Origin of the sequence: Halomonas tibetensis, assembly GCF_042643535.1 — a bacterium.
GTDB lineage: Bacteria > Pseudomonadota > Gammaproteobacteria > Pseudomonadales > Halomonadaceae > Halomonas > Halomonas tibetensis.
In genome coordinates, this window is sequence record NZ_JBHRSQ010000015.1 from 1 (window position 1) to 53,760 (window position 53,760).

Below are 53,760 nucleotides of genomic sequence, written 5' to 3' on the forward strand. Positions count from 1 at the left end.
TAGGCCGGGGGGGGGGGTAATGTTTCAGCCGGTAACGCCAGCCCTGCGGGCTGGCGTTACGATAGCGGGGAGAGACAATCAGCCGCAGAGAGTTTCGAGGGTCTCTATCAGGCTCTCCATCTCATCATCGGTGCCGATGGTGATGCGCAGAAAGTCTCGCAGCGCCTCAGTGTTGAAGTGGCGAACCAGGATGCCGCGTTCACGAAGGCCGGCAAACAGCTGAGCGGCGTCATGCTCTGGGTGAGTGACCAGCACGAAGTTGGCCTGGGATGGTAGCACGTGAAAACCGAGCTTCTCCATTCGAGTGCGAGTACGCTCCCGGGTAGTGATTACCTTTTCGCGGCAGGCCTCGAAGTGTTCATTATCCTCTAGGGCAGCGATAGCCAGGGCGCTGGCGAGGCTGTCGACAGGGTAGGAGTTGAAGGAGTCCTTTACCCGAGTCAGTCCCTCGATCAGCTCTCTGGAGCCTACCGCATAGCCCAGTCGCAAGCCGGCCAGGCTGCGTGATTTTGAGAAGGTGCCTGTCACCACCAGATTGGGATGGCTTACCACCAAAGGAATGGCACTTTCACCTCCGAAGTCAACGTAGGCCTCGTCTACCAGAACTACGGAATCTGTCACTCGCTTTAGCAGTTCGGCAATCGCCTTGCGGCCGTGGCCGTGGCCAGTAGGGGCGTTGGGGTTGGCGAAGATGGTTCCGCCGCTGTCGGTGGCGAAGGCAGCCAGATCTACCTCATGGTTGGCCGTCAGCGGCAGCGCGCGCCGCTCGATGCCATACAGCCGACAGTAGACCGGATAGAAGCTGTAGGTAGTCTCCGGCATTTCCAGGGGGCGTTGCTGACAAAAGAAGGCTTGGAAGGCCAGAGCCAGCACCTCGTCTGAGCCGTTGCCGACGAAGACCTGTTCGACCTCGACCCCGAACTCGCGGGCCAGCGCTTGGCGCAGGGCGCCGGATTCCGGGTCGGGATAGAGTCTGAGGTGATCGGTGGAGTAGTTGCGCAGCACGGCACCCACGCCCGGGGCCGGCGGATAGGGGTTCTCGTTGGTGTTCAGCTTGATCAGGCGTTCGCGGGGCTGCTCGCCGGGGGTATAAGGCGTCAGCTCGCGCACCCTGGGACTCCAGAACTTGCTCATGGTGGCTCGCTTGTTGGCAAGAATAGGGGACTCAGCTAATGGTGACCTGCCAGAAGCGGCCGCGCAAGCCGAGGCCGTGCTAGTCTGGAGCCACTTTTGTAGATTCGAATGCAATGGGATCCTTCATGACCGCTCAGATCCTTGCCACCCTGCTGCCAGTGTTCCTGATCGCCGGCTGTGGCACCCTCTATGGACGCTTTCGCACACCGGACATTCGCAGCATCAACACACTCAACATGGAGCTGTTCGTTCCCATGCTGGTGTTTGTGGTGCTGGCCGACGGGCAAGCGCCGCTAGAGGAATACGTCGGGTTGGCGATTGGCGGCGCGGTGATCGTGGTGGGCTCCGGGGTGCTGCTATGGCCTCTAGTAAAGTGGTTGAAGCTTAACCCCAAGACCTTTTTGCCGCCGATGATGTTCAACAACTCCGGCAATATGGGCATCCCATTGCTGCTGCTGGCCTTCGGTGAGGCGGCGCTACCTGCGGCGGTGGTGCTGTTCATCGTCGAAATGCTGCTGCATTTCTCGCTAGGTCTCTGGATGCTCAGTCCTGGGACACCGCTTTGGCGGATTCTGCGCATGCCCATCGTGCTGGCGAGCATCGCCGGGCTTGCCGTCAACCTGACCGGTGTGGCCCTCCCCGGCTGGCTTCTCGAGGCGCTTCACATGCTGGGCGGTGTCTGTATCCCTCTGCTGCTTTTTGCCCTGGGCGTGCGGATGCTAGATATCGATTTCGGGGACTGGAAGACCGGCATGCTGGGCGCGCTACTCTGTCCGCTGTCGGGGCTGGTACTGGCATTGCCCCTTATCTGGCTGCTGGGGCTCTCCGGCCTGCAGGCCGCGGCGCTATGGGTGTTCGCCGCGCTGCCCCCGGCGGTGCTCAACTACCTGGTAGCCGAGCAGTATCGCCAGGAGCCCCACAAGGTGGCCTCGCTGGTGTTGATCGGCAACCTGGGTGCGCTGGTGGTGATGCCGGTGGTGCTGGCCCTTGTGTTCGGGCATGTCTACCCTGGCGTGGGCTGAGGCAAGCAGGATGGTGTGGCAGACTGTCCGCCAGTGTCGTGAGAGGTTATGCTGTCAGTCAGGCCGCCATGATTGACGGTGTCACTGCCTACTGCTCAGGAGGACAGATATGCACATCAGGACCTTGCTTGCAGGATCGGCCATGCTTGCGCTGCTTGCCGGCTGCGCCGCCGGTCCGACTGCAGGCCCCGAAGCTCCCGCCACGCAGATTGACGAAGAGCGCTATCAGGGCACTCTGCCGTGCCGCAACTGCGACGGCATCGATCTCGATGTCGTTCTGATGGGCGACGAGCAGAGCCAACCCCAGGAGCGGACCTTTACCCTCCAGGCCACCTATCGCGCGCATCCCCAGAACCCGCCCGACGAGAACTATGCAGGCAACTGGGAAGTGCTGAACGGCACCGACAAAGAGCCGGATGCCACTGTCTACGAGCTGACCCCGGACGGCGAAGGCCAGATCTACTACTTCCTGCGCCTCGACGAGGGCACTCTGGAGCTGATCGACCCCGAGCAGCGTCGCTTCCAGAACAGCGAAATGTTGCAGCTGCAGCGTCGGTAATCGCCAGCACTTGGTTTGTTTGTGGGGGGCGGCCGCTGGGCCGCCCTCTGCGTTTGATCCCCAAAGAGGCAAGGAGCCATGGCCAAGGCAAAGAGCGCCTTCGTCTGCACCGAGTGCGGTGCCGAATTCAGCAAGTGGCAGGGGCAGTGCACAAGCTGCCAGGAATGGAACACTCTGAGCGAGGTGCGTCTGGCCCCGACGCGACCCGGCGCCAGCGGCTCGAGCGGAGGCGCCACCGGCCGCAGCGGCTATGCGGGCGCCCTGAGTCGAGAAGTGGTGGATCTGGCCAACGTGGATCTGTCCGAGGTGCCACGGTTTTCCTCCACCTTCGGCGAATTCGATCGAGTGCTCGGCGGCGGGCTGGTGCCGGGCTCGGCGGTACTGCTGGGCGGTAACCCCGGCGCGGGCAAATCGACTCTGCTGCTGCAGACCGCCTGCAAGCTGGCCCAGTCGCGCCGCGTGCTCTACGTCACCGGCGAGGAGTCGCTCTCCCAGGTGGCGATGCGCGCCCATCGCCTGCAGCTGCCGGTTCAGGGCCTGAAGATGCTGGCCGAGACCAGCGTGGAGACGATCCTCGCCGTGGCAGAGCGTGAGCGCCCCGGTGTTCTGATCATCGATTCCATCCAGACCATGCATCTGGAGGATATCGCCTCGGCCCCGGGCGGGGTGGCTCAGGTGCGCGAGTCCGCCGCTGCGCTGACCCGCTTCGCCAAACACTCAAATACTGTGCTGCTGCTGGTCGGCCATGTCACCAAGGATGGTTCTCTGGCGGGCCCCAAGGTGCTCGAGCACATGATCGACGCCTCCCTGCTGCTGGAAGGTGGCGCCGATTCCCGCTTCCGAACCCTGCGCGGTCAGAAGAACCGTTTCGGCGCGGTCAACGAGCTGGGTGTGTTCGCCATGCTCGAGCACGGACTGAAAGAGGTGAAAAATCCCAGCGCCATCTTCCTCTCACGCACTCAAGAGGAGGCGCCGGGCAGCCTGGTGATGGTGGTCTGGGAGGGCACGCGACCGATTCTGGTCGAGGTGCAGGCGCTGCTGGACGACTCGCCGCTGGGCAATCCCCGCCGGGTTGCCGTGGGCCTGGACCCCAACCGACTGTCCATGCTGCTGGCCGTGCTGCACCGCCACGGTGGGCTGTTTACCGGGGACCAGGACGTCTTTCTCAACGTGGTAGGTGGTGTGAAGGTGCTGGAGACCAGCGCGGATCTCGCCGTGCTGCTGGCCGTGGTCTCCAGCCTGCAGAGCCGGCCGCTCCCCAGGGAGCTGGTGGTGTTCGGCGAGGTTGGGCTCTCCGGAGAGATCCGCCCGGTACCCAGCGGGCAAGAGCGTATCGTCGAGGCCGCCAAGCACGGCTTCACCCGCGCCATCGTGCCGCGCGGCAACGCGCCCAAGCAGTCACCACCGGGCATGGAGGTGGTCGCCGTGGACAAGCTCGCCGAGGCACTGGAGGCGCTGTGATCCGTGGCCGAAGCTCCGCCGTGCATACTGTAGAATGTCGCTAACCAACGCCAAGGAGAACACGATGAGCGCCATCCGCCTGACCCAGTACAGCCACGGCGCGGGCTGTGGCTGCAAGATCGCCCCCGACGTGCTGGACAGCATTCTGGCCAAGGCCGGGACGGGGGCTCACAACTCGCGGCTGATCGTCGGCAATCAGGGGCGCGAAGATGCCGCCGTCTACGATCTGGGTGACGGCCGCGGCATGATTGCCACCACCGACTTCTTCATGCCCATCGTCGATGACCCCTTCGATTTCGGACGCATCGCCGCCACCAATGCCATCAGCGACGTCTTCGCTATGGGCGGCACCCCAGTGCTGGCCTTGGGCATTCTGGGCTGGCCGCTGGACACACTGCCCGCCGAGGTGGCTGGCGACGTGCTGTCCGGCGCACAGGCAGTCTGCCGCGAATTGGGTCTGGCACTTGCTGGAGGCCACTCCATCGACGCGCCTGAGCCGATCTTCGGCCTGGCGGTGAACGGCCTGGTGGACCTCGAGCACCTGAAACTCAACAAGGGCGCAAAGCCCGGCGACCTGCTGTTCCTCACCAAGCCGCTGGGGGTGGGCATGCTCACCACCGCGGAGAAAAAAGGGCTGCTCGAAGCCGGCCACCAGGGCTTGGCCCGGGAGACCATGCTCAAGTCCAACCGGATCGGCGTGGCGCTGGCCAAGGTGAAGGGCGTCAACGCCATGACCGACGTTACCGGCTTCGGCCTGGCCGGGCATCTCAGCGAGGTGTGTGCCGCCAGCGGCGTGGCCGCTCGGCTGGACTTTCGCCGCCTGCCGAGACTCGCCGAGGCTGAGGCCTATCGCCGCCGGGGAGCGGTGCCCGGCGGTACCCTGCGCAATCGCCAGGCCCTTGGCGCGAGCCTGCCGGAGATGGATGAGGCCCACTGGCAGTGGCTCTGCGATCCACAGACCTCCGGCGGCCTACTGCTTTCTGTAGACCCCGCCTGGGAGGATGACGTGGAGCGCATCGGCCGTGAACACGGCGTTACGCTGACTCCCTTCGGCGAGATGGTCAAGGCCGCGGGCCCTGCGCTGATCGAGGTGCGCGGATGAGTGAGCTGCCGCTGGTCGAGCCTGATCTCGCGCTGCTGCGCGAGAAGCGGGTGCTGATCGACGTGCGCGCTCCGGTGGAATTCGCCCAGGGGGCGTTGCCCGGGGCGGTAAATCTGCCGCTGATGGATGACGAGGAGCGTCGCCGGGTTGGCATCGAGTACAAGGAGCGCGGCCAGCAGGCGGCCATCGAGCTCGGCCAGCGCCTGGTCAGCGCTGACGTCAAGGCGGCTCGCGTCAGCGCCTGGATGCAGGTCCTGGAGAGGCATCCCGATGCCATTATCTACTGCTTCCGTGGCGGGCTGCGCTCACAGGTCGCTCAGCAGTGGATCGCCGAAGCCGGTGCGACTCGGCCGCGGATCCGCGGCGGCTGGAAGGCAATGCGCCAGGCGCTCTGCTCACGCATCGATGCTGCCGCCGAACAGCCTTTGCTGGTGGTGGGCGGGTTGACCGGCTGCGCCAAAACCTCGCTGATCCTGGCCCTCGACAACGGCCTCGACCTGGAGGGCTGCGCCCGCCATAAGGGGTCAGCCTTCGGGCGCCACCCGCTGCCGGCGCCTAGCCAGATCGACTTCGAGCATGCCGTGGGCCTGCGCCTGCTGGACCTGCCCGGCCGCCCCTTCGTCGTGGAAGACGAGTCGCGGCATATTGGGGCCGCCAACGTGCCCTTGACCCTCTGGCAAGCCATGGAGAAGGCACCGCGGCTGCGGGTAGAGATGCCCCTCGACTGGCGCCTCAACCAGATTCACAAGGACTACATCGATGATCTCTGGGAGGTCTACCGGCATCATTGCGGCGAGTGGCTGGGCTGGGCGCTGATGAAAAAGCACTTAGCCGGCTCGCTGGCGAGGCTGCGTAAGCGCCTTGGCCGCGCTCGGCTCGATCGGTTGCAGCGGCTGCAGGCACTGGCCTTCCGTGAGCATGCCCGGGGTAACCGCCAGGCACACGAGGCTTGGCTAGCGCCGCTGCTCACCGAGTACTATGACCCCATGTATCGTTATCAGCTGGAGAAGCACCCCGAGCAGCGTTTCCTGCACGTAGGCGACTGGCATAGCTGCCTGGAGGCGGCGCGGACCTGGTCAGCCGAGCAGGCTATGCCCAGCCAGGCCCCCAGCGTTGAGTCGGTTCGTTAATGCTCAGCCCGCCGGCGAGCGCAGCCACTGGCTGAGTAGCCGGTCTAGCAGCGGCGCCAGATGGATGAAGCGCTGTGGGTCGGCGAACATGGCCTCGCTGGATTGGATATGAGGGCTCCGTTCGCTGCCATCGAGCAGCGGTTCGTTGGCGAGCAGTGCCTCCACGCTCTCTCGTGTGGCCTCCAGGTGACAGAGCAGACCCACGACTCGGCGGGCGTCCCAGCTGAAGCCTTGCAGCGGGCTTGCCTCGCTGCTGCCCAGGGGCAGGGCGTCTTCGGGCAACGCGAACACCTCGCGGTGCCACATGAAGGCATTGAACTGCTCGGGGAGATCCAGCGGGCTCTCCGGTGCCAGAACAACGCGATGCCAGCCAGTTTCTGCTTGGGTGCCGCGGGATACCACGGCACCCAGTTCCTCGGCGATCAGTCGCGCGCCAAAGCCGATGCCCAGCAGCGGCTTGTGGCTGTCCAGGGCGCGGGCAATGAGCTTGCGTTCGCGCTTCAGCCAGGGTTGTGCGGTGTCATCGAGGGGGCCAACAGGGCCATCGAGTACCACCAGGGCATCGCAGTCGGTTAACCGCGGCGGGGTCTCGCCTGCGTCCAGGTGGAACACCGTATGGCTGTGCCCCATGCTGGACAGCCAATCGGCAAGCCGTGCCGGGCCCTGATGGGGGCTGTGCTGGAGGAGGTGAAGGTGCATGGGGAACCTCGCCATCAAGGAATTGCGGCCAAACAGGGGGCGCAGGGTACATGAAGTCGGCGCTGCGTGAACAGATACTGACGATCTTGGCGGCCATTCCGTCTGGCCGTGTCACGACTTACGGGCGTATCGCCGCCATGACCGAGGGCGGAACGCCAAGGCTGGTGGCCCGCGCTCTGCGCGACCTGCCCAAGGGCCACGGCCTACCGTGGTTTCGCGTCATCACCGCTTCCCGGAAGCTGGCGGATCACCCCGGTGCCGCGGAGCAGCGCGACCGGCTCGCCGCCGAGGGAGTGATGCTGGACGCCCGCGGCCGAGCCCCGACCGAGCGTCTCTGGCCGTGAGACACTGATATTTCAAGGAGAGTCCATGAGCGGTTTCTACCAGCGCCTGCAAGAGCTCGAACCGCGCTCTCAGCAGGCCTTCATGGCGGCGCTCTGCGAGCGCCTGCTGCCCAACTATGGGTTCTATTGCCAGGCGCTCGACGCTCGGACCCCCGGCCAGGGTAACCCGCAGGCATTGCGTGCCATCCTCGATCTGGTGTGGGAGCGCCTGGCGGTGAGGGATGCAAAGATCGACTTTGCCCTGCAGGCGGAGAAGCTCGCCGCGCTAGCGCCACCGGCAGAGGACGACAGCTTCGGCGCCCGCCGTGCCTCCGAGGCGCTGGCGGCCCTTTCGGCGCTGCTCGATACCCTGCAGGGTGAGTCGCCGGAAGCGGTGCTGGAGGTCAGCAAGGCGTCCCGCGGTGGCGTGCGGGCCTTCATCGAGTTGACCGAAGGGGAAGAGGACGGCGAGCGCCTGGCCGCACTGGTGCGCGACCATCCGCTGATGGCGGACGAGAACGACTTCCAGGATGCCGTGCTCGAGGCCGTCGAGGGGCCGTTGAGTCGCGACCAACTCAAGGCACTGCGCAGGCTAGGGCGCAATGAGGGTGTCAGCAACCTGGGGCTTTCGCTCGACTAAAAGCGCACCCCGAAGGTAACCATCATGCCGGCGGTGCCGAACACAATCAGGTCGGCCTCCAGGCGTTTCCAGCTTGCTCCCAGGGTGGGCAGGATGGCCGGCGCGATCTCGTAGCGGTTGAAGGGGATCTTGTCGCGATACTCGCCGCGGTAGCCGTGCAGGGCGCCGGCGGTCAGCTTGGCGCGGATGCGGGTATCGCCGGACTCCCACATCGGCAGCTCGCGCCCCACGTAGAGGTAGTGGGAGTCCTGGCCGAAGGAGTTCTTGAAGCGGGCAAACCCTGTGAACCAGAGATCGGGATTGTGCAGTTCGATGGCGACCAGCTGCTGGTTGTCAGTATGGTCAGGGTCGGGGCTGAAGTGGTCGGTGTAGAGGCTGGCCTGCACCAGCACATGGTCGATCTCCAGCTGCGGTGGCCAGTCGAGGTGCTCTCGCCATCCGCTTACCTCCTCCGCCCAGGCGGAGGAGATGAGCAGAGGGAGGCTCAACAGCAGGGCGATCAGTCGATTACGCAGCGTCATCCCGTTTCCTTCGTTGGCTCTCAGAGCCGCATCTCGATCCCGCGCTCGGCCATGTAGCGCTTGGCTTCGGGAATGGTGTACTCACCGAAGTGGAAAATACTGGCGGCCAGCACCGCATCGGCACCGCCCTCGAGAACGCCATCTACCAGGTGGTCGAGGTTGCCGACTCCGCCGGAGGCGATTACCGGCACGCTCACCGCGTCTGCGATGGCGCGAGTCACGCCCAGATCGAAGCCGATCTTGGTGCCGTCGCGATCCATGCTGGTGAGCAGCAGCTCGCCGGCACCGTATTCAACCATCTTCTTTGCCCACTCCACGGCGTCGAGCCCGGTGGGGCGTCGCCCGCCGTGGGTGAAGATCTCCCAGCGCGGCGCCTCGCCCTCGGTGGAGACCTTCTTGGCGTCGATGGCCACCACGATGCATTGGCTGCCGAAGCGCTCGGAAGCCTCTCGCACGAACTCGGGGTTGGTCACCGCGGCGGTGTTGATCGAGACCTTGTCGGCGCCGGCGTTGAGCATGGTGCGGATGTCATCGCAGGTGCGGATGCCGCCACCTACGGTCAGCGGAATGAACACCTCACCGGCAATGCGCTCGACCATTTCCACCGTGGTGTCGCGATCCTCGTGGCTTGCCGTGATGTCGAGGAAGGTGATCTCGTCGGCGCCCTGCTGGTTGTAACGCTGGGCGATCTCCACCGGGTCGCCGGCGTCGCGGATACCGATGAAATTGACGCCCTTGACCACGCGTCCGGCGTCGACGTCCAGGCAGGGGATGATGCGCTTGGCCAGTCCCATGTTCAGCTCCTGGCTCACTTGAGCCCTGTGGTCTTGAGTGAATCGGTGAGTTCATCGCACAGCCGCTGGCTCTCGGCCACGTCCAGGCTGCCTTCGTAGATGGCGCGGCCGGTGATGGCGCCCAGTATGCCCGGCTCTCCAGCGGCCACCAGAGCGCGCAGGTCGTTCAGGTCGGTAACCCCGCCGGAGGCGATGACCGGAAGACCGCCCTCGCGGGCGAGTTGAGCGGTGGCCTCGACGTTGACGCCGTTCATCATGCCATCGCGGGCGATATCGGTGTAGACGATGCTCGAGACACCGTCGTCGGCGAAGCGCCTGGCCAGGTCCACGGCCTTCACCTGGGAGACTTCGGCCCAGCCGTCGGTGGCCACGAAGCCGTCGCGAGCATCAAGGCCGACGATCACGTGACCCGGGAAGGCGCGGCACATCTCGCCGACGAAGGCGGGTTCCTTGACCGCCTTGGTGCCGATGATCACATAGGACACCCCCGCGGCCAGGTAGTGCTCGATGGTCTCGGCCGAGCGGATGCCGCCGCCGATCTGGATCGGTAGTTCGGGCCAGCGGCGAGCGATGGCGGTCACGGCCTCGCCGTTGACCGGCTTGCCCTCGAAGGCGCCGTTGAGGTCCACCAGGTGCAGACGGCGGGCACCCGCCTTGACCCAGCGCTCGGCCATGGCCACCGGGTCATCACCGTAGGTGGTGGCGTCGTCCATGCGCCCCTGCTTCAGACGCACGCACTTGCCGTCCTTGAGATCGATGGCGGGAATCACCAGCATGTCCAGCTCCTGTTGGGTGCCGCTGAGGGCCCCGGTTGAAAGTCGTCGGCGGTGTTCCGCCCGGTTCCCGAGCGGTTTCGGCGCGAGTGGCGGAGGCCCGAGCGCGTTTCAGGGCGACCAGCTAACAAAGTTCTCGAGTAGCCGCAGGCCGGACCGGGAGCTCTTCTCCGGGTGGAACTGTACGGCGAAGGTGGCGTCGCGGCCAATGGCCACATGGGCCTGGATGCGGCCGTAGTCGGTGGTGCCGAATACCGTGGCATCGTCGGCGGCTTCCACGTAGAAGCTGTGAACGAAGTAGAAGTGCTCGTCCTGGTCGATGCCCTCCCACAGGGGATGCTCACGCTGCTGGCGAACCAGATTCCAGCCCATGTGCGGCACCTTGAGGCGCTGGCCTCGGTCGTCGCGCATGTCGCCGGGAAAGCGCTTGACCCGGCCGCCGATGAAGCCCAGGCAGTCGATGCCCCCGTTCTCCTCGCTGTGATCGAGCAGCATCTGCTGGCCCACGCAGATGCCCAGCAGCGGCTTCTCCTGGCTGGCCAGCAGCTCTTCCACCAAGCCGCGTAGATCAGTCTTTTCCAGCTCTCCCACGCAGTCGCGGATGGCGCCCTGGCCGGGCAGCACCAGTCGGGTGGCGCCGAGGATACGACGCGGGTCGCGAGTGATCACCACGTTCTCGTGGGTGACGTGCTCCAGTGCCTTGGCGACGGAATGCAGGTTGCCCATCCCGTAGTCGATGACGGCAATGGTCATGGGGCGCTCCTCGTGTGGTCTTGGGGCGGCCTCACAGGCAGCCCTTGGTAGACGGCATCTGGCCGGCCATGCGGGGGTCGGGCTCCACGGCCATGCGCAGCGCGCGGCCGAAAGCCTTGAAGATGGTTTCCGCCTGGTGATGGGCGTTGAAACCCTTCAGATTGTCGACGTGCAGGGTCACCATGCCGTGGTTGGCGAAGCCCTGAAAGAACTCCCAGAACAGCTGGGTGTCCAGGCGGCCGATGGCAGCACGGGTGAACTCCACGTCCATGAACAGACCCGGGCGACCGGAAAAATCTACCACGACCCGGGAGAGCGCCTCATCCAGGGGAACATAGGCGTGACCGTAGCGGCGGATGCCGCGCTTGTCGCCGACGGCTCTGGCGAAGGCCTGACCCAGGGTGATGCCCAGGTCCTCGACGGTATGGTGGTCGTCGATATGCAGGTCGCCAACTGCCTTGATCTCAAGGTCGATCAACCCGTGGCGAGCCACCTGGTCGAGCATATGGTCGAGGAAGGGCACGCCGGTCTCGCAGGCCAGCTTGCCGGTGCCGTCGAGGTTGACGGTGACGGTGATCTGGGTCTCCTGGGTGTCACGGCTGACCGTGGCGATACGCTCGGACATCGATGCATCTCCAGCGCCTGGGCGCATGTCGGAAGCGGCCACTGGCGGGCAGCGACCTGAAAGAACAAGCTGACGGCGGGCCATGCCCGCGGTCGGAAGTCTGCCATTATAGAGAATCGGTGACCCCATCCGCTACAATGCACCCCACTGCGCGGCGGCGACCCCTCGCCGCCCCGGCCCAGGGAGATCCATCTATGCCGGTGACACTCCATTCCGTCGACCGCGCCGCCTGGGAAGCGGATGCCCAGGCGCAACTCGACCTCGCCCGTATCTATTCCGATGCGCCGTCCGAGCGCCTGCCCGCAACTGTGGGTACTTTTATTCAAAGCCATCTGGGCGATGGCCATCGTTTTCTCTGTGCCCGTTTCAACGACCGCCTGATAGGCGCGGTGGCGCAGCGTGACGATGGCTCGGCCTGGTGGCTATCGCACTTCTGCGTGCGCAAGCCGACCCGACGCCGCGGCGTCGGTACTCGGCTGCTGACCCTGGTGGGGCACGCAGCCCAGGCCGAGAGCAGGGCTCTGCGCGCAGAACTTTCCCAACTGCAACTGGCCGATCAGGTCCTGCTGACGAGGCTGGGCTACCGGCTGGAGCAGCATAGCGGCTTCTACGAGTTGATGATGCAAGAAAGGAGTCAGTGATGCGGCGCTTACTGAGTATTCTTCTTGCCGCGGTAGGCATCGTTGCCGTGCTGGCCGTGGCAGCCGTGGTCTATGTCACCACTTTCTTTGATCCCGAGGATCTCAAGCCGCGGCTGATCGAAGTGGTTCGCGAGCAGAGCGGCCTGGAACTCGCCCTGGAGGGACCCTTGACCTGGTCCTTCTATCCGCGTCTCGGGGTGGGAGTGGAGAAGGCTGATGCCTGGTTGCCGGAGCAATCGGTGAGCGAGGATGAGTCCTTTGTGGCCTTCAGGCGGGCCGAGGTAAGCCTGGCCTTTGCCCCCCTGCTGCGCGGCGAGATTGCCATCGACGGCATGACCCTGGAGGGCATGCGTCTCAACCTGGAGCGAGACGAGGCGGGTCGAGGCAACTGGGAAACGCTTATGGAGCGTCTGGCCGAGCGTAGCGAGGCCGCCGAAGAGGTGCTGGCGCCGGCGAATGCCTCCGCCGGCCCGGTACCGGATGGCCAGGGTGGCCTGGCCGTGGCACTCAATGTTGCCAGTGTGCAGGTGCGCGATGGCGAGGTGCGCTATCGTGATCTGAGGACCGGGCATGAGCTGCGGCTGGAATCGCTCGGCATCACCGGCAGCAATGTCAACCCGCGCAGTGCCTTCCCGATTCGCACCACCTTCCGCCTGATTGGCCACGATGACCTGGTTTTGGAGAGCCGCGAGGACATCCCGAGGCTGACCAGCGATGTCTCCCTGGAGGCTCGCGTCACCCTGGGGCTGTCGGAGCGCCGCTACCTGCTGGAGAACCTTTCATTGAGTACCACCAGCCGACTGGCGGGCATTGAAGGCGAGCAGAAATTGGCCCTGCAGGGCAGCCAGCTGCGCCTCGACTCCGTCGAGCGCCGGCTGCGCCTTGAGGAGGGCCGCCTGGAGGCTACCCTTAACCATCCCGTTTTGGGCACGTCACCGCTGCCGTTCTCACTGATGTTCGCTCTGGAGGCCGACCTCGTCGAAGAGACCGCCAGGCTGCGCGACCTGGAGCTGAGCAGTGAGCATGGCCTTACGCTGAATGGCAACCTCAACGTCGCTGGCCTGCTGGGGGCCGTGGCCTATGATGGCCAGCTGCGCCTTGCCCCCACGACTCTGCGCCCATGGCTTGAGCGTTTCGACAGCCTGCCGGTCATGGCAGATGCCGAGTCCCTTGCCGATGTTGCGCTGACCAGTCCGCTGCGAGGTGACCTGTCCCGATTTGAGCTGAATGGCTTAACGCTGGTGCTGGATGACAGCACCTTTACCGGACGGCTCGCGGCGGGCCTCGATGGGCAGATGCTCGACTTTGAATTGCAGGGCGATCGTCTGGACCTTGATGCCTACCTGCCGCCTTCGGTGCCTGAAGGCGGCAGCGCCGCGGCTTCCGGTATCCCGGGGATCTCCCGGTCCTATGCCGACCTGGTCGGCACCCTGGTGCCGGAGGAGTGGCTCGCCGAACTGGCGCTGGATGGCCAACTGCGCCTCGGCTGGCTGGGCCTGGCTGGACTGGCGTTCCGCGACGTTGATCTGGCCCTTCAGGGTGCCGATGGTCGGCAGCGTTTGACTCGATTTACCTCCGGCTTCTACGAGGGTAGCCTGGCCGCCGATGGTGAACTGGACCTGACGCGCGACCCGATACACTGGCAGCTGCTACCCCGCATCGAGCGCGTGCGAACCGACGAGCTGTTTGCAGCGCTGAGTGACGAGGAGGCTCCGCTGCGCGGCCGCCTCTCCGCCGAAGGTGAGCTGACCACCCGGGGCAACACGTCGCCTGCGCTCAAACGGAACCTGGACGGTAATATCATCGCCCGCATCGACGACGGCGCCATCCTCGATGTCAACGTTTCCCGGGAGCTTTGCACCGCCGTTGCCGCCATAGAGGGTCGCGAGACCAGCCGGGACTGGCATCCGGACACGCGTTTCGAGCGCGTCGAGGCCAGCTTCGTGATTCGCGACGGCACCCTCACCAGTGACGACTTGCTTGTGGCCATTCCAGGCATCGAACTGGGCGGTGAGGGTTGGCTTGATCTCATCAGCGAGCGCTTCGAGCTGCGCGCCGCGGCGCGGGTGGTCGATACCGCCGATGCCGCCTGCCGGGTTAACCCCCGCCTGGAGCGGGTGCCTTTTCCGGTGCGCTGCGAGGGAAGCCTCTCGGGCGACAGCGCTGACTGGTGCCGCTTCGATCAGCAGGCCTTCCAGTCCGCCATCGGCGAGGTACTGCGGGATGAACTGGGTCGCCGCGCCGGGGAGGAAGTGGAGCGCCGTCTGGAGGGGGCCCTGGAGGGGCTCAACGAGCAGCTAGGCGAAGGCGCGGGCAGGGAACTTCGTGACACGCTGCGTAGTCTGTTTGATTGAGCAAAGTCAGTCCCTGCGCCGACATCCATGTCGGCGCTTTTTTTGGAGCCGCGATGAGTGAGATGCCCTCACCCGTCCTGTCCGCTGTAGAGTTCCAGCGCCGCCTGCTTGCCTGGTTCGATGTCCACGGCCGCCACGATTTGCCCTGGCAGCAGGATCGCTCGCCCTATCGGGTGTGGGTCTCCGAGATCATGCTGCAGCAGACCCAGGTCGCCACGGTAGTTCCCTATTTCGAGCGCTTCATGATGCGCTTTCCGAACGTGCGCGCACTGGCGTCGGCGAGCCAGGATGAGGTGCTGCACCTGTGGACGGGGCTAGGCTACTACGCCCGAGGACGCAACCTGCACCGAGCCGCGGGTGTTATTGTGGATGAGCTCGGCGGCGACTTCCCCATGGACTCGGAAGCCCTGGCGGCACTGCCGGGCATCGGTCGCTCTACCGCGGGGGCGATCATCGCCCAGAGCAGCGGTGAACGGGCGGTGATCCTCGACGGCAACGTCAAGCGCAGCCTGACTCGGCTGCATGCGGTGGAGGGCTGGCCTGGCCGGCCGGCGGTGGAGCGCCGCCTGTGGGCGCTGGCCGAGCACTATACTCCGCATGAGCGCCTGGTCGACTACACCCAGGCGATCATGGATCTGGGCGCGACGCTTTGCCGGCGCGGCACCCCCGAGTGCGGGCGCTGTCCCTTCGTGGATGTCTGTTTGGCTCATGCCCGCGGCGAAGAACGTCGCTTCCCCGAGTCGAAGCCGAAGAAGACGCTGCCCACTCGCACCACTCGTATGCTGCTGCTGCGGGACGCGCGGGGTCGGGTGCTACTGGAGCAGCGTCCGGCCAGTGGCCTGTGGGGAGGTCTCTGGAGTCTGCCTCAGTTCGACGAGTTCCCCGAGCTGCAGGACTGGCTCGACTGTCATGCGCCGGGCAGCACCATCGAGCCGGCATACCCTTCTTTCATTCATGTGTTCAGCCATTTTCGGCTGGAGATCACGCCCCAACCGGCGCGCGTCGAGCGCCTCGACGCGGTGGGCGAGACCCGCCGCTGGTACGATCCCCAGAATCCCGATGCCATCGGGTTGGCAGCCCCGGTAAAGTCGCTGCTGACCGGTCTTTTGCCCTTCGCCCTGAATGCCAAGCCGGGCCCTTGACGCCACTTTCACTTTTTTCGAGGAGAATGATTCATGAGCCAGACCGTTTTCTGTCGCAAGTACCAGCAAGAGCTCGAGGCCCTGCCGATTCCGCCGCTGCCCGGCAAGAAGGGTCAGGAGATTCAGGCTAGCGTATCCAAGCAGGCCTGGGAGGAGTGGCAGGCGCTGCAGACCCGCCTGATCAACGAGAAGCACCTTAATATGCTTGAGCCCTCGGCCCGTGCGTACCTGATGGAGCAGATGGAATGCTTCCTGGATAACCGTGAGACCGATCAGGCCGAGGGCTATGTGCCACGGGAATCGTGACGCCAATCCCTGGTCATCTCCGGCCATCGTTTTGAAACGGAAGGGGTTGACGCCGATTCTCCACTGAGGTTTAATACGCACCGTTGGCAGCGGCCAGATAGCTCAGTCGGTAGAGCAGGGGATTGAAAATCCCCGTGTCGGGGGTTCGATTCCCTCTCTGGCCACCATATTGCTGGGGTATAGCCAAGTGGTAAGGCACCGGTTTTTGGTATCGGCATTCCCAGGTTCGAATCCTGGTACCCCAGCCATCGCCAACCTTGAATACGAAAGACCGTGAACATGGGTTCACGGTCTTTCTCGCTCAGAGGATTTTACGCCTCTGCGCCGCTACAGAGCATCGCATTGCCGGCATAGCTCAGTTGGTAGAGCAACTGACTTGTAATCAGTAGGTCCCGGGTTCGACTCCTGGTGCCGGCACCATCAATGCCCTGCTAGTCAGCATCGTTCGAACGAATGGTAACCGTCCTTTGAGGCGGTTTTTTTGTGCGTGCCATCGGAGCGGTTTTGGTCCCAGGCGGCCATGGCCGCCTGCCAGGCCAACGGCGGGGTAAGGCAACCTGTCGGCCCCGCGGAGGTGGTACGCGGCGCACGGTGCGGTAGACTGTGAGGCTGGTCGCCGAGATGCGGCACGCATAACGAGAAGGAGAAGACCCGCCATGCGCTTTGTTCCACGTTTTACCGATGGCCAGGAATTTCCCCATGCGCTCGGCAAGATCGTCTGCGTCGGCCGCAACTATGCCGATCATGCCAGGGAACTGGACAATCCGGTGCCCAGCGAGCCGCTGCTGTTCATCAAACCGTCGACCTGTGCTGTTCCGCTGGAAGAGCCCATCGAAGCCCCCTTTTCTCGGGGCGAGGTGCACTACGAGACCGAACTGGCGCTGCTGGTCGGCGAGGAACTCTCCCATGCCACTGCCGACGAGGCCGAGCGTGCGATCGTTGGCATTGGTCTGGGACTGGACCTGACCCTGCGCGATCTGCAGACCCGGCTCAAGGAGAAGGGACACCCCTGGGAAACCGCCAAAGGGTTTGACGGTGCCTGTCCGCTCTCTGCTTTCCTGCGGCTCTCTCAGGTGCCCAACTGGAGTGCTCTGGCGTTCACCCTCGTCATCGACGGTGAGCCGCGACAGCGTGGCGAGGGCGCCGACATGCTCTTTCCGGTCGCCACCTTGGTGGCCGAGATGAGCCGTCACTTCACCCTGCTGCCGGGCGACGTGGTGCTGACCGGGACCCCGGCCGGTGTCGGCCCGCTGTCGCGTGGCGCCGAGCTGCACTTCACTCTGACCGGCGGCCTGGAGATCACGACTCGCGTAGTGGAGTGATTGGGTGGAGTGACTCAGCAGACATATGCTGTTGCCGCGCCAGACGACGACGCCCCGCAGCATGTGGCTGCGGGGCGTCGTTGCATTCAGGGGAGAGACGGTCGGCTACTCCAGATAGGTATAACCTGCCAGCCCTTCCGAAAGAGCATCGAGGAATCTCTGCTGCTCGGCTTCTTCCAGACCGCTGGCGGCTAGCTGCTCGGCGAGATTGCTGCGCAGCACCTCGGCGTCGAAGTTGACGTAGCTGAGTACGTCGGCAACCCGGTCGCCCTGCTGAATGTGACTGAAAGTCCAGCCACCGTCTTCTGCCAAGGTGGCGTCCACCGAGTCGGTGTCTCCAAACAGATTGTGTAGATCGCCTAGAATCTCCTGATAGGCGCCCACCAGGAAGAAGCCCAGCAGTTGTTCGTCACCCTCCTGCCACTCGGGCAGGGGCAGCGTGGTCTCAACCCCCTGGCCGTCCACGTAGCCGTCGATGCGGCCATCGCTGTCGCAGGTGATATCCTGAATCACCCCTCGGCGAACCGGCTCCTGGTCGAGGCCGGTCAGCGGCAGCACCGGGAAGATCTGCTGAATACCCCAGACGTCGGGCACCGACTGGAACAGCGAGAAGTTGACGAACAGCTTGTCGGCGAGCTTCTCGGCCAGCTCGTCGGCGATCTCACGATGAGCGCGATTGCGAGTATCGAGACGGGCGCGCAGCCTCGCGCAGGCGGCAAAATAGACGGCCTCGCCCTCGGCCCGGGCGTTGATGTTGGTCATGCCGATCACGAAGCGTTCATGGAGTTCACCCATGGCCTGCACCAGGTCATGCCACGCCTCGACCAGGCCGCGTGGCTCCACCTGTTCGTGAAGCAGGTCGTGGACCCGCCATAGCTCGTTTACCTGGGGATCGTCCTCGACGCGGCGTTCCGGTGCGGTTTCGCTGATTCGCTCCTCGCCGATCACGTTGGTAATCAGCACCGCGTGGTGAGCGGTCAGGGCGCGGCCCGACTCACTGATCAGGTGCGGCTCGGGTAGATCACGCTCTTGGCAGGCCAGGCGAAAGGCATAGACCACGTTGCGGGCATACTCGAGCATCGAGTAGTTGACCGAACAGAAGCTGCGCGATCGGGTACCTTCATAGTCAACGCCCAGGCCGCCACCCACGTCGACGGTGTCCACCGGCGCGCCCAGTTCCACCAGGCTCTGGTAAAAACGCGCGCATTCGCGCAGGCCACGCTGGATATCGCGGATATTGGCGATCTGCGAGCCGAGGTGAAAGTGCACCAGCTGCAGGCTCTCCAGGGCGTTGGCATCGCGCAGGTGGTCCACTACCGCCAGAATCTGGCTGGCGGTGAGACCGAACTTGGACTTCTCGCCGCCGGTGTTCTGCCAGCGGCCACGGCCCACGGTGGCGAGTCGTGCGCGCAGGCCGATGCGAGGCTTGACGCCCAACGCTGCGGCCTCCTCGAGGATCATCGGCAGCTCCGAGAGTTTTTCCACCACCAGGTAGACACGGTGGCCGAGCTTTTCGCCCATCAGTGCCAGGCGCACATATTCCCGATCCTTGTAGCCGTTGCACACGATCAGCGAGGGCCCGTCTCCGGAGAGCGCTAATACGGCGAGCAATTCAGGCTTGCTGCCGGCTTCCAGACCCACTCGGTCACGGCCGCGCTCGGGCGTGGCGAGGATCTCCTCCACCACCCGGCGCTGCTGGTTGACCTTGATCGGGTAAACAGCGGTATAGCCGCCGCTGAACTCTTCCTCGACCATGGCGGTGTCGAAGGCGGCGCATAGCTGTTCGACGCGGTCGTGGAGGATGTCAATGAAGCGTACCAGCACAGGCAGGCGCAGTCCGGCGGTCTTGAGCTGCGCAACCAGATCATCGAGCGGCAGGGCAGGGCCCTCGATCTCGTTGCCCAGGGGACGGACCAGGGCGTGCCCGGAGTCGTCCACATCGTAGTAGCCGCTGCCCCACTGGTCGATATTCCAGACGCGCCGGGCGCGCTTTGCCGGGCTGCCGGCACTGGCCATGGAGAGACTCATGCATTCACCTCCGGGAGGGCGAGGGCGCCGTGCTGGAGGCGCGCCTTCAGGATGATGCGAAAACGTTCGGGATCGTGCGGGGTGAGATCGTGAGCTGGAGGATCCACGTAGACGACCAGTAGCCGCGACAGCCAGTAGCGCAGTGCCGTCATGCGCAACATCATCGGCCATGCCTCGCGTTCGGCTGCGGTGAGGGGGCGGCGTGCCTGGTAGGTGCCGAGGATGGCATCGTGGCGATCGGCATCCAGGTGGCCGTCGTTATCGGTAGCCCAGTCGTTGATGACAATGGCCAGATCGAAAAGCAGGTCGCCGGTGCAACCGTTGTAGAAGTCGATGATGCCGCCCAGCCGATCGCCCTCGTAGAGGGCGTTGTCGCGGAACAAGTCGCCGTGCAGCGTGCCCTGGGGCAAATCAAGAGCGCTGCCGAAGGCATCCTGATAGATCTCCACTTCGTCTTTCATCATGGCCTGGTCTTCCGGCGAGAGATAGACCAGCACCTTGTGATGCATGGGCAGCAGCCAGTGAAGATCTCGCGGGTTGGGCCGGTGCCCCGGAAAATGCTGCGACACCTTGTGCATATGGCCCAAGGCATCTCCCAAGGCCGCGCACTGGACCAGGTTGGGCGACTTGGGATGCTTGCCGGGCAGGCGCGGGAAGAGCAGTGCGGGCTTACCGGCCAGGCGGTGGAGTGCCACGCCCTCGCGGTCGTGCACTGGACCTGGCACTGGCAGACGATGCTCATCCAGATAGTCGAGCAGATCAACGAAGAACGGCAGCTCGCCAAACTCGCCCTGCTCGAACAAGGTCAGCACTAGCTGACGCTGGTCGGTGGTGACGAAGAAGGTGCTGTTCTCGGTGCCAGCAGGTACGCCTTCCAGGGAGACCAGCGAGCCGGCATCAAAGCGTGCCAGAAAGTCCGCGACTTGGGTCTCGGATAGCGGTGTGAATACGGCCATGTGTCTCTCACCCGGGGATGCCAAGCGACCTATTGTAGCGACTTGGCCGAGTGATGCACGTGTCGTGGTTTCTCGTCAGAATCTACGCAGGATCCACTGCGGCACGGCGAGGCGATCACCGTCCTGGCGCTCGAAGTTGCCGTCTCCGTCATGGTCCACCAGGTAGTAGGAGGGACCAGTGGAGGGGCGGATTTCGATGGCATAGAGTTCGCCATTGATGCGGTACTCGCGGATGGTGCGATCTTCCTCCTGACGGATGGTGATATCCGGCTCCAGGTCGGCGGAGGTCTGGGCCAGAGCGGGGCCCGTTGCGACCAGTGCCAGCCCAAGGAGTAGAACAATAAGGGTGCGTGTCACGATCATGATGGCCTCCTGGCCGCGGCGCGGCATATGAAGTAGCTATGTCACCAGTGTATGCCGTTGCGGTCAGCAGGCCCACCACCCGCGGCAAAACACCCGTGCAATGCGTATCATGGGTGATCAGGATCACTTCCCGCTCAGTCTCAATGGATGCCTTGCATGGCCGACACTCCCATCGTACTCGTCGACGGTTCTTCCTACCTTTACCGCGCCTTCCACGCCCTGCCGCCGCTCACCACCTCGAAAGGGCAGCCCACCGGCGCCATCAAGGGCGTGCTCAACATGCTCAAGCGGCTGATCAAGGACTATCCGGACAGCCCCATGGCGGTGGTCTTCGATGCCCCGGGCAAGACCTTCCGTGACGAACTGTTCGCCGAGTACAAATCCCACCGTCCACCGATGCCCGACGATCTGCGCTCCCAGGTGGCCCCGCTGCATGCTTGCGTGAGGGCGCTGGGGCTGCCTCTGCTGTGCATCGAAGGCGTGGAGGCCGACGACGTCATCGGCACCCTGGCCCGCCGGGCCACCGAGGCTGGGCGCGATGCGGTGATCTCCACCGGTGACAAGGACATGGCCCAACTGGTCAACGGCCATATCACTCTCGTCAATACCATGAAGGACGAGGCCCTGGACGTCGACGGCGTGAAAAAGAAGTTCGGCCTGCCACCTGAGCTGATCATCGACTTGCTGGCGCTGATGGGCGACAAGGTCGACAACATTCCCGGAGTGCCGGGGGTGGGTGAGAAGACCGCGCTGGGTCTGCTGCAGGGTATGAATGGCGGGCTCGAGACCATCTACGCCGATCTGGAGCGGGTCAAGGGACTGGACTTTCGCGGCGCCAAGACCCTGCCGAAGAAGCTCGATGAGCACCGCGACCAGGCGTTTCTCTCGTACCAGTTGGCGACGATCAAGACCGACTGTGACCTGCCGGTAGGCCTCGATGACCTGGATATCGCCCACCCGGATCGTGAAACGCTTATGGAGCTCTATCGCGAGTTCGAGTTCAGGGCCTGGCTCTCCGAGCTGCTGGAGGGCAGCGACCCCGGCGTCGACGACGTGGTTGGTGGCACGCCGACGCCGGCCGACGCCGAAGAGATCGGTGCCAGCGCTCCCCGCAATGACCATGTGATCCTCGAGCAGGCCGAGCTGGAAGCCTGGCTGACCCGGCTCGAAGCGGCCGAGGCCTTCTGCTTCGACCTGGAAACCACCAGCCTGGCCTACATGGAGGCGCAGATCGTTGGCGTTGGGCTGGCGCTGGAGGCGGGGGAGGCGGCCTACATCCCGCTGGCCCACGACTACCTGGATGCCCCCACACAGCTCGACCGCGACGTCGTGCTCGCCAGGCTCAAGCCGCTTCTCGAAGACGAGAAAACGACCAAGATCGGCCAGAACCTCAAGTACGATATCTCGGTGCTGGCCAGCCACGGCATCGCGGTGGCAGGACGGTTGGAGGACACCATGCTGGAGTCCTACGTGCTGGACTCCACTGCCACTCGCCACGACATGGATTCCCTGGCGTTGAAGTATCTGGGAGAGAAGACCGTCTCCTTCGAGGAGATCGCCGGCAAGGGCGCCAAGCAGCTCACCTTCAATCAAATCGCCCTGGAGCAGGCTGCCCCTTACGCCTGTGAGGACGTCGACATCACACTGCGCCTACATGGCGAGCTCCGCCCGCGCCTGGCGGCCACGGGTCGCCTCGCCGAGGTGCTTGAAGAGATCGAGCTGCCGCTGATCTCGGTACTGTCGCGGATGGAACGGGCCGGGGTGGCGCTGGACCCGGAGCGGCTCCATGCCCAGAGCCGCGAGCTCGAGGTGCGCATCCGCGAGCTGGAGGCGCGTGCCCATGAACTGGCCGGACGCGAGTTCAACCTTGGCTCACCCAAGCAGCTCGGCCAGATACTCTTCGAAGAGCAGAAGATTCCGGTTCTCAAGAAGACCCCCAAGGGGGCGCCCTCCACCGCCGAGGCGGTGCTGGAGGAGCTGGCGCTTGACTTCCCGCTGCCCAAGGTGATCACGGAGCACCGCGGCCTGGCCAAGCTGAAGTCCACCTATACCGACAAGCTGCCGCGGCTGGTCAACAAGGCCACCGGGCGGCTTCACACCAGCTATCACCAGGCGGTCACTGCCACGGGGCGATTGTCGTCGTCGGACCCCAACCTGCAGAACATCCCGATTCGCACCGAAGAGGGCCGCAAGATCCGCCAGGCCTTCATCGCTCGGCCGGGCTACCGGGTCGTCGCCGCCGACTACTCCCAGATCGAGCTGCGCATCATGGCGCATCTCTCCGAGGACAAGGGGCTGCTCGAGGCCTTTGCCGAGGGCCGCGACATTCACGTCGCCACCGCCGCCGAGGTGTTCGGGGTGCCCCTCGACAAGGTCTCCGGCGACCAGCGGCGCAGTGCCAAGGCAATCAATTTCGGCCTGATTTACGGCATGAGCGCCTGGGGCCTGGGTCGCCAGCTGCATATCGACCGCAACCAGGCCCAGACCTGGATCGAGCGCTACTTCGACCGCTACCCCGGGGTGGCCCGGTATATGGAGCGCATTCGCTCACAGGCGGCCGAGGATGGCTTCGTCGAGACGGTCTATGGCCGGCGCCTCTACCTGCCGGAGATCCACTCCCAGAACCGCGCTCGCCGCCAGGGGGCGGAGCGCACGGCGATCAATGCCCCCATGCAGGGCACTGCGGCGGATATCATCAAGCTCGCCATGATCGACGTGGACGCCTGGTTGCGCGTCGGCGGCATGGACGTCTGCATGGTGATGCAGGTCCACGACGAACTGGTCTTCGAAGTGGTGGAAGGGCAGGTGGATGCTTTCATCGAGCAGATTAAGGGGCGCATGCAGGCCGCCGCAGAGCTGAGCGTGCCGCTGATCGTCGAGGCCGAGAGCGGAGCCAACTGGGACGAGGCGCACTGATCCCTCTAGCATGACGCGACGATGAGACATGCCGACATAAAAGGCCTGGGTCCCGCAAATTACGGTACCCAGGCCTCTAACGCTGGCTGAATGAACTGTCCCACTACCGGGGATTCGTGCACTGCTCCGAGCCCTTTCATCATGGCTCAGAGCTGGGCGACGTGACGATTAGCGCCAGTTGACGCGATCGAAGATGCGCACTGCTTCAGGGTTGTGCTCGCCAAGGGCGCTGATATTCAGCTCATCACTCTTGTAGTCGTCCAGGGAGGCCATGAAGCCCTCGAGTTCCACGGAATCGACGACTGGGAACTCGTAGTTGTCGATGGCGAACAGTGACTGCGCCTTGTCGGAGGCGAGGAACTCGAGGAAGCGCTCAGCATTTTCCTCATTGGGCGCTCCCTTCACTATGCCCGCACCGCCTACGTTGACGTGCGCGCCGCGATCGCCCTGGTTGGGGAAAATCACCTGGACTTTCTCGGCCGCTTCGCGGTCTGCTTGCTGGTCGGAGTTGACCAGGCGAGCATAGTAGTAGTGGTTGGCCACGGCAATATCGCACTGCCCGCTGGCAACGCCGCGGATCTGGTCGGTGTCGCCGCCCTCGGGGTTGCGCGCAAAGTTGTTGACCACGCCCGCGGCCCACTCCTCGGCGGCTTCCTCGCCGTGGTGAGCGATCATCGAGGCCAGCAGCGACTGGTTGTAGATGTTGTTCGAGGAACGAATGCAGACTTGGCCTTCAAACGTCGGATCCGCCAGATCCTCATAGCGGGTAATCTTGTCCGCATCGACCGCGGTAGGGTTGATGAAGATTGTCCTGACTCGCTCGCTGAAGCCGAACCACTTGCCTTCCGGATGGCGGAGATGCTCGGGCACCCGCTCGTTGAGGATCTCGGACTCCACGCTGGCGAAGATGTCCTCCTGCTCACCACGCCAAAGGCGCCCGGCGTCTACGGTGATCATCACGTCAGCGGGGCTGGCCTCTCCCTCGAGCTTGAGGCGCTGGAGCAACTGGTCGGAGTCGCCTTCCAGTACGTTGACGTCGATCCCGGTCTGCTCGGTGAACGCGGCATAAAGCGCTTCGTCCGAGTCGTAATGACGAGCCGAATAGACGTTGAGCTCATCAGCGACAGCAGCTTGTGACGCCATGGCAGAGCTGGCCACCAGGGCGGCGAGGGGCATGGCAAGACGACGTTTTTGCAGCATGGAGGCACCTCATATGCGAGTTGATATTTCAAATGATAATGCTTTGCATTACATTTACGCTATTGAAGCGCCTTCCGACATCAGCGTCAAGTCCCGTCGATGGGTGATCTGATCCAGGTCAGGAACCGCCGTGCCTTGACCGCCGGGGAGCGAAATGCGAGCGATTGTATAACGCATTCAGGAGGCTTTCGCGTTACCATGCACCACACACCTTTATTAATGGCCGCTCAGATCCTATGACTAGCCAACCGATGCCTCAGATCGACGAAAACGCTGCCGCTGCACCTGTGCTCGCCATGCACCAGATCCGCCATGCTTATCAGCAGCACCTGGCAGTGGAAGACGTCTCCCTGGAGGTCAACCCCGGGGAGATCGTCTGTTTGCTCGGCCCCTCCGGCTGTGGCAAGTCGACCCTGCTGAGAATCGCCGCCGGACTCGAAGCAGTACAGCGGGGACAGGTAGCGCTTGGAGGACAGTTAATGGGGCGCGCTGGGCGCTCTCATGTACCACCCGAGAAGCGCAACGTTGGCCTGGCCTTCCAGGATTCGGCGTTGTTCCCCCATCTCTCGGTGCTGGACAACGTGGCTTTCGGGCTCAAGTCCCAGCCTGCCGCGCAGCGTCGCCGCCGGGCCTTAGAGCTGCTCGAACTGCTGGGCATGGAGCGCTATGCCACTGTTTTCCCGCATATGCTCTCGGGTGGACAGCAGCAGCGCATCGCACTGGCCCGGGCGCTGGCGCCTTCGCCCCAGCTGATGCTGCTCGACGAGCCCTTCTCCAGCCTTGATGCTCGCCTGCGGGACCGTATCCGCGACGACACTCTGCATGTGCTGAAGAAGGTCGGGGCAGGGGTGCTGCTGGTGACCCACGATCCCGAGGAGGCCATGTTCATGGCCGACCGCATCGTGCTGATGCGCGAGGGGAGGGTGGTTCAGGCCGGTACGCCATTAGAACTGTACTGTGCCCCTACGGATCCCTTCGTGGTCAACTTTTTCGGAGAGGTAAACGAACTCGAGGGACGGGTGGTGGACGGCAAGGTTTCCACGCCGGTAGGCGACGTCTCCGGCAGAGGGTTGCCAGAGGGCAGCCGCGTACAAGTGATGATCCGTCCCGAGGCGCTGAGAGTGGTGCCGCTGGAAGAACCGCTGGAGCAGCATCATAGCCATGTGATCATGGCCAAGCTGCTGGGACGCACCAGCCTGCTGCATATCTGCGCCCATGCACCCGATGGCCAGGAAACCCATATGCACGCTCGCTCACCCGGACTCTTCCTGCCCCGGGAAGGCCAGCCTGTGATGATCGGTCTGGACGCCTCCCAGGTCTTCGTCTTTCCCCTCGAGTCAGCCACTGCCGGGGCGTGATCGCCGCATCGCGATACTGAGGAGGATAACGGGCACGATGCCTACCACCACGATGGCCAGGGACGACGTCGAAGCCTCCGCCAGGCGCTCGTCCGCGGCCAGACTGTGAGCGCGGATCGCGAGAGTATCGAAGTTGAAGGGGCGCAGGATCACTGTCGCCGGCAGCTCCTTCATCACATCCACGAACACCAGAATGCCGGCGGCGATCAAGCTGCCGCGCATGATGGGAGTGTGCACCTTGCGTAGCGTGCCGCCTGCCGTCTGCCCCAGAGTCCTGGAAGCGGCGTCCATGCTCGGCGTGACCTTGCCCAGGCTGGCCTCGATAGCATTGAATGAGACGGCGAGAAAGCGCACCACGTAGGCATAGATCAGGATAAAGGCTGATCCGCTGAGCAGCAGCCCCACCGCGAAACCGAACTGCCCCTTCATGAAGTCGTTGATTTGATGGTCTAACCACACGAAGGGAATCAGAATGCCCACCGCCACCACCGATCCCGGTACCGCGTAGCCCATGGCGGCCACGCGAGTCGCGACCCGAGTGACCTTGTTGGCGTTCAGGCGAGCGCCATAGCTGAGCAGCAGAGCCAGCCCCACGGCGACGGCTGAGGCTAACGACGCCAGTAGCAGGCTATTGCCGGCAAAGGTCAGGAAGGCCGACCCGAACAGGGCATCTCCTCCCCGGAACGAAAGGTAGCCGAGCAGCCCGCTGGGGATCAGGAATCCCAGCAGCACCGGCGTCAGGCAGGCCAGAGTGGCGGCCCAACCGCGCCAGCCATGCAGCGGGAATTCCGGCAGATGCTGATAACGACCGGTGGTATGGAAATAGCGGCGCTTGCCACGGGAGGCACGCTCGAGCAGCACCAGCGCGATGACGAAGGCCAGCAGGCAGGCAGCTAGCTGGGCCGCAGCGACCTGTTCGCCCATCCCGAACCAAGTGCGATAGATGCCGGTGGTGAAGGTGTCAACGCCAAAGTATTGCACGGCCCCGAACTCGTTGAGCGTCTCCATTAGCGCCAGCGATACTCCGCCAACGATGCTTGGCCGCGCCAGTGGCAGGGCCACGCTGGTGAACAACCGCCATGGACCTCGACCCAGAGTCCGCCCGACGTCCAGCACGCATACCGACTGCTCGAGGAAAGCCGCTCGCGCCAGCATGTAAACGTAAGGGTAGAGCACCAGGGTGATCAGGGTGGCTGCTCCCCACAGGGAACGGATGTCAGGAAAGAAATAGTCGCCCGCCGACCAGCCAAAGCTCTCCCGCAGCCAGGTTTGCACGGGACCGGCATACTGCAGGAAATCCGTGTAGGCGTAGGCGATCACATAGGTGGGCACGGCCAATGGTAGCAGGAGGCCCCATTCGAACAGTCGGCGCCCCGGGAAGCGGTACATCACCACCAGCCAGGCAGTGCCGGTGCCGATCACGAAGGTGCCGATCCCTACCGTCACCACAAGGAAGAGCGTGTTGCCGAGATAGCGGGGTAGCACGGTACTACGCAGGTGCTGCCAGATGCCCTCCGTGGGGATGAACAGGTGTGCCAGCACCACAATGACAGGCAGGGCCACGATCAAGGCGATACCAATGGTCAGGGCGTTCCAGGCATTGAAGGGTAGCGATAGGCGAGCGATAGCGCGGGAACGGGCCGGACTGGTCAACGAGATCTCCTTCCAGCGGTGTCTGAAAGCGGTGAGGATGCGAGCTATTTGCGCGTGAGAATTCTATCAGTTAGACCTCGCGGCTGCAGCCATTACGACTACCTCGGCGGATGAAAGACGCCCTACCGCTTGAAGAGCGTCAGATCGGCGGCGAAGGCGAGTGGGGAGGCCATCAGGGTCGCCACGAGGGTGGCGGAGGCGAACAGTGACTTCTGCATGTCTGGATGATCCTTGGGTTGGCGGTCGGACGTATCCGCTCTGAGGCGGTTCGGGCTCCACTGCCAGTCTCGGTCTATCGGGACGATAGCAAAATTATTGTCTGCTGCAAATGATAATGATACGCAAAATGGTTTTCATGACGTGCGTCAATTCCTGTGCTGCTACGGCACAGCGTTGGATACCAGAGCGCCCGCCATGCAGGGCATGACGGGCGCTCTTGGACGGTTCTGGTAAGGCAGGGTACCCGAATCAGCGGCCAGAGTAGACTTGGCCAGGAAGCCAGGTAGCCAAAGGTTCGAAGAAGAACACTAGAGCCAGTCCGAGGAGTTGCAGCGCTACGAAGGGTGCTACGCCCAGGTAGATATCACGGGTCGTGATTTCCGGCGGGCAGACACCCTTGATGTAGAAGAGAGCGAAGCCGACGGGCGGAGTCAGGAAAGAGGTCTGTAGACAGATGGCGAATAGGATGGCGAACCAGATCGGATCGACTCCCAGGCTGAAGACTACCGGTGCCACCAGCGGCAGGATGATAAGCGTGATCTCCACCCAGTCGAGGAAGAAACCCAGCAGAAAGACCACCAACATTACCGTCAGCACGACGCCCGCTGGGCCAAAAGGCAGACCGGTGATGGCGTCTCGAATCACATCGTCACCGCCCAGACCGCGAAGCACCACGGCGAAAACGGTGGCGCCTACGAAGATACCGAAAATGAAGGCCGTGGTGCGCGTGGTCTGATATAGCGCGCTCGAGACCACCTTATAGCTCAGGCGGCGGTTGAACAGCGCCAGCAGCATGGCGCCGAGAGCCCCCACAGCCGAGGCCTCGGTGGTGGTAGCAACACCCGAGAAGATCGAGCCTAGTACCGCCACGATCAGCACCATGGGGGGTAGAACCGCCACCAATACTTCGTAGATCGCCTTGAGATTCAGTGGTTCGCGATTCTCCGGCGCCGGGGCAAAATCCTTCTTGAAGTAGGCAGCAATCAGGATGTAGGCGATGTACATCACCCCAAGCATAATGCCGGGAATCAGCGCTCCCATGAACAGACGGCCCACCGAGGCCTCTGAGGTCCCCAAGCGATCGGCCATCAGGACGAGCATGATACTCGGCGGCACCAATATGCCCAGAGTGCCCACCGAGCAGGCGGTACCTACCGCCAGTGACTTATTGTATTTGGCTTGCAGCATGGGGCCGATAGAAAGCATGCCTAACAACACCACAGACGCACCGACGATACCGGTTGAAGCGGCAAGCAAGATGCCCACGATGACCACTGTCACGGCATAGCCGCCGCGCAGGCCGCCAAGCAGGCGTACCAGAGAGTTCATCAGACGCTCTGCGATACCCGAGCGGTCGAGCATGATTCCCATGAAGATAAATAAAGGAAGGGCCACCATTAGTTCATTGGCGACGATACCGAAGAGTCGCCTGTCGAGAACGCCAATGGTACCCCCCCAGGAAAACCAGAGATTGGCATTGAAGTATTCGACCAGTATGTGGCCGATGATGGCGAACAAGAAGCCGATGCCGGCTAGCGACCAGGCCACCGGGAAGCCGAGTAGTAGTAGCCCCATGAAGCTGGCAAACATGCAGAAAACGAGTATTTCTTCGATACCCATGATGATCCTCGCTGTTCCGCGTTAGCGAAAGTTGGTCGGGTGACGCAGGCGCAGTTCCCGAGGAAAGTTGAATAGAAGGGTAGTGCAGCGCAGTGCCCGCGAGAACAGTGCGATGGCAATAAGTGCCATACCTATAGGCAGAGAGCTCTTGATGATGTAGCGATAGGGCAATCCACTTGCTGACTGGGAACTTTCACCCTGTAGGAAAGAGCGCTGAGCGTATTCAAAGAGCCCGTCAATCATGAAGTAGAGTAGTGGCATCATGAGCAGCATAATGCCAGCAAGATCCACCCACGCCTGGAAACGAAGAGAAAACTTCTCACGCAGCACGTCGACCCGTACATGGTCATCAGTGACCACAGCATAGGCCAGGGTCAGGATCATGGTGGCGCCAAACAAGTGCCATGACATTTCTTCCAAAGCAACAGAGCCACGACCGAGGATGAAACGACTGAAGACATTGGTCAGCACGACAACCAGGGTGGCAATCCAGAGCCAGGAAAGCAGCTTGCCGGTGAAAGCAACGGATATGTCCAGCCGATGGCTCAAATGATTGGTTGGAAGGTCCGGGGGGAGTGAGGAATCCGAGGATTTCGTTGACATGGTGAAGTGTCTCGAGGATAGGAAGGACGTAAGCGTCCGGAGAGCCATTACAGGCTCTCCGGACGTGCTCAGTCGAGCGATGCTCAGTCGAGCTGCTGTATCCTGTCGGGTGCGAAATGTTCGCGCGGCAGGTGTCCCTTAACGTGCCATTCGCCATGAATGCGCATCCAGTCCTGCTGACTCTGCAGAACGCGCCCGAACATTTCATCCTCCTCCGCGATATCGGCCTGGACTTCGTAGGTGACCTCTCGCAGCGCCTCGAGGATCTCTTCCGGCAGCACCTGGGCATTTACCCCTTCATCCTGGAAGTCGCGCAGTGCCTGGGGGTTTTCCCATTCGCTCTCTGCGAAGCCGAAAAGTGTGGCGGACCGGCAGCCCATATCGATCTGGGCGCGGGTGGAATCTTCAAGTTCGTCCCAGGCGTCCTTGTTGATCAGCAAGTGTGCAGTGGTGAAAGTCTGGTGCCATCCGGGCAGCACATAGTTGTTGACGATTTCCTGCATGCCCAGGATGCGATCCACCGCCGGCGCTGAGAACTCGGTAGCATCGATGGTGCCGCGCTCCATAGCCTGGTAGAGCTCGCCGCCGGGCAGCATGGTGACCGAGGCGCCCAGGCGCTCCATCACACGACCGCCAATGCCGGCGAAGCGGATGCGCAGGCCGTCGATCTGATCCAGGGACTCCAGTGGCTCGGCAAACCATCCGGCGGCCTCTGGCCCAATCATGCTGCAAAGCAGCGGATGGACGTTGTAGGGCTCGTAAATCTCCTTGAGCAACTCATGGCCGTCACCATGGTAGTGCCAGGCCAGGTACGCAGGCGGCTCCATACCGAAGGGGGCGCCAGCAAAGAGCGGAAGGGAGGGGATGCTGCCCTGATCGTAGCCCACCCAGGTGAAGCCAGCGGGGTATCGGCCCTCGGACACTGCGTCGAGGATCTCGAAGGGAGGAATCAGTTCACCCGGCTCGTAGTAACGGAGGTTGATGCTTCCACCGGAAACCGCCGCCAGAGACTCGGAGAGATGTACCACTGGGGTACTCAAGCCTACCAGATGCGAGGGAAAGGCAATCGGCACTTGCCAGCGGACGCTCTCCTGGGCTTGGGCACTGGTGGTGATTGCGGCCAGAGCCACGCCGGCGGCCAGGCCGGTGAGGGCAAACTTGGTCATCTTCTTCATGTGGTGCTCCGCGAATTGTTCTGATGGGGTTGGAGAAGAAGGAGTGCCGTTACCGCTCCGCTGATGAAGGGCGTATCGGGGCGGAATCTCCTGCCCATACGGCACTTGATTGTATGGGCAGGGTAGGCAGCGGGAATCAAGCTAGCACGCGTCCCATGTCACAAGCGATAGTTAGGCAGGTACATTAGTGGGGAGTTTGTCGAGTACGCAAGGAATGCCCAAGGACCATTGTGATCTTCAATAAAGTATTCACTATCAAGTGGTTGGATTAATTGCCATGCTCTCGTGCAGGGCGACGTTGAGGCGGCGGCTGCGTTGAAAGGAAGAAGGCATGCGACTAAAGTTGTTCGTCCCCGGGGTGGTTCTGCATGGCTGATCCTATCGATTGGGCCGTTGCCGAGTTGCTGGGCCATGCCGACCGCCTGGCGGCGCGACGTTGGCGGGGGCTGGTATGGCTTACCGGCGAGGTGGACGCGTGCCGACATGCCGCCCTGTTGCTGTGGCAGGGTGGGGATTGGCAGTCGCCACTGTGGGTGGCGCCCGACGCTCCGTCGGGGCTGGCCGAGGGAGACTGGCTGGCCCCCGGCCGAGCCCGCACACGGCTGGGCGGCGAGCAGGACCTGCTGGTAGTGGATGCGGTGTCGCCCGGGGCGGGCTTCGACCCCGACGCTTTCGGGGCCCTCGCCGGCACCCTGCGCGCCGGCGGCCTGCTGGTGCTGATGACGCCGCCCGACTGGGGCGAGCGCCCAGACGCCGACTACGCCCGTCTGGCCGAGTATCCCTTTCGCCCCGAACAGCTGACCTCCCGCTATCTGGCGCGGCTGGCCGGCTTGCTGGGCGCGGCATCCGAGGTGATTCGCTGGCCGGTAGGTGACGAGCCGTTGCTGCCGCTGCTGCCGGCCCTGGCTCGGTCTCCTGTGCCACCCTTTGGGGATGCCGACTGCCTGACCGCCGACCAGGCCGAGGCGGTGGTGCGGCTGGTAAGGCAGCGCCGGCGCCGCCCCCTGGTGATCACCGCCGACCGCGGTCGCGGCAAGAGCGCGGCGCTGGGCATCGCCTGTGCGCGACTGTTGGCTGCCGGCGAGGCGGAGATCCTGGTTACCGCGCCGCGCCCAGCGGCGGTGGAGAGCCTCTTTCAGCGCATCGCGTCGCTTTGCCCAGCAGGGCAGCGCCAGGGGCTCGCCTTCGTGCTGAATGAGCGGCAAGTCCGTTTTGTTGCCCCCGACGAGCTGACGCGCCTGGCCCGTGAGGGCGCGATTGGCGGTGCCGGTGCGCGTCTGCTGGTGGATGAGGCGGCCGCCATCCCCGCCGCCCTGCTCGGCGAGTGGCTGACGGCCTTCCCGCGTATCGCCTTCGCGACCACGGTTCACGGCTACGAGGGTTCCGGGCGGGGCTTCGCGGTGCGCTTCCTCGAGCGGCTCACCCGCGAGGCCCCGCAATGGCAGGGCATTCACCTGAGCGAGCCGATCCGCTGGGCAGCGGATGACCCCCTGGAGAGGCTGGTCGATTGCCTGCTGCTGCTTGATGCCGAGCCGTTACCGGCCTCGTCATCGGTTTCGACGGTCTGGCAGCGAATATTGCCGGACGAGCTGGCGGATGATGAGCATCGGCTGCGTGCCCTGTTCGGCCTGCTGGTGCAGGCCCACTATCGCACCACCCCTGGCGACCTGCGTCGGCTGCTGGACGGTCCCGGCGTTGGCATCGGTGCCCTGGTTTCCGACAAGACGCCGGTGGGCGTGGTGCTCACCGGCGACGAGGGCGGTTTCGACCTCGAACTGGCCGAGCGGGTCGCCCGCGGCGAGCGCCGGCCCCGCGGTCATCTGATGGCCCAGTCGCTGGCCGCCCACGCCGGCTGTCGTGAGGCGTTGACCGCCCGGCTGCGCCGGGTGGTGCGCATCGCCGTGTCGGCCTCCCATCGCCGGGGCGGGCTGGGGCGGCGGCTGATCGAGGCCGAGGTCGTGCGGGCAAGCCATGAGGGCATCGACCTGCTGGGAGCCAGCTTCGGCGCCGAGCCGGGGCTGATTGCCTTCTGGCGTTCGCTGGGGTTTGTCACCCTGCGCCTGGGGCTGACCCGGGAGACTGCCACCGGCGAACATGCGCTGATGATGGCGCGCCCGCTGACCGAGCACGGCGAAGCGCTGGCGTCGGCGCTGACCGTCCGTTTTCAGCGGGCCCTGCCTGGGCTGCTGGCCTTCGAGCTGCGCGAGCTGGAGCCGGAGATTGCCGCTGCGCTGCTGGCCGAGGGGGGAAGCCTCACGCTTGACGCCACCGATCGCCGCGATGTGGAAGACGTCGCCTTCGCAAAGCGCGAACCGGCCCTGGCTCGCCCGGCACTGCAGGCGCTGGTGCGCAACGCTCTGGCGAGGGGCGTTTTGGCCGGTAACGAACCGCTTTGCCTGCTGGTGGCCTGGGGCTTCCAGGGCCGCAACAGCGAGTGGCTGGCCGTCCGGCTCGGCGTGTCGGGGCGCCGCGAGGTCACCGCCCGGCTCCGTCAAGCCGCGGCAGCGCTGTTGGCGTCTACTTCCCCAACAGAGCCGGGCTGAGTAAGGTGGATTCGTTATCACAGGACCGAATCCCCATGAATGCACATCTCGACACCCTTGAGCCTCAGCTGCTGTGGCGCCACTTCCGCACCCTCTGCGACACCCCGCGCCCCTCAGGTCACGAGGCGGCGCTGGTGGCTAACCTGGAGCGGTGGGCCGACGCCCGGGGCCTGGCCCATGACCGTGACGCCTTCGGCAACCTGCGTCTGTGCAAGCCGGCCAGCCCGGGCCGCGAGGCGGCCCCCGGCGTAATCCTCCAGGGCCACCTGGACATGGTGGCCCAGGCCAATTCCGACCATCACCATGACTTCACCAGCGACCCGATCCAGACTCGAGTGGGTGACGATGGCTGGCTGCGCGCCACGAACACCACTCTGGGCGCCGACAACGGCCTCGGCGTGGCCGCGGCGCTGGCGATCCTCGAGGACGAGACCCTGGTGCACGGCCCGCTGGAGGCGCTCTTCACCCTGGAGGAGGAGAGCTCCATGGGCGGCGCTCTCAACCTGGCCGAAGGCTGGCTGGAGGGGAGCCTGCTGCTCAATCTGGACTCCGAGGATCGCGGCGAGGTCTACATCGGCTGCGCCGGCGGGGCCGATGTGGTGGTGGAGGCTCAGCTGCCCACCTCGCCCATTGCCAAGGACGAGGTCGCGATGCGTCTCTCGCTCACCGGCCTGAAGGGCGGGCACTCCGGCATGGATATCCATAAGGGGTTGGGCAATGCGAATCGCTTGCTGGTGAGGGTGTTGCGCGCTTTAAAGAGCTGCGACGTGCGCCTGGTGGACTACCACGGTGGCACCCAACGCTCTGCCGAGGGAGGCCTTTGCCACCCTGGCCATGCCGGCCGGCCAGCGCGAGACGGCGCTGGGTCGCGTGATGGCGCTGGAGATCGAACTGCGTGCCGAGCTGGCCGGGGTCGATGACGGCTTGGCGCTGGCGCTCTCACCGTCGGAGGGTGAGTCCGCCGAGGCACTGACCGCCCAGGCGAGCCACCTGCTGGTAGCGGCTTTACATGCGGCGCCCTGCGGCGTGGAACGTATGAGCAGCGAGGTGCCCGGCGTGGTAGAGACCTCCAACAACCTCGGTGTGGTCGCTCTGGAGGGCGGGCGTTTCCATCTCTGCGCTCTGGTGCGTTCGCTACGCGATAGCGCCACCGCCGATCTGGCCGACCGCTTCACGGCGCTGTTCGATCTGATCGGCGCCCAAGTAAGGGTCGAGAACGCCTATCCGGGCTGGACGCCCCAGCCGGGGAGTGACCTGCTGGCGCGTTTCTGTCGGCTCCATTGCAAGAAGATGGGCAGCGACCCGGCAGTCAAGGTAATCCATGCGGGACTGGAGTGCGGCATTCTCGGCGGCAAGTACCCGCACCTGGAGATGATCTCTTTCGGGCCGCTTATTCGAGGCGCCCACTCCCCGGATGAGCGGGTCGAGATCGCCTCGGTGGAGGAGTTCTGGACGCTGCTGCGGGCGCTGGTCGAGGACCTGACCCGCTGAGTCAAGCCCCGTAAACCACGACACCGCCCTCGGGCGGTGTTGTGGTTGCATCAGTCAGTAGACCGTCGATGTTCAGCCCAGATGGGCGTTCAGCATCCAGATGGTCTTCTCCTGCTCGCGGATATAGTCGCCGGCCTGGGCGGCGGTGCCCTCGTCGTCGGCATCCGAGGCCAGCGAGAGGATCTCGCGCTGCAGCTCGATCAGGGTCTGGAAACCCTGAAGCGTGCCGCGCACGCAGGCCTCGCCGTTGGTGACGTTCTTCGCCTCGGCGATGCGTGACATGGTCACGTAGTCGCTGTAGGCGTGAACCGGCTGATGGCCCAAGGTCAGGATGCGCTCGGCGACCTCGTCCACCTTGGTCAGCAGGTCGGTATAAAACTCTTCGAACTTGGCGTGCAGTTCGAAGAACTGCGGCCCTTTCACGTTCCAATGGTACCCGCGCACATTCATGTAGAAAATCTGGTAGTTGGCCAGCAGCTCGTTGAGCTTCTCTGCCAGATGGCTGGCGCTACCCTCGTGCAGGCCGATGGTATTGGTGTCGCTCATGCGTATGGCTCCTTGGTCGTGATAGGAAAATGCGAGGTTGAAGTCGTCTAGCCCGCTGTCGCAACGCAGCAGGGCCAAAGATGATGATGGCCGTCATAGCCGATACTAGCGATATGCTGGCGGTCGATGCCGATTTCAAGTGAGTCGTGTCAGGTCCGCGCTGCGATAAACAGTCGCACCGCGCTCTCGGCGCGGTCGGCGAGGAGTTCGGCGCATCGCGCCAGCGCCTCTTCAAGGGCCATGGGGCCATCGGCCAGGGCGAAGGCGGCGGTGACGCCTTCGGCCATGGCCGCCTGCCAGCCAGGCGCCAGGCGCCCGGCCAGTACCACCACCGGCACGCCTCGGGCCTGCGCGGCTCGGGCCACGCCCACCGGGGTCTTGCCGGCCAGGCTCTGGCCGTCCAGCTGGCCCTCGCCGGTGATCACCAGGTCGGCGTCGGCCAGTAGCGCCGCGAAGCCGACCTGTTCCATCACCAGTTCGATGCCCGGACGCAATTCGGCGCCCAGGAAGGCCCGGGCAGCGAAGCCCATGCCACCGGCGGCGCCGGCGCCGGGTAGATTCCGGTGCTCTTCGCCCAGCGCCCCGGCGGCCACATCCGCAAACCGCGCCAGCGCGGCATCCAACCGGTCGACATCGTCGGGGGTGGCACCCTTCTGAGGGCCGAACACTGCGCTGGCACCACGCTCTCCCAGTAATGGATTGTCCACGTCCACCGCGGCCTCGACGTGCAGGTCGGCCAGGCGCGGGTCGAGCCCCGAGAGGTCGAGCTCGGCCAGGTGCTCCAGGGCTGCGCCGCCCGGGGGGAGTTCGCGCCCGGCGGTATCACGCAGTCGGGCGCCCAGCGCCATCAGCATGCCGGCGCCGCCATCGTTGGTGGCGCTGCCGCCGAGGGTCAGCAGCAGCCGCTCGGCGCCGGCGTCAAGCGCAGCGCGGATCAGTTCGCCGACGCCATGGGTGGTGCTGTGCAGGGCGGTGCGCTCAGCAGGAGCCAGCGCTTGAATGCCGCTAGCTTCGGCCAGTTCCACGAAGGCGGTGCGGCGCTCGGCCAGCCAGCCCCAGGCAGCCTGGGTCGAGCGACCCAGGGCATCCTGCACGGTGGCGGTTCGTCGCTCGGCGCCAGTGGCAGCGAGCAGGGCTTCCAGGCTGCCCTCTCCGCCGTCGGCCAGCGGGCACTCGACCAGTTCGATCTCTGCCTTTAGACGGCGGATGCTGCAGGCGATGGCGCGGGCCGCCGCAGCGGCGGGCAGGGCGTCCTTGAAACTATCAGGGCAGATGAGGATCTTCATGAGTGGTTCTCAACGGAGGAATCTAGCCCAGCTTAGTCGCGCAAGAGAGCGAGCAGAAGTGCGGGCGTTCCTTCCGCCGTGCCCCATGCGTACACTGCTTTCCAGTTAACCCTTGGGAGAAAGGCCATGTGCCTCTGGCAGTTGCCCCGCGTACTGGTAATCGTGCTAGTGACAATGCTGGTGTTGGCAGGATGTCAGGCCATCCCCTCAACGCTGCCGGCGGCGGAGCCTCGTCCCTCAGCGGCCTGCTCCTGGCCGCTGAACGACCAGACGCCCCGAGTCGTGCTTGTTGGGGCCGTGGCGGCTCTGGAGGCCGATGGCTTTCTGATTCGCCATACCGACCTGGCTCTGGGGCTGGTGAGTGCCGAGCGCACCCGCATCCTGCCCGGCTACGGGGACCGCTACGATCGCTGGGATACCCGCGGCATGTTTGGCGGCATCAGCATCGGCGGCGGCAGCGGTGGGGTGAGCAGCGGTGTGATGATCGGCTTCGGCGGGGTGGGCAGCCTGACCCGGGATGCGACCCAGTTGGATCGGGTCTCACTGCTGGCCGGCGATGGCGAGGTGGCGGTGAGCCGCGACATCCAGGTGATCGACTGGCGAGGAGATCTGGTCGAGGCGCGTAGCGCCAGCACCGGGGACTTTTGCCAGCGGCTGCGCGGCGCCATCGAGTCGGGAGATGTCCGATGAGCCGCTTGGTGTCCGCCCTGCTACTGGCCCTCCTGCTGACGGGTTGTGCCACCTCGCCGCCCCGGGAGGCGCCTCGCGAGCTGGACTTCCCCTTCGCCCCCGAGGCGACGCTGCGGGCCTCCGCTCAGGTCCTGATGGCCAACGGCTATGTGGTGCGCCATGCCGATGCCGACCTGGGTCGTCTGGAGGCGGTGTTCTCGCGCTGGCCCGGCTACCGGGTGCTGGTGGAGGTCTCGGGGGAGGGCGAGCAGAGCCGGGTGAGCCTGATCGCCACCCGGGGGGGACGTCCACTGCCGCCGCAGACGCTGGATCGCTTGCTGGTGGAGATGCAGGGCCGACTGGGCATGTGGCGCTGATCATTCTTGATTCGACTCACGCTGTGCAAGATAAAAGGCAAGGAAAACCAGAGAGACGCCATGTTCGATAATCTGCAACGACATCTCGGCCTGGCCGCCACGGGGCTGCTTTGCCTGGCCATGAGTGGCCTGGTCCACGCCCACCCCCACGGCTGGATCGACCTGCGCATGCGCCTTGTGGTGGACGACGATGGCCAACTGACCGGTTTGCATCAATCCTGGCGCATGGATCCTTTTTACAGCCTGGTGGTGCTGGAGGAGCTCGGTCAGGTCGGCGACGATGGCGGCCTAGACGCAGCTCTGGATCAGCTCGGCATCGAGATCCGCGACAACCTGGTGCCCTACGGCTATTACACCGAGCTGACCCTGGCAGGCGAGAAGCTGAGCTTCGATGAGGTCAACGACTATACCGTGCTGGAGCGTGGTGGCCGGGTCGAGTTCATCTTTCTGCTGCCCCTGGCCGAACCGCAGCCGCTGGCCGGTCAGACCCTTCGCTATCAGGTGTTTGATCCCACCTATTACATCGAGATGGTCCACGAAGAGGAGAATCGCGAGCCGGCGGACGATGCTCTGCTGGTGGGCGGTGCGCTGGCGTGCGAGACCCGTATTCGGCCAGCCGATCCGGACCCCGAGAAGGTCATGCAGGCCGCCATGCTGGACGTCGACGATGCCGCCGAGCCGGGGCTTGGGCGCCACTTTGCCGAGACCGGAGAGGTGACATGTCGGTAACGGTATGGCGTCTGATAGGCCTGGCGGGTGTGCTGCTGATCGCCCTGCTGGCCTGGCAGCTGCTGCAGCCGGCGCTGCAGGGTCTGAGCCTGCAGTTGGTGGCCTGGCAGCGTAGTTTCCATCGCGCCCTGACGCTTGCCATCAGCGACTTCTCCGGCGCGCAGTCGTCGGCTGCCTGGGCGACTCTGCTCGGCATCAGCTTCGGCTACGGGGTCTTTCACGCCGCCGGGCCAGGTCACGGCAAGGCGGTACTCTCCACCTACCTGATCTCCCAGGGCGGTGCCCGGCGCCGGGCGCTGGGGCTTTCCTTCGCCGCTTCGCTGTTGCAGGGGCTGGTGGCCATTGCCCTGGTGGTGGTGCTGGTGCACGGCCTGGGCTGGCTGACACGCCAGGCCATGGGGAGCGTGGTGTGGGTGGAGCAGGCCAGCTTCGTGATGGTGGCGCTGCTGGGGGTTTGGCTCTGCCTGCGGGCGATCCGACAACTGCGCCGACAGCCGTCGGCGCTCCAGGCACACGCCGCGGATCCGACGCACGAGCATCATGGTCATCATGACGGCCACGTGCATGGCCACGCGTGCTGCGGCGGCCACCATCATGTGGATCCCCAGCGGGCTGGCGACTGGCGCACCGCCCTGGCCACGGTCGTGGCCATCGGCATCCGCCCTTGCAGCGGGGCGGTGCTGCTGCTGGGGGCGGCGACCCTGCTAGGCCACTTCGCGGTGGGGGTGGCAGCGGTGATGGTGATGTCCCTGGGTACGGCGCTGACGGTTTCCGCCCTGGCGCTGGCCAGCGTCTATGCCCGGGGCTGGGCGGAGCGACGCTTGACCAGCCAGGAGCAGGCCCAGCGCGCTGGGCGCCTGTTCGGCTGGGCCTCCCTGGCGGGCGGCCTTGCTATTGTGGCGCTGGGTGCTTCACTGGCGGTGACCGGCGTCAACCAACCCTCCGGGGCGCCGCTGCTGGGCGAGCCGCCATCGCGCAGCGCCCCGACCGAGCCAGCGCCGAGTCGCCATCCCTTCGGCGGCTAAGCGGAGCGTCAATCGGCCTTGAGGTCGAGTCCCTCTACCAGGGCCAGCACCCGGTCGCGCATGGCGGCGAGCTCGTCGAGGTTGTAGCGGCGAGACTCGCCCTGTCCCCATACCGGCCCCGGCCAGGTCTCGTCGCTCTCGCGGCGTATCACCAGGTGCACGTGCAGCTGGGGCACCACGTTGCCGAGGCTGGCCACGTTGAGCTTGTCGGCCCCCAGGAACTCCTTGAGAGCCTGACCGATGCGGCTGGCCTCACGCCATAGCTGCTGCTGGTCAGCCTCATCCAGGTCGAATATCTCACTGACTCCGCGCCGCCGAGGGATCAGCAATAGCCAGGGATAGCGTTTGTCGTCCATCAGGCGCAGCTGGCACAGCGGCAGCTCGGTGACGGGGTAGCTGTCTTCCTCCAGGCGCTCATCGAGTGCGGCGTCTTCCATGTCCTTTCCTCATGCAGGTCAGTGATATGGCATCATGCCATATCTTACTCGGCTCGAGTTTTCTCACCGCCGCGGCTATGCTCGGCGCCCCCTTGACCGGACGTCGTGATGAGGAGGCTCCATGACACTGTTAGAAGGCCTGGCGCTGCTGATGATCGGGGCCGTAGCGGGCTTCATCAACGTGCTATCGGCGGGCGGCTCGATGCTCACCCTGCCGCTGTTGATGTTTTTGGGCCTGCCTCCTCAGGCAGCCAACGGAACCAATCGCGTTTCCATCGTTTTGCAGAGCATCTCGGCGGTCACCAGTTTCTTCCGCGCCGGGGCGCGCTACGTGGGCCTGTCGCTGCGGCTCTCGGTGCCCGCGGTAGTTGGTTCCCTGGCAGGTGCCTGGCTGGCCTTGCAGACCGGTGACGCTCTCTTCGAGGCGATCCTGATTGCGGTGATGGCAGGCTCGGCGGTGCTGATGCTGCTACCACAGCCGCGGCTGGACACCCGCCCGCTTACACCCGAGCGGCTCACTCCGGCGGTCTACCTGGCCATGTTCTTTATCGGGCTCTACGGCGGCTTCATTCAGGTCGGGGTGGGCATCCTGTTCATCGTGGTGCTCTACCGCATGTTGAAGATCGACCTGGCCCAGGTAAACGTTTTCAAGGTGTTGATCGTGCTGATCTATACGTTCCCGGCCCTGGCAATTTTCCTGTTTAACGACCAGGTGCGTTGGAACTATGGCCTGGTGTTGGCCGCCGGCAGCATGAGTGGGGCCTGGTTGGCGGTGAAGGTCAACATGAGCCCGCGCGGAGCCTTTGTGGTGAAATGGCTGACCGTCGCGGTCATCATCGCGATCATTCTGCGCCTCTTGCTGGGATAACCCGGCAATTCGATGCTGGCGGTGCTAGATTGCATGAGGGTACCCAAGATCCACAGGCAAGGAGCCAATCCAATGAAACGCACCATGGCCATCATGCTGCTGTCGCTTTTCACCCTCTCGCTGCTCTCCGGCTGCAACACTATTCGTGGTGCAGGGGAGGACATCGAGAGTGGTGGCGAGGCGATACAGCGCTCCACCGACTGATCCAGCGAACGGGTCTGCCGCAGGCCGGACCGGGGCGACCCGTTCCGGCCTTTGTATCAAGGAAGAGGAAAAGGCCATGTCCTTCAAGCTGTTCCCCACCGTCATTGCTGGCTTGCTGTTGGCCGGCTGTGCCGGATTGACCTCCCCGCCCGTTCACGAATCGGCCCCGCCGCCGCCCCTGGTGGTATCCCGCGGGGAATGCGGTGCTGCCCAGGTGCAGGACCGAGTGGGACGTGAGTTCAGCCTGGTCCTGGGCGAGGCGATACGCGCCGAGAGCGGTGCCGCGGCGATGCGGGTGATCCGCCCCGGTGAGGCGGTTACCCTCGATTATCGCCCGGATCGCCTCAATGTCCGCCTGGATGAGGGCGATGTCATATCCGAGATCGGCTGTGGTTAACCCTTGGTAGCCAGATCCGGATTGTCGCTGTCGTGCTCTGCCTGGGTACGGCGCTCCTCTTCTTCTGCCTGTTTGCGCAGCTTCTTGCGAAGCGCCGCCTTCTCGAAGCGCAGTTTCTGCAGGCGTGTCGTCAGCGCCAGTGGGGGCACTCGGGCGGGCTGTCCCTTGTCGTCGACTGCCACCATGGTCAGGTAGCAGCTGTTGGTGTGGCGGATCACCTTCTGACGGATATCCTCCGCCAATACCTTGATGCCGATCTCCAGGGAGGATCGACCCACGTGGTTGACGCTGGCCAGAAAAGTCACCAGCTCGCCCACGTGGATGGGTTGCTTGAACAGCACCTGGTCCACCGAGAGGGTGACCACATAGTGGCCCGAATAGCGGCTGGCACAAGCGAAGGCCACTTCGTCGAGCTTCTTGAGGATGGCACCGCCGTGGACCTTGCCGCTGAAGTTGGCCATGTCGGGGGTCATCAGCACGGTCATGGAGAGCTCGTGCTGACCGGGTAGGGCGTGTTCGTCCATCGGTCCTTCCCTTGTGGTTTTTCCTGACAGCATAACGCCTTGTCCCAACCGGGAGACAAGGCGTTATTCCTCTGGCCTGGGAAAAGCGTTAGAACCAGGTCAGGCCGACGGCGATGACCGCCCCGGTAATGAACAGCTGGATCAGGCAGAAGCCCATGATGTCTTTCGCCTTGAGGCCGGCGATGGCCAGCACCGGCAGGGCCCAGAAGGGCTGCAGCAGGTTGGTCCAGGCGTCGCCCCAGGCTACCGCCATGGCAACCCGCGAGATATCCACACCCAGTGCCTCGGCGGCGGGCAGCATGACCGGCGCCTGCACGGCCCACTGGCCGCCGCCGGAGGGCACGAAGAGATTAACGATGCCCGCGCTGATGAAGGACCAGAACGGCAGCGAGGTCTCGGTAGCGAATGACACCAGCGCCTCGGACATCGTGGCCGCCAGGCCCGACTGCACCATGATCGCCATGATGCCGGCGTAGAAGGGAAACTGAATGACGATGCCGGAGCCTCCTTTGATTGCCTCGTTCAGGCTGATCAGCAGGCTGCGGGGGGTGCGGTGAAGCACGATGGCCAGGAACAGGAACAGGAAGTTGACGATGTTAAGGTTCAGCCCGCCGCCGCGCAGGAAAAAGTGGTCCAGCAGGTAGATCAGGCCCGGGATACCCACCAGCCAGGCCAGGATCACGCTGTTCTCGAGGCGGTCGGCGGGGCGGCGGATGCGCGACTGGGCCTCGTCCTCGTCAGCCAGCAACTTGGGATCGACGTAGACGCTTTCCTTGTCGTCGGGCAGCATCAGGCGGTTGACCAGCGGGATGGTAATGAACAGGCACGCCACGATAGCCAGGTTGAAGAAAGCAAAAATGGTGGAGCCGGTGCCGATCACACCGATCTGGTCGGCGGTGAAGTGGCCGTCGGTGGCAATGGTCAGAGGAATCGAGCCGGCCAGGCCGCCGTGCCACACCACGAAGCCGGAGTAGGCACTGGCCACCAGCAGCCGATAGTCCACCTTGACCAGGCGGGCCAGCTCCTTGGCGAACAGAGCCCCCACCACCAGGCCGAAACCCCAGTTGATCCAACTGGCCGCCAGCGACACATAGGTCACCAGCAGGATGGCGCCGCCGGGGCCCTTGGCCAGCGCGGCGAGACGCTGCAGCAGCTTCTTTATCGGAGGCGAACTGGCCAGCATGAAACCGGTGACCAGCACCAGCAGCATCTGCATCGAGAAGGTCAGCAGGTTCCAGAAGCCATCCCCCCACATGCGCATTACCGCCAGCGGCGTCTGGCGCTCCACGGCGATGGCGGCCACCGCGGCGATCAGGGTCAGCAGCAGCACAAAGATGTAGGGGTCTGGCAAATAGCGGTCGACCAGCTTGACGGCTGGCCTTGAGAGAGCCTTGAGCATGGGAATTTCCCTGTTTATTTAAGACTGTTTTGGGATCGCTGCGAGAGCGTTACGAGAGCGATCCGCTGTCGTCGTTTATCGAGCTTGGCGTGTCATGCAGAAAGTAACGCAACTTCATGGGCTTGCGCCACCCGGCCCGCCAACGCAGGGGCGGGTGTATGGGTGTATCGGAGCTGTCTCCCGGCACTCCTTAACAGCCTAGTCGTGCCAGACGCTACGGCGGTGGTGCAGATAGTAGGCGCCGAGTACCGCCGAACGCGCGACGGCAAACAGGGTGAAAGCGAACCACAGGCCGTGGTTGGTGAGCGATTCCGGCAGCAGCGCCTGGGTGAGCCACCAGGTGGGCAGGTAGGCGGCCAGCCCGACGAAGATGCTGTTGCGCATTTCGCGGATCGCTGTTGCGCCGATAAAGACGCCATCCAGCAGGTAGCTCCACACCGCGATCAGGGGCATTACCACCATCCAAGGTAAGTAGGTGGCGGCGGTCTCGCGCACCTCCGGCAGGCCGGTGAGCAGGGCGATCAGCCACTGGCCGCCGAGGGCGAAGGTCAGGGCTGCCGCCCCGGCAGTGGCCAGCGAGAACCAGGCGGCACTCTTCACCGCCTGGCCGAACTCGTCCCAGCGGCGGCGCCCCACCGCGCGGCCAGCGATGGCCTCGGCGGCATGGGCGAAACCGTCCAGGGCGTAACTGGTGAGCATGATGAACTGCAACAGCACGGCGTTGGCGGCCAACACGGTATCGCCCTGGGCCGCCCCACGGGAGGTGAAGAAGGCCATGGCGAACAGCAGCCCCAGGGTGCGCACGAAGAGGTTGGCGTTGACCACGAACAGCTCGCCGTAGGCGGCCAGAGCCAGTAACCGGTTGCGCAGGAAGTGCCCTTCAAGAAGCCTCAGCTGCCGCGACACCAGCCATAGGCCTAGGGCCAGGGCGGAGTAGTCGGCGATCACCGTGGCCCAGGCCACGCCGTCGGTGGTCATGCCTAGCCCCACCACGAACAGCAGGTCAAGGACGATATTGACGCCATTGGTCAGCACCAGAATGGCCAGGGTGACCCGGGAGTTCTGCTGGCCCAGGAACCAGCCGAGAATGGCGTAGTTGGCCAGCACCGCAGGCGCCGATAAGATGCGGATCTCGGCATACTCGGCGGCAAGTGCCGTGGCGACCTCGCTGCCGCCCAGCAGCCACAGACCCAGGGCGATCAGTGGGCGCGAGAAGAGGATCAGCAGAGTGCCAATCACGCACGCCAGCAATAGCGACTGGCCGAGCAGGTTGCGCACGTCGCTGTCGTTTTCGCGGCCCACCGCCTGGGAGGTGAGTCCGGTAGTGCCCATGCGCAGGAAGCCGAAACCCCAGTAGAGGAAGCTGAACAGGGTGGCGCCCAGGGTCACCGCGGCCAGGTAGCGGGAGTCCGGCAGGTGGCCCATCACCGCGGTATCCACCAGGCCCAGCAGTGGCACGGTGATATTCGATAGAATGATCGGCCAGGCCAGGGTCCAGATGCGACCGTGGGAAGCGTCGGGCTGGGAGGGAGTGGAAGAATTGGATCGGAGCACTGCAGCAACCCCAGAAGATGAGCCGGCTATCGTGTCGGACCTTATGATCGGGTGCAACCGGCGGCTGAGCAGCTATCCTGCTCGTAGTGGCTTCGGCGGTTGAACGGTGCAGGTTACCTTGGTGGTATGGAACCTGGTATGGAATGCCTTTACAAAGCCATAGCCGTTAGAGCGGGGTGAATTCATGAAGGGGATCAATATGAAACGGACAACGTTTTTCACAACCGTCCTTGGCGCAGTGCTGGGCACTATGCTCCTCAGCCTGCCGGCTGCTGCGGAGACAAGACAGCGGTTGGAAGCCCAACCCAGCGGTGGGGCAATGATGGTGGATGCGGTGGTGGTCCGCCCCCTGATGGCAGCCGCAATGCTGGGAGGCACTGCGCTTTTCATCGTTTCGATGCCCTTTTCTGCGATGGGCGGGAACATGGAAGGCGCTGCCGAAACGTTGGTCATGACGCCAGCAAGAGCCACTTTTGCGCGTTGTCTGGGTTGTACTACCAGTTTGCCTCGCCAGGAGCTCAGGGCGAGGGAGACCGACAGACACGTTCCCTGATTCGAGAGGGCTTAACGCATAACGCCCCGCTGATAAGCAGGGCGTTACGCGGTTAAAGCACAGTGGTGTGGTGGGCGCCTGGGCTCAGGCCGCGGTGATGACGTGGTATTTCGCCATCAGTTCGTCGCGGCTCTCCTTGCGCTCCGGATCCAGGGGAATGCAGTCTACCGGGCAAACCTGCTGGCACTGGGGCTCGTCATAGTGGCCGACGCATTCGGTACACAGGTTAGGGTCGATGACGTAGATCTCTTCCCCCGGCGAGATGGCGCCGTTGGGGCATTCAGGCTCGCAGACGTCGCAGTTGATGCACTCGTCGGTGATCATCAGGGCCATGGTGAATACCTCACGGAAATTCTGGTCGGGCGCATGGGTCAAATGTCCGCCGGACTGGATGCGGAGAGAAAACCCGATGCTAATGGTCAGGTATTATAACGGCTCTTCAGCGCCGCGGCGACCCTGGGATCGACCAGCTGGGAGATGTCGCCGCCCAGCTTGGCGATCTCGCGCACGATAGTGGAGGAGATGTAGGAATTCTCCACTGCCGGGGTGAGGAAGACGCTCTCCAGTTCCGGGGCCTGTGCGCGATACATGTTGGCCAGCTGTAACTCGTACTCGAAGTCCGAGGCGGCCCGCAGTCCCCTGAGAATCACGTTTGCCCGCTGCTCGGCCATCATGTCGGTAAGAAGCCCCGAGAAACCGATGACGTCGACGTTGCCAAGACCCTCGGTGATCTCTCGTGCCAAGCGCTTTCGGGTGTCGAGATCCAGCGCGGGCCCTTTAGCGGGACTGGCCGAGATGGCCACCACCACCTTGTCGAAGAGCCGTGAGGCGCGTTCTATCAGGTCGAAGTGGCCCTTGGTCAGAGGGTCGAAGGTACCGGGATAGACGGCAATGTTCATCGGTTTTCAGCGTCCGGAAGTCGTCCGTAGGGATTGTCCACCGTCATGGAAACGGGGCGCGAATAGCCGGGAATCTGCAGCTGCTCGTCGCTCATGATGAGCTCGTGTCCCTCCAGAACCCCTTCGCCGAAGCGATAGCGGACGGTGAACTGGCCCAGATCTGAGCGGCGGCGGTAGTCGGCGGCAGCCTCCCGGGTGGCCTCGCGCCGGTTCTGCCAGGCGGTCACGGCGGTCTCGCCGTGGCGCGCCATCAGCAGGCGCTCGGTCACCGCCGGAGAGAACAGCACGCCGGTGGCGTTGTTGCCGCCGAACCCCTTGGCGTTGATGAAGGCGGCATCGGCAGCAAAGGGGCGAGTCTCTCGGGACAGCACCAGACGCTCGGCATGAACATCGTCGGCCACGGCGTCCAGAGTGGCGATGCCGGGCAGCAGGCCGTGGGCAAAGCTGCCCAGGGCGCTGGCAATCTGGTCGCCGGCAGAACTGCCCTGGGAGTGGCCTATGTAGGCCTTGACCGCCACCACTGGCCAGTCATGAATGTCGTAGGCCCTTGCGACCAGGTCGAAGACATGGGATTCGGTGACCCGGTTCTTGGGGGTGCTGGTGCCGTGGGCGTGGAGAAAGGTGCGCCGTCGCAGCGCCTTTTCGCCGAGTATCTCTCGCACCAGTGAGGCCGCCTTGCCCAGGGTGATGTAGTTGCCGATGCCAGGGGCGGAGATGGAGCGCTTCCAGCCGTCGGCGTTGACGAAGACACCGGGCACGCTGCCGAGGATCTCGGCGCCCACTTCCATGGCCAGGCTGTCGTCCATCAGCATCACGAACTGGCTGGACTCGGCAATGGTAAATCCACAGTTGCGAGCGAAGGGCCTGCAGGCGCGCTGATAGTCGGCGTCGGTGAGCAGGCTGAGGGCGTCCAACGCCTTGAGGCTGTCGTCATCGGCCAGGGCACCCATGGCGCGGAAGCCCTCGATGATCTCAGGGGTCACCGGCGCATCGGCAGTGCCTACCATGACCACCCGGCGTCGCCCGGCCTGGATGTCGTCAACGCCCAGGCGGAGGTTATAGAGGAAACTGGCACAGGCACCCAGCGCAGCACCGGTGCCGCCCACGCTGCCCAGCACGTAGGCGTTGAGGAAGTCAGCGGGCATCTGGCTATAGCCCAGCGGCATCTGTTTGGAGGTGGCCCGGTTGCCGGAGACGAAGCTCTTGAGCAGGCCGCCCCAACCCTCATCATCCAGTTGCCCGATGGAGTTGCCGGCGTAGACGGCAACCGCGTCCGGGTCTAGCCGATCGCGGATCTGATCCCAGGAGAGCCCGCTGTCGCCGAGGCAGTCGCTGGCGGCGAAAATCGCCATGGAGAGCCCGCGAGGGTGGTGCACGCTATGATAAAGCTTGCTGGGCTCGAAGCCGCTGGGCAGCTGACCGGCGGTGCGAACCTGGGCTGGGCGGGTCTCGGGCAACATCACGTCCATGTTGCCGGCGGGCACCGTGACTTCCCGAATATGGCGGTCCAGGTCGCGTACCTGCCAGGTGGGTGGCAGGTCGTCCGGCAATTGACGCCGACGGATGCGAAAAGTCAGGGGTGCGTCCAGCGCGAGGCTGGCCCGGCGATTGGCGGGCAGGCCTTCGTCGTTGAAGCGGGGGTCCTCGATGCGGCGGATCAGGGTGTGGTCGAGCACCTGTTGCCGGGTCTGCTCAACAATGGCGGCCGCATCGAGGGACTGGCCCGTGGCATCCTTCCAGCTGCCGTCTTCCTGGCCGCTGGCCAGGCGCATCATGGCCGCCAGGCCCAGCAGGGTGCGGGCCTGGTCGTCTTCGGACAGGGCGTCGAGCACGGTGCGGCGAAACGCCTGGTGGCCCGAGGTTCTGCCGGCGGGATTCACGCCGCCCATGCCGACGATCACCGGTAAATGTGACAAGCCGGGTTCCTCGTTGTGCTGTTGATGTCTACGAGTGGTTATTAGGTATCAGGCCATCGATCATAGCACCCGCTCTGCGGCGGCGTCATGGGCCCGGCAGGGGTAAAGGCGGCTGCGAAGATAAAACATGTGTTTGAAATCAGGCGGGTAGTCGGTCAAGATAAGTCGTTAGTCGCGTCATTCAAGTGGCGATGAGCTCACCGTATCGAGCTGCGCTTTTTCAGGAAACGGCTCAGGAGGAGACGCTCCATGACACACGATATGCTCAAGAAACTTGGTCTGGTGCTGCTGGTTGGCATGCTGGCGGCGGGCTTGGTGGGCTGCCAGGACGAGCCAGGCCCCGCAGAGAAGGCCGGTCAGGAGATCGATAACGCCATGGATGATGCTGGCGAAGGCGTCGAGGAGATGGGCGAGTCGATCCAGGACTCTGTCCAAGGTAACTGATAGCTGACACAAAAAGGCCGGGCATGATCGCCCGGCCTTTCTGCGCCGACACGTTACTGGGTCTGTTCGTTCTGCTCGATACCCTGCACGTACCAGGGCGCGCCGTCGCGCATGTCCCGGACCAGGTGCCAGGTTTCGTTGAACTCGTTCTGCTCGCCGTTCTCGTCGAGAATGCCGTGGAAGAGCACGGTGGCTTCAGCCTGCCGGCCGACTTCTTCGATCGTGCCCAGCTCGGCGAACAGCCTCACCACTTCGGTGCGGTTGTTGGCCGGTTGCTTGTCGCGCTCCGTCCGCAGCAGGTTGTAGAGCTCCGGGGTCACGTACTCCTGAATGCCGGCGAAGTCATTGTTATCCCAGGCGCGCTGCAGCGTCATGAAATGCTCCTTGGCGCCGCCAAGGAAGCGTTCACGGTCGAACCACGCCGGCTCGCTGGCGAAGGCGGCGCTGCCACCCGGCGAATCGCTGGCCTGGAAGGCCTGGAAGGCCTGGGGCTGGGTCGGCTGTGACTGGGCCGTTTGGGGCTGTGCAGGACCTTCGCGCTCGGCGCTGCCAGCCAGTGCTGGACGACGACGTGCAAAGAGACGGAACAGCAGGAAGGCCAGACCGGCCATCACCAGGATGTCCGTCAAACGCAGCTCATCGAAGGCGCCGCCGAAGAACAGCGCGGCGAGCAAGCCACCGGCGAGCAGGCCGCCCATCATGCCAGGCATGCGCGAACCGGCCGCGGCCCCCTGCTGACCCTGGCGGGCGGGAGCGGCCTGGTTGGGTGACGCGGCAGGGCGGTCAGCCGAGCGGGAAAAGCTGCCGACGTTGCCTCCGCCGCCCATACGACGGGCCTCGGCGTAATCCAGCGCCGGGCCGAGGGTAAAGAGCCCAACAACAAGCATAACAAGCAGGTGTCGCATCAGAAATGCCTCCGATATTGGTCTGGGTAGGCGGTGGGAAGATCGAATCGAATCATTCTACCGGCTATGCTGGGGAGCACCATAAAAACTGATAACAAGCACGAGGAGACCACGCCATGCGTCTGACGCGAGAGGAGAGCCTGCTGTTGATCGTTGACCTGCAGGCGGGATTGCTGCCGGTGATAGAGCACGGCGAACAGGCGGTGACCGAGTCGGCCTGGCTGGGCGGCCTGGCCGGCTCGATCGACGTGCCAGTGTGGGTGACCGAGCAGTATCCCGACGGATTGGGCGGGAGCGAACCGCGGTTGCTGGATGCACTGCCGGATCATCGCCTGTGGCAGAAGGTGACCTTCGATGCCTGCGGTAATCCGGCGTTTGCCGCTGCGCTGGCGGAGAGCGGCAAGCGCCAGGTGGTGCTGTGTGGCACCGAAGCGCATATCTGCGTGATGCAGACGGGACTCGGTCTGCTGGCAGCGGGCTACGAGGTCTACTGGCTCGTTGAGGCCTGTGCCAGTCGGCGGTCTGCCGAGGCGCGGCTGGCCAAGGAACGCATGGTGCAGGCCGGCGCGGTGCCGGTCAGCGCCGACATGGTCGCCTACGAGTGGCTGCACCGCTGCGACGACGAACGCTTCAAGCAAGCCCACCGCCGCTTCCTCAAGGGCCGTTCGGCGCGGCCGCTGGTGTTTGTCTAGGCGAGGCGGTGCCTTTCATGAGGTGGCGCCCTCGGGGCGAGTAAAGACCAGGGTGTCGCCCTCGCTCATGGCCGGGCTGTAGGAATAGCCGGCCATGTCGAAGTTCTTGAGCCCCTCCGGGTCGTCCAGGCGCTCTCGAATCATCCAGGCTGCCATCAGGCCGCGCGCCTTCTTGGCGTAAAAACTGATGATCTTGAACTTGCCGTTCTTCTCGTCCTTGAACACCGGGGTGATCACCCGCGCCTGAAGCGTCTTCGGGTCGATCGCCTTGAAATACTCGTTGGAGGCCAGGTTGACCAGCGTCGGGCTGCCGCTCTTTGCCACTGCGCGGTCGAGCTCCTCGGTAAGGGTGCTCCTCCAGAAGGCGTAGAGGTCTCGGCCGTTCGGGTTCTCAAGCTTGATGCCCATCTCCAGGCGGTAAGGCTGGATCAGATCGAGCGGACGCAGCAGGCCGTAAAGCCCGGAAAGGATGCGCAGATGCTCCTGGGCGAAGGCGTTGTCATCATCGCTGAAGGTGTCTGCCTCGAGCCCCATGTAGACGTCACCCTGGAAGGCCTGGGCGGCAGGCTTTGCGTTTTCTTGGGTGAAGGGGGTGCGCCACTCGGTAAAGCGCGCGGCGTTGAGGGCGGCCAGCTTGTCGCTGATGCCCATCAGATCGGAGAGCCGCTGGGGGGAAACCTCGCGCAGGATCTCGATCAGCTCGCGACTGCGGTCGAGAAAGTCCGGCTGGGTGTGCATGGCGGTGTTGGCCGGGGTCTCGAAGTCCAGCGTCTTGGCGGGCGAGATCACGCTCAGCATAGGGGCGCTCCTGATACGTTATGTAGGATTGAAGTATACCAAGGGCGCCCCGGCCAAGGGGCTATCGTGGCGATAGCCCGGTGGGGCGTTCGGTAGTCGAGCCCCGGGTCAGGGAGCCGGGTTGGGCTGGCGCTGATGCACCGTCTGGATGGCCTCGAGCACGTCATGGGGGAGCTTGAGGGACTCGCTCTCCAGGTTGCTCTCGAGCTGCTCCATGCTGGTGGCGCCGATGATATTGCTGGTCAGGAAGGGGCGCGAATTGACGAAGGCGAGCGCCATCTGCGCCGGGTCCAGCCCGGCATCGCGGGCAATCTTCACATACTCGGCGGAGGCGGCCTCGGCCTGGGGGTTGGTGTAGCGCTGGAAGCGCTCGAACAAGGTCAGCCTCGCGCCCTTGGGACGAGCACCTTTCAGGTACTTGCCGGAGAGCACCCCGAAGGCCAGCGGCGAGTAGGCCAGCAGGCCCACCTGCTCGCGATGGGCGATCTCGGCGAGGCCCACCTCGAAGGTGCGGTTAAGCAGGTTGTAGGGGTTCTGCACCGAGGCGACCCGCGGCAGGTCGTGTGTCTCGGCCAGCTGCAACGCGCGCATCACCCCCCAGGGAGTGTCGTTGGAAAGACCAATGGCGCGAACCTTGCCGGCATCCACCAGTTCCTTGAGAGCGGCGAGGGTCTCCTCCAGTGGCGTGGTGTCCTCGTCCTCGTCGTATGGGTAGCCCAGTTTGCCGAAGAAGTTGGCCTTCCTTTCCGGCCAGTGCAGCTGGTAGAGGTCCACGTAATCGGTCTGCAGGCGAGCGAGGCTCTCGTCGATGGCTTGGCGGAGGTGCTCACGGGTCAGGCGCGGGCCGCCGCGAATATGCTCGAGGCCGGGCCCCGACGCCTTGGTAGCGATGATCACGTCGTCCCGGCTGCCGCGCTGTTTCAGCCAGCTACCGATGTAGCGTTCAGTGCTGCCTTGGGTCTCTGCCTTCGGCGGCACCGGATACATCTCGGCGGTGTCGATGAAGTTGATGCCGAAGGCCACGGCTCGGTCGAGCTGTTCATGGGCCTCGGCCTCGCTGTTCTGCTCGCCGAAGGTCATGGTGCCCAGGCACAGGCGGCTAACCTCGATGCCGGTGGTGCCCAGCGGTCGCGTCTGCATGCTCTACTCCATTGCCGGATCTGCGAATGTACAAACCGGCATGGTAGCGGGAGCTCGGCAGGGGCGGCAAATGGCCAGGGTTGAGTCCCGGGCGGGGCGGGCGTATGCTGGCCGCCGTTTCCGCTTTAAGAAGCTTGGAAGCGCTCAGGTTTCCGCACAGAGCAGACGCCGCGCACAGGGTGGTGCCAGCGTCCTTTTTTCGCACCAACAGGACCCGGTAACTGGCCATGATACAGGCATCATCACTGTTCACCCGGCTCGAATACCGCCTGGCGGAGCAGTTGTTTCATACTCGCTGGCTCCCCCGCTCGCGGCGTACGCAGCGTCTGACCATGCATCTTTTCCAGCGCTGCGCCAATGCTGGGCATCCGCCGGCGCTTTCCGTTTACGGCCATATGCTCTTCCACCGGGGTCTGACGCCTCAGGACAAGGCCCGCGGTGCTCGCTACGTGCTGGAGGCAGCCCACGCAGGAGATGTCCGCGCCCAGTATCAGGCCGGCCAGATCTACGAGCACGGCTGTGCCCTCTACCCGAGCCGCGACGATCACGCCGTGACCTGGTATGCGCGCGCGGGTGAGGAAGGCCATCCCCTGGCTGCCGCCCGCTTGGCTCGCGCCTACCGCGAGGGCCAGCTTGGCCTGCCCTTGGATAACGAGCGCGCTACCCACTGGCAACAGCTGGCCGATCAGGCCATCGGCCTGGGCGATGAGCTGGACAGCGGCGAAGCCGAGACGCGACACTAGGCCGACGCCGGGCGTGGCGCCAGCCCACTCCCTTGATTAAGCCCCCTTCAAACGCTTCGGCCTCGAGGATCAGCGCTCTCGTGACGCTACCGACACTGCTCGATATCGAGGCGTCCGGGTTCGGACGCGGCAGCTACCCCATTGAGGTCGGCCTGGCCCGCCCCGACGGCAGTAGCTGTGCCTTTCTGATCCTCCCCCTGCCTGAATGGACACACTGGGATCCCAAGGC

General features: G+C 64.3%; 53 protein-coding genes, 3 tRNA genes and 1 pseudogene (1 of these 57 only partly in view). 30 read left to right on the forward strand and 27 right to left on the reverse strand.

Features of this window, described 5'->3' with window-relative positions; all coding sequences use genetic code 11:
• Positions 1-78: 78 nt before the first annotated feature.
• Positions 79-1,134, reverse strand: coding sequence for a histidinol-phosphate transaminase (gene hisC / locus ACFODV_RS11815; protein ID WP_379759549.1), 1,056 nt, complete (start codon positions 1,132-1,134; stop codon positions 79-81).
• 125 nt (positions 1,135-1,259) lie between these two features.
• Here hisC and ACFODV_RS11820 point away from each other — a divergent pair, with 125 nt between their 5' ends.
• From ACFODV_RS11820 to mnmH, 5 genes are all read left to right on the forward strand, one after another.
• Entirely contained in the window at positions 1,260-2,156 is an 897-nt protein-coding gene (locus ACFODV_RS11820; RefSeq protein ID WP_379759552.1) for an AEC family transporter, read from the forward strand.
• 109 nt (positions 2,157-2,265) lie between these two features.
• Positions 2,266-2,715 (forward strand): copper resistance protein NlpE N-terminal domain-containing protein, encoded by a 450-nt coding sequence (locus ACFODV_RS11825; protein ID WP_379759555.1) that lies wholly within the window; start codon positions 2,266-2,268, stop codon positions 2,713-2,715.
• A gap of 78 nt (positions 2,716-2,793) precedes the next feature.
• Positions 2,794-4,176 (forward strand): DNA repair protein RadA, encoded by a 1,383-nt coding sequence (gene radA, locus ACFODV_RS11830; RefSeq protein ID WP_379759559.1) that lies wholly within the window; start codon positions 2,794-2,796, stop codon positions 4,174-4,176.
• 64 nt (positions 4,177-4,240) lie between these two features.
• Entirely contained in the window at positions 4,241-5,278 is a 1,038-nt protein-coding gene (selD, locus tag ACFODV_RS11835; protein WP_379759562.1) for a selenide, water dikinase SelD, read from the forward strand.
• Positions 5,275-6,408, forward strand: a complete 1,134-nt coding sequence (gene mnmH / locus ACFODV_RS11840; protein WP_379759565.1) for a tRNA 2-selenouridine(34) synthase MnmH — start codon at positions 5,275-5,277, stop codon at positions 6,406-6,408. The genes selD and mnmH overlap by 4 nt, the downstream gene beginning before the upstream one ends.
• Before the next feature lie 3 nt (positions 6,409-6,411).
• Here mnmH and ACFODV_RS11845 read toward each other — a convergent pair whose 3' ends face one another.
• Positions 6,412-7,107: a type 1 glutamine amidotransferase gene (locus tag ACFODV_RS11845; RefSeq protein WP_379759568.1), complete on the reverse strand. Its 696-nt coding sequence runs from the start codon at positions 7,105-7,107 to the stop codon at positions 6,412-6,414.
• Between the two features lie 50 nt (positions 7,108-7,157).
• Between ACFODV_RS11845 and ACFODV_RS11850 the strand changes: the two genes are divergently transcribed.
• On the forward strand, positions 7,158-7,451 hold the full coding sequence (locus tag ACFODV_RS11850; protein WP_379759571.1) for an MGMT family protein: 294 nt from the start codon (positions 7,158-7,160) through the stop codon (positions 7,449-7,451).
• A gap of 25 nt (positions 7,452-7,476) precedes the next feature.
• Complete coding sequence (locus ACFODV_RS11855) at positions 7,477-8,070, forward strand: YjaG family protein (protein WP_379759574.1); 594 nt, start codon at positions 7,477-7,479, stop codon at positions 8,068-8,070.
• Here ACFODV_RS11855 and ACFODV_RS11860 read toward each other — a convergent pair.
• The 5 genes from ACFODV_RS11860 to hisB all read right to left on the reverse strand — a co-directional run bounded on the left by ACFODV_RS11860 (position 8,067) and on the right by hisB (position 11,536).
• The gene (locus tag ACFODV_RS11860) at positions 8,067-8,591 is read right to left on the reverse strand and encodes a hypothetical protein (RefSeq protein WP_379759577.1); all 525 of its coding nucleotides are present in this window, start codon (positions 8,589-8,591) and stop codon (positions 8,067-8,069) included. The two genes, ACFODV_RS11855 and ACFODV_RS11860, sit on opposite strands and share 4 nt — an antisense overlap.
• A 20-nt stretch (positions 8,592-8,611) precedes the next feature.
• Positions 8,612-9,385: an imidazole glycerol phosphate synthase subunit HisF gene (hisF, locus tag ACFODV_RS11865; protein WP_379759580.1), complete on the reverse strand. Its 774-nt coding sequence runs from the start codon at positions 9,383-9,385 to the stop codon at positions 8,612-8,614.
• Between the two features lie 14 nt (positions 9,386-9,399).
• Positions 9,400-10,161: a 1-(5-phosphoribosyl)-5-[(5-phosphoribosylamino)methylideneamino]imidazole-4-carboxamide isomerase gene (gene hisA / locus ACFODV_RS11870; protein WP_379759583.1), complete on the reverse strand. Its 762-nt coding sequence runs from the start codon at positions 10,159-10,161 to the stop codon at positions 9,400-9,402.
• Positions 10,162-10,269: 108 nt separating this feature from the next.
• Positions 10,270-10,911 (reverse strand): imidazole glycerol phosphate synthase subunit HisH, encoded by a 642-nt coding sequence (gene hisH, locus ACFODV_RS11875; RefSeq protein WP_379759586.1) that lies wholly within the window; start codon positions 10,909-10,911, stop codon positions 10,270-10,272.
• 31 nt (positions 10,912-10,942) lie between these two features.
• Positions 10,943-11,536: an imidazoleglycerol-phosphate dehydratase HisB gene (gene hisB / locus ACFODV_RS11880; protein WP_379759589.1), complete on the reverse strand. Its 594-nt coding sequence runs from the start codon at positions 11,534-11,536 to the stop codon at positions 10,943-10,945.
• Between the two features lie 194 nt (positions 11,537-11,730).
• On the opposite strand from hisB, the gene ACFODV_RS11885 reads away from it, so the two are divergent.
• The 8 genes from ACFODV_RS11885 (at position 11,731) to ACFODV_RS11920 (ending at position 17,301) form a co-directional block, all read left to right on the forward strand.
• A complete protein-coding gene (locus tag ACFODV_RS11885; RefSeq protein WP_379759592.1) occupies positions 11,731-12,177 on the forward strand; it encodes an acetyl-CoA sensor PanZ family protein in 447 nt (148 codons plus the stop codon).
• A complete protein-coding gene (locus tag ACFODV_RS11890; protein WP_379759595.1) occupies positions 12,177-14,531 on the forward strand; it encodes an AsmA family protein in 2,355 nt (784 codons plus the stop codon). Before ACFODV_RS11885 ends, ACFODV_RS11890 begins: the two co-directional genes overlap by 1 nt.
• A gap of 53 nt (positions 14,532-14,584) precedes the next feature.
• Positions 14,585-15,673, forward strand: coding sequence for an A/G-specific adenine glycosylase (gene mutY / locus ACFODV_RS11895; protein WP_379759598.1), 1,089 nt, complete (start codon positions 14,585-14,587; stop codon positions 15,671-15,673).
• 33 nt (positions 15,674-15,706) lie between these two features.
• The gene (locus ACFODV_RS11900; protein WP_379759601.1) at positions 15,707-15,979 is read left to right on the forward strand and encodes an oxidative damage protection protein; all 273 of its coding nucleotides are present in this window, start codon (positions 15,707-15,709) and stop codon (positions 15,977-15,979) included.
• A gap of 91 nt (positions 15,980-16,070) precedes the next feature.
• Positions 16,071-16,146, forward strand: a tRNA-Phe gene (locus ACFODV_RS11905).
• Between the two features lie 6 nt (positions 16,147-16,152).
• Positions 16,153-16,227: transfer RNA gene (locus ACFODV_RS11910), tRNA-Gln, on the forward strand.
• 96 nt (positions 16,228-16,323) lie between these two features.
• Positions 16,324-16,399 (forward strand) — tRNA-Thr (locus ACFODV_RS11915).
• 236 nt (positions 16,400-16,635) lie between these two features.
• On the forward strand, positions 16,636-17,301 hold the full coding sequence (locus tag ACFODV_RS11920; RefSeq protein WP_379759604.1) for a fumarylacetoacetate hydrolase family protein: 666 nt from the start codon (positions 16,636-16,638) through the stop codon (positions 17,299-17,301).
• Positions 17,302-17,406: 105 nt separating this feature from the next.
• Here ACFODV_RS11920 and speA read toward each other — a convergent pair whose 3' ends face one another.
• The 3 genes from speA to ACFODV_RS11935 form a co-directional block, all read right to left on the reverse strand.
• Positions 17,407-19,329 carry a biosynthetic arginine decarboxylase gene (gene speA, locus ACFODV_RS11925; RefSeq protein WP_379759607.1) on the reverse strand — a complete coding sequence of 641 codons (1,923 nt, stop codon included), beginning with the start codon at positions 19,327-19,329 and terminating at the stop codon, positions 17,407-17,409.
• Positions 19,326-20,285, reverse strand: coding sequence for a homoserine kinase (locus ACFODV_RS11930; protein WP_379759610.1), 960 nt, complete (start codon positions 20,283-20,285; stop codon positions 19,326-19,328). Before ACFODV_RS11930 ends, speA begins: the two co-directional genes overlap by 4 nt.
• Before the next feature lie 75 nt (positions 20,286-20,360).
• Entirely contained in the window at positions 20,361-20,648 is a 288-nt protein-coding gene (locus ACFODV_RS11935) for a DUF2782 domain-containing protein (protein WP_379759613.1), read from the reverse strand.
• A gap of 156 nt (positions 20,649-20,804) precedes the next feature.
• On the opposite strand from ACFODV_RS11935, the gene polA reads away from it, so the two are divergent.
• On the forward strand, positions 20,805-23,564 hold the full coding sequence (gene polA, locus ACFODV_RS11940; protein ID WP_379759616.1) for a DNA polymerase I: 2,760 nt from the start codon (positions 20,805-20,807) through the stop codon (positions 23,562-23,564).
• A 168-nt stretch (positions 23,565-23,732) separates the two neighbouring features.
• Here the strand turns inward: polA and ACFODV_RS11945 are convergent, their stop codons facing one another.
• Positions 23,733-24,764, reverse strand: a complete 1,032-nt coding sequence (locus tag ACFODV_RS11945) for a Fe(3+) ABC transporter substrate-binding protein (protein ID WP_379759619.1) — start codon at positions 24,762-24,764, stop codon at positions 23,733-23,735.
• 296 nt (positions 24,765-25,060) lie between these two features.
• Here ACFODV_RS11945 and ACFODV_RS11950 point away from each other — a divergent pair, with 296 nt between their 5' ends.
• Positions 25,061-26,122: an ABC transporter ATP-binding protein gene (locus ACFODV_RS11950; RefSeq protein ID WP_379759756.1), complete on the forward strand. Its 1,062-nt coding sequence runs from the start codon at positions 25,061-25,063 to the stop codon at positions 26,120-26,122.
• Here ACFODV_RS11950 and ACFODV_RS11955 read toward each other — a convergent pair.
• From ACFODV_RS11955 to ACFODV_RS11970, 4 genes are all read right to left on the reverse strand, one after another.
• A complete protein-coding gene (locus tag ACFODV_RS11955) occupies positions 26,102-27,748 on the reverse strand; it encodes an ABC transporter permease (RefSeq protein WP_379759758.1) in 1,647 nt (548 codons plus the stop codon). The two genes, ACFODV_RS11950 and ACFODV_RS11955, sit on opposite strands and share 21 nt — an antisense overlap.
• Positions 27,749-28,243: 495 nt before the next feature.
• The gene (locus tag ACFODV_RS11960) at positions 28,244-29,614 is read right to left on the reverse strand and encodes a TRAP transporter large permease (protein ID WP_379759622.1); all 1,371 of its coding nucleotides are present in this window, start codon (positions 29,612-29,614) and stop codon (positions 28,244-28,246) included.
• A gap of 21 nt (positions 29,615-29,635) precedes the next feature.
• Complete coding sequence (locus tag ACFODV_RS11965; RefSeq protein ID WP_379759625.1) at positions 29,636-30,217, reverse strand: TRAP transporter small permease subunit; 582 nt, start codon at positions 30,215-30,217, stop codon at positions 29,636-29,638.
• 83 nt (positions 30,218-30,300) lie between these two features.
• Positions 30,301-31,392 carry a TRAP transporter substrate-binding protein gene (locus ACFODV_RS11970; protein WP_379759628.1) on the reverse strand — a complete coding sequence of 364 codons (1,092 nt, stop codon included), beginning with the start codon at positions 31,390-31,392 and terminating at the stop codon, positions 30,301-30,303.
• Positions 31,393-31,760: 368 nt separating this feature from the next.
• On the opposite strand from ACFODV_RS11970, the gene ACFODV_RS11975 reads away from it, so the two are divergent.
• A complete protein-coding gene (locus ACFODV_RS11975) occupies positions 31,761-33,935 on the forward strand; it encodes a tRNA(Met) cytidine acetyltransferase TmcA (protein WP_379759631.1) in 2,175 nt (724 codons plus the stop codon).
• A gap of 35 nt (positions 33,936-33,970) precedes the next feature.
• Positions 33,971-35,426, forward strand: a pseudogene (locus ACFODV_RS11980) (aminoacyl-histidine dipeptidase).
• A gap of 72 nt (positions 35,427-35,498) precedes the next feature.
• Here the strand turns inward: ACFODV_RS11980 and ACFODV_RS11985 are convergent.
• Complete coding sequence (locus ACFODV_RS11985) at positions 35,499-35,972, reverse strand: Dps family protein (protein ID WP_290787035.1); 474 nt, start codon at positions 35,970-35,972, stop codon at positions 35,499-35,501.
• 149 nt (positions 35,973-36,121) lie between these two features.
• Positions 36,122-37,258: a glycerate kinase gene (locus tag ACFODV_RS11990; RefSeq protein WP_379759635.1), complete on the reverse strand. Its 1,137-nt coding sequence runs from the start codon at positions 37,256-37,258 to the stop codon at positions 36,122-36,124.
• Between the two features lie 126 nt (positions 37,259-37,384).
• Between ACFODV_RS11990 and ACFODV_RS11995 the strand changes: the two genes are divergently transcribed.
• Genes ACFODV_RS11995 through ACFODV_RS12010 form a run of 4 tightly spaced genes read left to right on the forward strand, consistent with a single transcriptional unit; the run spans position 37,385 to position 40,058 of the window.
• Complete coding sequence (locus tag ACFODV_RS11995; protein WP_379759638.1) at positions 37,385-37,948, forward strand: hypothetical protein; 564 nt, start codon at positions 37,385-37,387, stop codon at positions 37,946-37,948.
• Positions 37,945-38,304, forward strand: a complete 360-nt coding sequence (locus ACFODV_RS12000) for a hypothetical protein (RefSeq protein WP_379759641.1) — start codon at positions 37,945-37,947, stop codon at positions 38,302-38,304. The genes ACFODV_RS11995 and ACFODV_RS12000 overlap by 4 nt, the downstream gene beginning before the upstream one ends.
• 60 nt (positions 38,305-38,364) lie before the next feature.
• On the forward strand, positions 38,365-39,033 hold the full coding sequence (locus ACFODV_RS12005) for a DUF1007 family protein (protein ID WP_379759644.1): 669 nt from the start codon (positions 38,365-38,367) through the stop codon (positions 39,031-39,033).
• Complete coding sequence (locus ACFODV_RS12010) at positions 39,024-40,058, forward strand: nickel/cobalt transporter (RefSeq protein WP_379759647.1); 1,035 nt, start codon at positions 39,024-39,026, stop codon at positions 40,056-40,058. The genes ACFODV_RS12005 and ACFODV_RS12010 overlap by 10 nt, the downstream gene beginning before the upstream one ends.
• Positions 40,059-40,066: 8 nt before the next feature.
• On the opposite strand, the gene ACFODV_RS12015 is transcribed toward ACFODV_RS12010, so the two are convergent.
• Positions 40,067-40,495: an HIT family protein gene (locus ACFODV_RS12015; RefSeq protein WP_379759650.1), complete on the reverse strand. Its 429-nt coding sequence runs from the start codon at positions 40,493-40,495 to the stop codon at positions 40,067-40,069.
• 121 nt (positions 40,496-40,616) lie between these two features.
• On the opposite strand from ACFODV_RS12015, the gene ACFODV_RS12020 reads away from it, so the two are divergent.
• From ACFODV_RS12020 to ACFODV_RS12030, 3 genes are all read left to right on the forward strand, one after another.
• The gene (locus tag ACFODV_RS12020; RefSeq protein ID WP_379759653.1) at positions 40,617-41,363 is read left to right on the forward strand and encodes a sulfite exporter TauE/SafE family protein; all 747 of its coding nucleotides are present in this window, start codon (positions 40,617-40,619) and stop codon (positions 41,361-41,363) included.
• A 72-nt stretch (positions 41,364-41,435) separates the two neighbouring features.
• Positions 41,436-41,567: an entericidin A/B family lipoprotein gene (locus tag ACFODV_RS12025; protein ID WP_379759656.1), complete on the forward strand. Its 132-nt coding sequence runs from the start codon at positions 41,436-41,438 to the stop codon at positions 41,565-41,567.
• A gap of 76 nt (positions 41,568-41,643) precedes the next feature.
• A complete protein-coding gene (locus tag ACFODV_RS12030; RefSeq protein ID WP_379759658.1) occupies positions 41,644-41,964 on the forward strand; it encodes an I78 family peptidase inhibitor in 321 nt (106 codons plus the stop codon).
• Here the strand turns inward: ACFODV_RS12030 and ACFODV_RS12035 are convergent.
• From ACFODV_RS12035 to ACFODV_RS12060, 6 genes are all read right to left on the reverse strand, one after another.
• Entirely contained in the window at positions 41,961-42,488 is a 528-nt protein-coding gene (locus ACFODV_RS12035; RefSeq protein WP_379759661.1) for an acyl-CoA thioesterase, read from the reverse strand. The two genes, ACFODV_RS12030 and ACFODV_RS12035, sit on opposite strands and share 4 nt — an antisense overlap.
• Before the next feature lie 88 nt (positions 42,489-42,576).
• Positions 42,577-43,887 carry a short-chain fatty acid transporter gene (locus tag ACFODV_RS12040; RefSeq protein ID WP_379759664.1) on the reverse strand — a complete coding sequence of 437 codons (1,311 nt, stop codon included), beginning with the start codon at positions 43,885-43,887 and terminating at the stop codon, positions 42,577-42,579.
• A gap of 198 nt (positions 43,888-44,085) precedes the next feature.
• Positions 44,086-45,441, reverse strand: a complete 1,356-nt coding sequence (locus ACFODV_RS12045; protein WP_379759667.1) for an MATE family efflux transporter — start codon at positions 45,439-45,441, stop codon at positions 44,086-44,088.
• A gap of 637 nt (positions 45,442-46,078) precedes the next feature.
• Positions 46,079-46,327 (reverse strand): YfhL family 4Fe-4S dicluster ferredoxin, encoded by a 249-nt coding sequence (locus ACFODV_RS12050; RefSeq protein ID WP_379759760.1) that lies wholly within the window; start codon positions 46,325-46,327, stop codon positions 46,079-46,081.
• 86 nt (positions 46,328-46,413) lie between these two features.
• Positions 46,414-46,893 (reverse strand): pantetheine-phosphate adenylyltransferase, encoded by a 480-nt coding sequence (gene coaD / locus ACFODV_RS12055; protein ID WP_379759670.1) that lies wholly within the window; start codon positions 46,891-46,893, stop codon positions 46,414-46,416.
• Positions 46,890-48,782, reverse strand: a complete 1,893-nt coding sequence (locus tag ACFODV_RS12060) for a beta-ketoacyl synthase (protein ID WP_379759762.1) — start codon at positions 48,780-48,782, stop codon at positions 46,890-46,892. Before ACFODV_RS12060 ends, coaD begins: the two co-directional genes overlap by 4 nt.
• 276 nt (positions 48,783-49,058) lie before the next feature.
• Between ACFODV_RS12060 and ACFODV_RS12065 the strand changes: the two genes are divergently transcribed.
• The gene (locus ACFODV_RS12065; protein ID WP_379759673.1) at positions 49,059-49,253 is read left to right on the forward strand and encodes a hypothetical protein; all 195 of its coding nucleotides are present in this window, start codon (positions 49,059-49,061) and stop codon (positions 49,251-49,253) included.
• A 53-nt stretch (positions 49,254-49,306) separates the two neighbouring features.
• On the opposite strand, the gene ACFODV_RS12070 is transcribed toward ACFODV_RS12065, so the two are convergent.
• Positions 49,307-50,158, reverse strand: a complete 852-nt coding sequence (locus ACFODV_RS12070; protein WP_379759676.1) for a Tim44 domain-containing protein — start codon at positions 50,156-50,158, stop codon at positions 49,307-49,309.
• Positions 50,159-50,274: 116 nt separating this feature from the next.
• Here ACFODV_RS12070 and ACFODV_RS12075 point away from each other — a divergent pair, with 116 nt between their 5' ends.
• Complete coding sequence (locus ACFODV_RS12075) at positions 50,275-50,850, forward strand: isochorismatase family protein (protein ID WP_379759679.1); 576 nt, start codon at positions 50,275-50,277, stop codon at positions 50,848-50,850.
• Positions 50,851-50,865: 15 nt separating this feature from the next.
• On the opposite strand, the gene yaaA is transcribed toward ACFODV_RS12075, so the two are convergent.
• Together yaaA and ACFODV_RS12085 are read right to left on the reverse strand one after the other, a co-directional pair.
• Positions 50,866-51,648 carry a peroxide stress protein YaaA gene (yaaA, locus tag ACFODV_RS12080; protein WP_379759682.1) on the reverse strand — a complete coding sequence of 261 codons (783 nt, stop codon included), beginning with the start codon at positions 51,646-51,648 and terminating at the stop codon, positions 50,866-50,868.
• A gap of 108 nt (positions 51,649-51,756) precedes the next feature.
• Positions 51,757-52,788 carry an NADP(H)-dependent aldo-keto reductase gene (locus tag ACFODV_RS12085; protein WP_379759685.1) on the reverse strand — a complete coding sequence of 344 codons (1,032 nt, stop codon included), beginning with the start codon at positions 52,786-52,788 and terminating at the stop codon, positions 51,757-51,759.
• Between the two features lie 227 nt (positions 52,789-53,015).
• Between ACFODV_RS12085 and ACFODV_RS12090 the strand changes: the two genes are divergently transcribed.
• Both ACFODV_RS12090 and ACFODV_RS12095 read left to right on the forward strand, forming a co-directional pair.
• Positions 53,016-53,531, forward strand: a complete 516-nt coding sequence (locus tag ACFODV_RS12090) for a tetratricopeptide repeat protein (protein ID WP_379759688.1) — start codon at positions 53,016-53,018, stop codon at positions 53,529-53,531.
• A gap of 80 nt (positions 53,532-53,611) precedes the next feature.
• A protein-coding gene (locus ACFODV_RS12095; protein WP_379759691.1) for a hypothetical protein crosses the window boundary here: on the forward strand, positions 53,612-53,760 show its start. It continues 352 nt past the right edge of the window; the window shows 149 of its 501 coding nt (coding positions 1-149); it begins with the start codon at positions 53,612-53,614; its stop codon lies off the right edge, out of view.

Excerpts from the sequence above, each read along its gene's own strand:
- ACFODV_RS12085 (WP_379759685.1), bottom strand. The coding sequence starts at position 52,788 with ATGCAGACGCGACCGCTGGGCACCACCGGCATCGAGGTTAGCCGCCTG.
- mnmH (WP_379759565.1), top strand. The coding sequence starts at position 5,275 with ATGAGTGAGCTGCCGCTGGTCGAGCCTGATCTCGCGCTGCTGCGCGAG.
- ACFODV_RS11890 (WP_379759595.1), top strand. The coding sequence starts at position 12,177 with ATGCGGCGCTTACTGAGTATTCTTCTTGCCGCGGTAGGCATCGTTGCC.
- ACFODV_RS11845 (WP_379759568.1), bottom strand. The coding sequence starts at position 7,107 with ATGCACCTTCACCTCCTCCAGCACAGCCCCCATCAGGGCCCGGCACGG.
- ACFODV_RS12000 (WP_379759641.1), top strand. The coding sequence starts at position 37,945 with ATGAGCCGCTTGGTGTCCGCCCTGCTACTGGCCCTCCTGCTGACGGGT.
- hisH (WP_379759586.1), bottom strand. The coding sequence starts at position 10,911 with ATGACCATTGCCGTCATCGACTACGGGATGGGCAACCTGCATTCCGTC.
- polA (WP_379759616.1), top strand. The coding sequence starts at position 20,805 with ATGGCCGACACTCCCATCGTACTCGTCGACGGTTCTTCCTACCTTTAC.
- ACFODV_RS11860 (WP_379759577.1), bottom strand. The coding sequence starts at position 8,591 with ATGACGCTGCGTAATCGACTGATCGCCCTGCTGTTGAGCCTCCCTCTG.
- ACFODV_RS12040 (WP_379759664.1), bottom strand. The coding sequence starts at position 43,887 with ATGCTCAAGGCTCTCTCAAGGCCAGCCGTCAAGCTGGTCGACCGCTAT.
- ACFODV_RS12025 (WP_379759656.1), top strand. The coding sequence starts at position 41,436 with ATGAAACGCACCATGGCCATCATGCTGCTGTCGCTTTTCACCCTCTCG.
- ACFODV_RS12030 (WP_379759658.1), top strand. The coding sequence starts at position 41,644 with ATGTCCTTCAAGCTGTTCCCCACCGTCATTGCTGGCTTGCTGTTGGCC.
- ACFODV_RS11825 (WP_379759555.1), top strand. The coding sequence starts at position 2,266 with ATGCACATCAGGACCTTGCTTGCAGGATCGGCCATGCTTGCGCTGCTT.
- ACFODV_RS12090 (WP_379759688.1), top strand. The coding sequence starts at position 53,016 with ATGATACAGGCATCATCACTGTTCACCCGGCTCGAATACCGCCTGGCG.
- ACFODV_RS11850 (WP_379759571.1), top strand. The coding sequence starts at position 7,158 with ATGAAGTCGGCGCTGCGTGAACAGATACTGACGATCTTGGCGGCCATT.
- ACFODV_RS11975 (WP_379759631.1), top strand. The coding sequence starts at position 31,761 with ATGGCTGATCCTATCGATTGGGCCGTTGCCGAGTTGCTGGGCCATGCC.
- ACFODV_RS12005 (WP_379759644.1), top strand. The coding sequence starts at position 38,365 with ATGTTCGATAATCTGCAACGACATCTCGGCCTGGCCGCCACGGGGCTG.
- ACFODV_RS11950 (WP_379759756.1), top strand. The coding sequence starts at position 25,061 with ATGCACCAGATCCGCCATGCTTATCAGCAGCACCTGGCAGTGGAAGAC.
- coaD (WP_379759670.1), bottom strand. The coding sequence starts at position 46,893 with ATGAACATTGCCGTCTATCCCGGTACCTTCGACCCTCTGACCAAGGGC.
- ACFODV_RS12065 (WP_379759673.1), top strand. The coding sequence starts at position 49,059 with ATGACACACGATATGCTCAAGAAACTTGGTCTGGTGCTGCTGGTTGGC.
- ACFODV_RS11960 (WP_379759622.1), bottom strand. The coding sequence starts at position 29,614 with ATGGGTATCGAAGAAATACTCGTTTTCTGCATGTTTGCCAGCTTCATG.
- ACFODV_RS12075 (WP_379759679.1), top strand. The coding sequence starts at position 50,275 with ATGCGTCTGACGCGAGAGGAGAGCCTGCTGTTGATCGTTGACCTGCAG.
- mutY (WP_379759598.1), top strand. The coding sequence starts at position 14,585 with ATGAGTGAGATGCCCTCACCCGTCCTGTCCGCTGTAGAGTTCCAGCGC.
- ACFODV_RS11885 (WP_379759592.1), top strand. The coding sequence starts at position 11,731 with ATGCCGGTGACACTCCATTCCGTCGACCGCGCCGCCTGGGAAGCGGAT.
- ACFODV_RS11970 (WP_379759628.1), bottom strand. The coding sequence starts at position 31,392 with ATGAAGAAGATGACCAAGTTTGCCCTCACCGGCCTGGCCGCCGGCGTG.
- ACFODV_RS12060 (WP_379759762.1), bottom strand. The coding sequence starts at position 48,782 with ATGGGCGGCGTGAATCCCGCCGGCAGAACCTCGGGCCACCAGGCGTTT.
- ACFODV_RS12050 (WP_379759760.1), bottom strand. The coding sequence starts at position 46,327 with ATGGCCCTGATGATCACCGACGAGTGCATCAACTGCGACGTCTGCGAG.
- ACFODV_RS11820 (WP_379759552.1), top strand. The coding sequence starts at position 1,260 with ATGACCGCTCAGATCCTTGCCACCCTGCTGCCAGTGTTCCTGATCGCC.
- speA (WP_379759607.1), bottom strand. The coding sequence starts at position 19,329 with ATGAGTCTCTCCATGGCCAGTGCCGGCAGCCCGGCAAAGCGCGCCCGG.
- ACFODV_RS11900 (WP_379759601.1), top strand. The coding sequence starts at position 15,707 with ATGAGCCAGACCGTTTTCTGTCGCAAGTACCAGCAAGAGCTCGAGGCC.
- ACFODV_RS12070 (WP_379759676.1), bottom strand. The coding sequence starts at position 50,158 with ATGCGACACCTGCTTGTTATGCTTGTTGTTGGGCTCTTTACCCTCGGC.
- hisA (WP_379759583.1), bottom strand. The coding sequence starts at position 10,161 with ATGCTGGTGATTCCCGCCATCGATCTCAAGGACGGCAAGTGCGTGCGT.
- yaaA (WP_379759682.1), bottom strand. The coding sequence starts at position 51,648 with ATGCTGAGCGTGATCTCGCCCGCCAAGACGCTGGACTTCGAGACCCCG.
- hisF (WP_379759580.1), bottom strand. The coding sequence starts at position 9,385 with ATGGGACTGGCCAAGCGCATCATCCCCTGCCTGGACGTCGACGCCGGA.
- radA (WP_379759559.1), top strand. The coding sequence starts at position 2,794 with ATGGCCAAGGCAAAGAGCGCCTTCGTCTGCACCGAGTGCGGTGCCGAA.
- ACFODV_RS12035 (WP_379759661.1), bottom strand. The coding sequence starts at position 42,488 with ATGGACGAACACGCCCTACCCGGTCAGCACGAGCTCTCCATGACCGTG.
- ACFODV_RS11965 (WP_379759625.1), bottom strand. The coding sequence starts at position 30,217 with ATGTCAACGAAATCCTCGGATTCCTCACTCCCCCCGGACCTTCCAACC.
- ACFODV_RS12015 (WP_379759650.1), bottom strand. The coding sequence starts at position 40,495 with ATGGAAGACGCCGCACTCGATGAGCGCCTGGAGGAAGACAGCTACCCC.
- ACFODV_RS11930 (WP_379759610.1), bottom strand. The coding sequence starts at position 20,285 with ATGGCCGTATTCACACCGCTATCCGAGACCCAAGTCGCGGACTTTCTG.
- ACFODV_RS12010 (WP_379759647.1), top strand. The coding sequence starts at position 39,024 with ATGTCGGTAACGGTATGGCGTCTGATAGGCCTGGCGGGTGTGCTGCTG.
- ACFODV_RS11985 (WP_290787035.1), bottom strand. The coding sequence starts at position 35,972 with ATGAGCGACACCAATACCATCGGCCTGCACGAGGGTAGCGCCAGCCAT.
- ACFODV_RS11995 (WP_379759638.1), top strand. The coding sequence starts at position 37,385 with ATGTGCCTCTGGCAGTTGCCCCGCGTACTGGTAATCGTGCTAGTGACA.
- hisC (WP_379759549.1), bottom strand. The coding sequence starts at position 1,134 with ATGAGCAAGTTCTGGAGTCCCAGGGTGCGCGAGCTGACGCCTTATACC.
- ACFODV_RS11920 (WP_379759604.1), top strand. The coding sequence starts at position 16,636 with ATGCGCTTTGTTCCACGTTTTACCGATGGCCAGGAATTTCCCCATGCG.
- ACFODV_RS11935 (WP_379759613.1), bottom strand. The coding sequence starts at position 20,648 with ATGATCGTGACACGCACCCTTATTGTTCTACTCCTTGGGCTGGCACTG.
- ACFODV_RS12020 (WP_379759653.1), top strand. The coding sequence starts at position 40,617 with ATGACACTGTTAGAAGGCCTGGCGCTGCTGATGATCGGGGCCGTAGCG.
- hisB (WP_379759589.1), bottom strand. The coding sequence starts at position 11,536 with ATGTCCGAGCGTATCGCCACGGTCAGCCGTGACACCCAGGAGACCCAG.
- selD (WP_379759562.1), top strand. The coding sequence starts at position 4,241 with ATGAGCGCCATCCGCCTGACCCAGTACAGCCACGGCGCGGGCTGTGGC.
- ACFODV_RS11990 (WP_379759635.1), bottom strand. The coding sequence starts at position 37,258 with ATGAAGATCCTCATCTGCCCTGATAGTTTCAAGGACGCCCTGCCCGCC.
- ACFODV_RS11855 (WP_379759574.1), top strand. The coding sequence starts at position 7,477 with ATGAGCGGTTTCTACCAGCGCCTGCAAGAGCTCGAACCGCGCTCTCAG.
- ACFODV_RS11945 (WP_379759619.1), bottom strand. The coding sequence starts at position 24,764 with ATGCTGCAAAAACGTCGTCTTGCCATGCCCCTCGCCGCCCTGGTGGCC.